The organism is Acinetobacter sp. F16 (assembly GCF_052712855.1).
Genome location: NZ_JBRATK010000009.1, coordinates 1 through 57,671, shown reverse-complemented (window position 1 = coordinate 57,671; position 57,671 = coordinate 1). Strand labels below are relative to the sequence as shown.

49 protein-coding genes, 1 pseudogene and 1 riboswitch (1 of these 51 running past the window's edge) are annotated in these 57,671 nt (G+C 40.6%); of the genes and pseudogenes, 28 read left to right on the top strand and 22 right to left on the bottom strand.

All coding sequences use genetic code 11. From position 1 onward, the window contains the following. The 9 genes from glnE to ACU0NF_RS07175 form a co-directional block, all read left to right on the top strand. On the top strand, nt 1-2,322 hold the 3' portion of the coding sequence (gene glnE, locus ACU0NF_RS07215; RefSeq protein ID WP_445660635.1) for a bifunctional [glutamate--ammonia ligase]-adenylyl-L-tyrosine phosphorylase/[glutamate--ammonia-ligase] adenylyltransferase. 423 nt of this gene lie to the left of the window's left edge; 2,322 of the gene's 2,745 nt are visible here — the last part of the coding sequence; the start codon falls outside the window, past its left edge; its stop codon occupies nt 2,320-2,322. A gap of 34 nt (nt 2,323-2,356) precedes the next feature. Next, entirely contained in the window at nt 2,357-3,283 is a 927-nt protein-coding gene (locus ACU0NF_RS07210; protein WP_445660634.1) for a branched-chain amino acid transaminase, read from the top strand. Nucleotides 3,284-3,373: 90 nt separating this feature from the next. Then, on the top strand, nt 3,374-4,264 hold the full coding sequence (locus ACU0NF_RS07205) for an ELM1/GtrOC1 family putative glycosyltransferase (RefSeq protein WP_445660633.1): 891 nt from the start codon (nt 3,374-3,376) through the stop codon (nt 4,262-4,264). A 46-nt stretch (nt 4,265-4,310) separates the two neighbouring features. Next, nucleotides 4,311-5,084 carry a polysaccharide deacetylase family protein gene (locus ACU0NF_RS07200; protein ID WP_445660632.1) on the top strand — a complete coding sequence of 258 codons (774 nt, stop codon included), beginning with the start codon at nt 4,311-4,313 and terminating at the stop codon, nt 5,082-5,084. A 12-nt stretch (nt 5,085-5,096) separates the two neighbouring features. Next, complete coding sequence (locus ACU0NF_RS07195) at nt 5,097-6,089, top strand: glycosyltransferase (RefSeq protein ID WP_445660631.1); 993 nt, start codon at nt 5,097-5,099, stop codon at nt 6,087-6,089. Then, a complete protein-coding gene (locus ACU0NF_RS07190; RefSeq protein WP_445660630.1) occupies nt 6,082-7,107 on the top strand; it encodes an ELM1/GtrOC1 family putative glycosyltransferase in 1,026 nt (341 codons plus the stop codon). The genes ACU0NF_RS07195 and ACU0NF_RS07190 overlap by 8 nt, the downstream gene beginning before the upstream one ends. Continuing rightward, complete coding sequence (locus ACU0NF_RS07185; RefSeq protein ID WP_445660629.1) at nt 7,104-8,171, top strand: glycosyltransferase family 4 protein; 1,068 nt, start codon at nt 7,104-7,106, stop codon at nt 8,169-8,171. The genes ACU0NF_RS07190 and ACU0NF_RS07185 overlap by 4 nt, the downstream gene beginning before the upstream one ends. Nucleotides 8,172-8,252: 81 nt before the next feature. Beyond that, nucleotides 8,253-9,032 carry a glycosyltransferase gene (locus tag ACU0NF_RS07180; protein ID WP_445660628.1) on the top strand — a complete coding sequence of 260 codons (780 nt, stop codon included), beginning with the start codon at nt 8,253-8,255 and terminating at the stop codon, nt 9,030-9,032. Between the two features lie 31 nt (nt 9,033-9,063). Then, on the top strand, nt 9,064-10,221 hold the full coding sequence (locus ACU0NF_RS07175) for a glycosyltransferase family 4 protein (protein WP_445660627.1): 1,158 nt from the start codon (nt 9,064-9,066) through the stop codon (nt 10,219-10,221). A gap of 27 nt (nt 10,222-10,248) precedes the next feature. On the opposite strand, the gene ACU0NF_RS07170 is transcribed toward ACU0NF_RS07175, so the two are convergent. The 6 genes from ACU0NF_RS07170 to ACU0NF_RS07145 form a co-directional block, all read right to left on the bottom strand. Then, the gene (locus ACU0NF_RS07170) at nt 10,249-11,088 is read right to left on the bottom strand and encodes a glycosyltransferase family 25 protein (RefSeq protein ID WP_445660626.1); all 840 of its coding nucleotides are present in this window, start codon (nt 11,086-11,088) and stop codon (nt 10,249-10,251) included. Next, the gene (locus ACU0NF_RS07165; RefSeq protein WP_445660625.1) at nt 11,088-12,131 is read right to left on the bottom strand and encodes a glycosyltransferase family protein; all 1,044 of its coding nucleotides are present in this window, start codon (nt 12,129-12,131) and stop codon (nt 11,088-11,090) included. Before ACU0NF_RS07165 ends, ACU0NF_RS07170 begins: the two co-directional genes overlap by 1 nt. 187 nt (nt 12,132-12,318) lie before the next feature. Continuing rightward, on the bottom strand, nt 12,319-13,194 hold the full coding sequence (locus ACU0NF_RS07160; RefSeq protein WP_445660624.1) for a lysophospholipid acyltransferase family protein: 876 nt from the start codon (nt 13,192-13,194) through the stop codon (nt 12,319-12,321). Nucleotides 13,195-13,392: 198 nt separating this feature from the next. After that, nucleotides 13,393-13,611: a hypothetical protein gene (locus ACU0NF_RS07155; protein ID WP_067722914.1), complete on the bottom strand. Its 219-nt coding sequence runs from the start codon at nt 13,609-13,611 to the stop codon at nt 13,393-13,395. A gap of 114 nt (nt 13,612-13,725) precedes the next feature. After that, nucleotides 13,726-15,516, bottom strand: a complete 1,791-nt coding sequence (gene aspS, locus ACU0NF_RS07150) for an aspartate--tRNA ligase (RefSeq protein ID WP_445660623.1) — start codon at nt 15,514-15,516, stop codon at nt 13,726-13,728. 177 nt (nt 15,517-15,693) lie between these two features. After that, nucleotides 15,694-16,461, bottom strand: a complete 768-nt coding sequence (locus tag ACU0NF_RS07145; RefSeq protein WP_445660622.1) for a DUF4184 family protein — start codon at nt 16,459-16,461, stop codon at nt 15,694-15,696. A gap of 242 nt (nt 16,462-16,703) precedes the next feature. Here ACU0NF_RS07145 and znuD point away from each other — a divergent pair, with 242 nt between their 5' ends. Together znuD and ACU0NF_RS07135 are read left to right on the top strand one after the other, a co-directional pair. After that, entirely contained in the window at nt 16,704-18,800 is a 2,097-nt protein-coding gene (gene znuD / locus ACU0NF_RS07140) for a zinc piracy TonB-dependent receptor ZnuD (protein ID WP_445660621.1), read from the top strand. Nucleotides 18,801-18,906: 106 nt separating this feature from the next. Beyond that, the gene (locus ACU0NF_RS07135; protein ID WP_445660620.1) at nt 18,907-20,370 is read left to right on the top strand and encodes a phospholipase D family protein; all 1,464 of its coding nucleotides are present in this window, start codon (nt 18,907-18,909) and stop codon (nt 20,368-20,370) included. A 209-nt stretch (nt 20,371-20,579) separates the two neighbouring features. On the opposite strand, the gene ACU0NF_RS07130 is transcribed toward ACU0NF_RS07135, so the two are convergent. Continuing rightward, a complete protein-coding gene (locus ACU0NF_RS07130) occupies nt 20,580-21,029 on the bottom strand; it encodes a hypothetical protein (RefSeq protein ID WP_284067241.1) in 450 nt (149 codons plus the stop codon). Between the two features lie 200 nt (nt 21,030-21,229). Here ACU0NF_RS07130 and ACU0NF_RS07125 point away from each other — a divergent pair, with 200 nt between their 5' ends. Beyond that, the gene (locus ACU0NF_RS07125; protein WP_445660619.1) at nt 21,230-21,697 is read left to right on the top strand and encodes an RcnB family protein; all 468 of its coding nucleotides are present in this window, start codon (nt 21,230-21,232) and stop codon (nt 21,695-21,697) included. A 63-nt stretch (nt 21,698-21,760) separates the two neighbouring features. Here ACU0NF_RS07125 and ACU0NF_RS07120 read toward each other — a convergent pair whose 3' ends face one another. Beyond that, nucleotides 21,761-22,258: a phosphate-starvation-inducible protein PsiE gene (locus tag ACU0NF_RS07120; RefSeq protein ID WP_445660618.1), complete on the bottom strand. Its 498-nt coding sequence runs from the start codon at nt 22,256-22,258 to the stop codon at nt 21,761-21,763. A 180-nt stretch (nt 22,259-22,438) separates the two neighbouring features. Here ACU0NF_RS07120 and ACU0NF_RS07115 point away from each other — a divergent pair, with 180 nt between their 5' ends. Continuing rightward, a complete protein-coding gene (locus ACU0NF_RS07115) occupies nt 22,439-22,648 on the top strand; it encodes a hypothetical protein (RefSeq protein ID WP_131383208.1) in 210 nt (69 codons plus the stop codon). A gap of 56 nt (nt 22,649-22,704) precedes the next feature. On the opposite strand, the gene ACU0NF_RS07110 is transcribed toward ACU0NF_RS07115, so the two are convergent. From ACU0NF_RS07110 to ACU0NF_RS07100, 3 genes are all read right to left on the bottom strand, one after another. Next, nucleotides 22,705-24,486 (bottom strand): acyl-CoA dehydrogenase C-terminal domain-containing protein, encoded by a 1,782-nt coding sequence (locus ACU0NF_RS07110; RefSeq protein ID WP_370983193.1) that lies wholly within the window; start codon nt 24,484-24,486, stop codon nt 22,705-22,707. 171 nt (nt 24,487-24,657) lie between these two features. Continuing rightward, complete coding sequence (locus ACU0NF_RS07105) at nt 24,658-26,460, bottom strand: acyl-CoA dehydrogenase C-terminal domain-containing protein (RefSeq protein WP_445660617.1); 1,803 nt, start codon at nt 26,458-26,460, stop codon at nt 24,658-24,660. A 297-nt stretch (nt 26,461-26,757) separates the two neighbouring features. Continuing rightward, complete coding sequence (locus ACU0NF_RS07100; RefSeq protein ID WP_445660616.1) at nt 26,758-27,390, bottom strand: hypothetical protein; 633 nt, start codon at nt 27,388-27,390, stop codon at nt 26,758-26,760. Nucleotides 27,391-27,528: 138 nt separating this feature from the next. On the opposite strand from ACU0NF_RS07100, the gene baeS reads away from it, so the two are divergent. The 4 genes from baeS (at nt 27,529) to ACU0NF_RS07080 (ending at nt 32,535) form a co-directional block, all read left to right on the top strand. Continuing rightward, nucleotides 27,529-29,190, top strand: coding sequence for a sensor histidine kinase efflux regulator BaeS (baeS, locus tag ACU0NF_RS07095; protein ID WP_284067237.1), 1,662 nt, complete (start codon nt 27,529-27,531; stop codon nt 29,188-29,190). A gap of 13 nt (nt 29,191-29,203) precedes the next feature. Then, nucleotides 29,204-29,890: a response regulator gene (locus ACU0NF_RS07090; RefSeq protein WP_081406183.1), complete on the top strand. Its 687-nt coding sequence runs from the start codon at nt 29,204-29,206 to the stop codon at nt 29,888-29,890. A gap of 95 nt (nt 29,891-29,985) precedes the next feature. Then, a complete protein-coding gene (locus ACU0NF_RS07085) occupies nt 29,986-31,404 on the top strand; it encodes a hypothetical protein (RefSeq protein ID WP_445660615.1) in 1,419 nt (472 codons plus the stop codon). A gap of 54 nt (nt 31,405-31,458) precedes the next feature. Next, complete coding sequence (locus ACU0NF_RS07080; protein WP_445660614.1) at nt 31,459-32,535, top strand: hypothetical protein; 1,077 nt, start codon at nt 31,459-31,461, stop codon at nt 32,533-32,535. Nucleotides 32,536-32,592: 57 nt separating this feature from the next. On the opposite strand, the gene ACU0NF_RS07075 is transcribed toward ACU0NF_RS07080, so the two are convergent. The 5 genes from ACU0NF_RS07075 to ACU0NF_RS07055 form a co-directional block, all read right to left on the bottom strand. Continuing rightward, a complete protein-coding gene (locus tag ACU0NF_RS07075; protein ID WP_445660613.1) occupies nt 32,593-34,038 on the bottom strand; it encodes a protein adenylyltransferase SelO in 1,446 nt (481 codons plus the stop codon). Between the two features lie 103 nt (nt 34,039-34,141). Then, nucleotides 34,142-35,305, bottom strand: coding sequence for an acyl-CoA desaturase (locus ACU0NF_RS07070; protein WP_284067233.1), 1,164 nt, complete (start codon nt 35,303-35,305; stop codon nt 34,142-34,144). A gap of 318 nt (nt 35,306-35,623) precedes the next feature. Then, nucleotides 35,624-36,340, bottom strand: a complete 717-nt coding sequence (locus ACU0NF_RS07065; RefSeq protein WP_445660612.1) for a glycerophosphodiester phosphodiesterase — start codon at nt 36,338-36,340, stop codon at nt 35,624-35,626. A gap of 260 nt (nt 36,341-36,600) precedes the next feature. Next, nucleotides 36,601-37,179 (bottom strand): cob(I)yrinic acid a,c-diamide adenosyltransferase, encoded by a 579-nt coding sequence (locus ACU0NF_RS07060; protein ID WP_445660611.1) that lies wholly within the window; start codon nt 37,177-37,179, stop codon nt 36,601-36,603. A gap of 96 nt (nt 37,180-37,275) precedes the next feature. Beyond that, nucleotides 37,276-39,120 carry a TonB-dependent receptor plug domain-containing protein gene (locus tag ACU0NF_RS07055; RefSeq protein ID WP_445660610.1) on the bottom strand — a complete coding sequence of 615 codons (1,845 nt, stop codon included), beginning with the start codon at nt 39,118-39,120 and terminating at the stop codon, nt 37,276-37,278. Between the two features lie 39 nt (nt 39,121-39,159). Beyond that, nucleotides 39,160-39,364, bottom strand: a riboswitch (cobalamin riboswitch). 156 nt (nt 39,365-39,520) lie between these two features. Here ACU0NF_RS07055 and ACU0NF_RS07050 point away from each other — a divergent pair. From ACU0NF_RS07050 to ACU0NF_RS07030, 5 genes are all read left to right on the top strand, one after another. Next, on the top strand, nt 39,521-40,165 hold the full coding sequence (locus tag ACU0NF_RS07050; RefSeq protein ID WP_445660609.1) for a phosphoribosylanthranilate isomerase: 645 nt from the start codon (nt 39,521-39,523) through the stop codon (nt 40,163-40,165). Then, nucleotides 40,146-41,390 (top strand): tryptophan synthase subunit beta, encoded by a 1,245-nt coding sequence (gene trpB / locus ACU0NF_RS07045; RefSeq protein ID WP_131383198.1) that lies wholly within the window; start codon nt 40,146-40,148, stop codon nt 41,388-41,390. Before ACU0NF_RS07050 ends, trpB begins: the two co-directional genes overlap by 20 nt. Before the next feature lie 82 nt (nt 41,391-41,472). Then, a complete protein-coding gene (locus tag ACU0NF_RS07040; protein WP_445660608.1) occupies nt 41,473-42,405 on the top strand; it encodes an FRG domain-containing protein in 933 nt (310 codons plus the stop codon). Then, nucleotides 42,405-42,923 (top strand): DUF1543 domain-containing protein, encoded by a 519-nt coding sequence (locus tag ACU0NF_RS07035; protein WP_445660607.1) that lies wholly within the window; start codon nt 42,405-42,407, stop codon nt 42,921-42,923. Before ACU0NF_RS07040 ends, ACU0NF_RS07035 begins: the two co-directional genes overlap by 1 nt. Before the next feature lie 173 nt (nt 42,924-43,096). After that, nucleotides 43,097-44,089, top strand: coding sequence for a DUF2804 domain-containing protein (locus ACU0NF_RS07030; protein WP_171538885.1), 993 nt, complete (start codon nt 43,097-43,099; stop codon nt 44,087-44,089). Nucleotides 44,090-44,188: 99 nt separating this feature from the next. Here the strand turns inward: ACU0NF_RS07030 and ACU0NF_RS07025 are convergent, their stop codons facing one another. Continuing rightward, the gene (locus ACU0NF_RS07025) at nt 44,189-45,067 is read right to left on the bottom strand and encodes a metal-dependent hydrolase (protein ID WP_445660606.1); all 879 of its coding nucleotides are present in this window, start codon (nt 45,065-45,067) and stop codon (nt 44,189-44,191) included. A gap of 135 nt (nt 45,068-45,202) precedes the next feature. On the opposite strand from ACU0NF_RS07025, the gene ACU0NF_RS07020 reads away from it, so the two are divergent. Next, nucleotides 45,203-46,240: an AraC family transcriptional regulator ligand-binding domain-containing protein gene (locus ACU0NF_RS07020; RefSeq protein WP_445660605.1), complete on the top strand. Its 1,038-nt coding sequence runs from the start codon at nt 45,203-45,205 to the stop codon at nt 46,238-46,240. A gap of 41 nt (nt 46,241-46,281) precedes the next feature. On the opposite strand, the gene ACU0NF_RS07015 is transcribed toward ACU0NF_RS07020, so the two are convergent. Then, nucleotides 46,282-47,613 (bottom strand): Na+/H+ antiporter NhaC family protein, encoded by a 1,332-nt coding sequence (locus tag ACU0NF_RS07015; protein WP_445660604.1) that lies wholly within the window; start codon nt 47,611-47,613, stop codon nt 46,282-46,284. A 364-nt stretch (nt 47,614-47,977) separates the two neighbouring features. Between ACU0NF_RS07015 and trpA the strand changes: the two genes are divergently transcribed. The 4 genes from trpA to ACU0NF_RS06995 are packed head-to-tail and all read left to right on the top strand — an operon-like array spanning nt 47,978 to nt 51,985. Beyond that, on the top strand, nt 47,978-48,781 hold the full coding sequence (gene trpA / locus ACU0NF_RS07010; RefSeq protein ID WP_131316976.1) for a tryptophan synthase subunit alpha: 804 nt from the start codon (nt 47,978-47,980) through the stop codon (nt 48,779-48,781). After that, nucleotides 48,778-49,674 carry an acetyl-CoA carboxylase, carboxyltransferase subunit beta gene (gene accD, locus ACU0NF_RS07005; protein WP_131268126.1) on the top strand — a complete coding sequence of 299 codons (897 nt, stop codon included), beginning with the start codon at nt 48,778-48,780 and terminating at the stop codon, nt 49,672-49,674. The genes trpA and accD overlap by 4 nt, the downstream gene beginning before the upstream one ends. Next, entirely contained in the window at nt 49,671-50,954 is a 1,284-nt protein-coding gene (gene folC / locus ACU0NF_RS07000; RefSeq protein WP_445660603.1) for a bifunctional tetrahydrofolate synthase/dihydrofolate synthase, read from the top strand. Before accD ends, folC begins: the two co-directional genes overlap by 4 nt. Further along, on the top strand, nt 50,945-51,985 hold the full coding sequence (locus ACU0NF_RS06995; protein WP_445660602.1) for an SPOR domain-containing protein: 1,041 nt from the start codon (nt 50,945-50,947) through the stop codon (nt 51,983-51,985). The genes folC and ACU0NF_RS06995 overlap by 10 nt, the downstream gene beginning before the upstream one ends. An 18-nt stretch (nt 51,986-52,003) precedes the next feature. On the opposite strand, the gene ACU0NF_RS06990 is transcribed toward ACU0NF_RS06995, so the two are convergent. From ACU0NF_RS06990 to ACU0NF_RS06980, 3 genes are all read right to left on the bottom strand, one after another. Next, nucleotides 52,004-52,585 carry a dual specificity protein phosphatase family protein gene (locus ACU0NF_RS06990; RefSeq protein WP_445660679.1) on the bottom strand — a complete coding sequence of 194 codons (582 nt, stop codon included), beginning with the start codon at nt 52,583-52,585 and terminating at the stop codon, nt 52,004-52,006. Nucleotides 52,586-52,596: 11 nt separating this feature from the next. Continuing rightward, entirely contained in the window at nt 52,597-53,412 is an 816-nt protein-coding gene (locus tag ACU0NF_RS06985; protein ID WP_445660601.1) for an MBL fold metallo-hydrolase, read from the bottom strand. Between the two features lie 366 nt (nt 53,413-53,778). Beyond that, on the bottom strand, nt 53,779-54,420 hold the full coding sequence (locus ACU0NF_RS06980) for a peroxiredoxin (RefSeq protein WP_445660600.1): 642 nt from the start codon (nt 54,418-54,420) through the stop codon (nt 53,779-53,781). Between the two features lie 340 nt (nt 54,421-54,760). Between ACU0NF_RS06980 and secA the strand changes: the two genes are divergently transcribed. Beyond that, nucleotides 54,761-57,481, top strand: coding sequence for a preprotein translocase subunit SecA (gene secA, locus ACU0NF_RS06975; RefSeq protein ID WP_445660599.1), 2,721 nt, complete (start codon nt 54,761-54,763; stop codon nt 57,479-57,481). A 104-nt stretch (nt 57,482-57,585) separates the two neighbouring features. On the opposite strand, the pseudogene ACU0NF_RS06970 reads toward secA, so the two are convergent. Continuing rightward, nucleotides 57,586-57,671 (bottom strand): annotated as a pseudogene (locus ACU0NF_RS06970) (IS5/IS1182 family transposase); the annotation flags it as partial.

Here is a 57,671-nt window from a genome sequence, read left to right as displayed (position 1 = left end):
CAAGAACTTAATCTTTCAAGTGACATTGATCTTATTTTTGCCTTTGGTGAGCAAGGTGAAACCAATGGTCGTAAATGCATTGATGTACAGCAGTTCTGTATTCTATGGGGGCAGAAACTGATTTATCTGCTGGATCATATCACTGCTGATGGTTTTGTATTTCGTGTCGATATGCGTTTACGTCCATGGGGGGATGGTTCGGCACTTGCCATCAGCCATGTGGCTTTGGAAAAATACTTAAGTCAGCACGGGCGTGAATGGGAACGTTATGCCTGGATCAAAGCGCGTATCGTCACTGGTGGAAAAGAAGGCAGTGAACTGTTGGATATGACCCGACCATTCGTGTTCCGCAAATATGTCGACTACACCGCCTTTGAAGCCATGCGTGAAATGAAGGCAATGATTGAACGCGAAGTACTGCGCCGTAATATTGAAGATGATATTAAGCTCGGTGCGGGTGGTATTCGTGAAGTCGAATTTATTGTGCAGGTTTTTCAGCTGATTTACGGCGGCTCAAAGCTTGAATTGCAGGACCGGCAATGTCTGGTCAGCCTGCATCATTTGGGTGAGGTGGGGTTACTTGAAATGCAAGCCGTGGCTGAACTGGAAGATGCTTATTTATTCCTGCGCCGTGTTGAACACGCTATTCAAGCTTTGCATGACCAGCAAACCCAGTCCTTGCCGAGTGAACCTGACCTACGTCAGCGTATGATTGAAACTTTAGGCTTTGTGGATTGGGAGTGCTTCATTGCATTCCTGAATCAGAAACGCGCCAAAGTTATTTTTCAGTTTGAACACCTGATTAAAGAAAAAGAACCCGATCCGTTAATCGAAAGTTTCAGCTTGCTTGAAAAACAGCTGAATGAGGTCTTGGATGACAATGCAAAAAATCTCATCCATGAATTTTGGTATGGGCATGCACTAAAGAAATTGCCTGCTAAAGCAGTACAACGCTTAAAAACTTTTTGGCCGCATTTGATTGAAGCAATTTTGCAATCGAATAAACCGCAAGTCGCACTCTTGCGTCTAATGCCCTTGGTTGAATCGGTGATGCGCCGGACAGTGTATCTGGTGATGCTGATTGAAAGTAAAGGGGCACTACAAAGACTGGTGAAAATGGCCACCGTGAGTCCGTGGATTTGCGAGGAACTCACCCATTATCCAGTGCTGTTGGATGAATTCTTGTCGATGGATTTTGAATTGCCCAAGCGTCAAGATCTGGAAGATTCTTTACGTCAGCAACTGCTCCGCATTGAAATTGATCAGGTCGAAGATCAAATGCGGGTTCTGCGCTTATTTAAAAAATCCAATGTCTTGGCGGTTGCGGCCAGTGATGTTCTGGCCGAAAGCCCACTCATGAAAGTATCCGATGCACTGACGGATATTGCAGAAGTCTCGGTGAATGCGGCTTTACATTTGGCTTATCAAATGACTGCGAAAAAACATGGTTATCCGCTCGATGCAGAAGGTCAGCGTTGTTCGCTCGATCACACGGCATTTGTCGTGGCAGGTTATGGCAAAGTCGGTGGAATTGAACTGGGTTATGGTTCGGATCTGGATCTGGTGTTTATTCATTATATGAGTGAACAGGGTGATACCGACGGAACCAAGCAAATTAGCGGTTTTGAATTTGCCATGCGTGTAGCACAAAAATTTATGTCATTGATGACCACGCAAACTTTGGATGGTCGTGTCTATGAAATTGATACCCGTTTGCGTCCATCCGGTGAAGCAGGATTATTGGTGACCAGCTTAAAAGCTTTTGAGCAGTATCAGCTGAAAAGTGCCTGGGTGTGGGAACATCAGGCTTTGGTGCGCGCACGTTCCATTGCAGGTGAAAAAAGTTTACGTGAAAAATTTGAAGCATTGCGCTGCCGTATTTTGACCCAACCACGCGACGAAGCCAAAGTGCGGGAAGAAGTTTTGAAGATGCGCCAAAAAATGAAAGACCATTTGGGCTCATCTAAAGAACAGCAAAAAGATGGAATTTTTCATTTAAAACAGGACGCAGGTGGTATCGTTGATATCGAATTTATGGCACAGTATGCGGTGTTAGCCTGGAGTGGGTCGAATCCCGATCTCGCCCATTACTCCGACAATGTACGAATCCTTGAAGATGCCGCAAAAGCAAGTCGCTTATCCAGCGACGATGCGACCGCATTGATTCAAGCTTATCTCAGTGAACGAGCCGAGAGCCACCGTTTAGCCCTTGCAAATCAATCCATGCAAGTGAATGCTGCGGACTGGCACGATACCCGCGTGATCGTTTGCAAGTTATGGCAAAGATTAATTGATCCAACTGCAAATATTTGCATTGGATAAAGATGACTGTGTATAAAAATTTGGAGAGTGCGCCATGAACTTGGCTGATCGTGATGGTTTTATTTGGCAAGATGGACAAATGGTTGATTGGCGTGAGGCTAAAATTCACGTCTTAACACATACCTTACATTACAGTATGGGTGTGTTTGAAGGTGTCCGTGCTTATGAGACTCCTAACGGAACTGCGATTTTCCGTCTTCAGGATCATACAAAACGTTTGCTCAACTCTGCAAAAATTTATCAAATGAAAGTTCCATTTGATCAAAAAACTCTAGAGCAAGCTCAAATTGATGTCGTGCGTGAAAATAAATTAGCGTCTTGCTATTTACGTCCAATTATCTTTATCGGTTCTGAAAAACTGGGTATCGCTGCAACGGATAATACTATTCATGCGACTGTGGCTGCATGGAGCTGGGGTGCTTACCTTGGTGATGAAGCGATGGCGAAAGGTATTCGCGTTAAAACTTCATCCTTTACCCATCACCATCCTAACGTGACCATGTGTAAAGCAAAAGCTTCGGGTAACTATACTCTGTCTATTCTCGCACATCAAGAAGTTGCACATTCTGGTTATGATGAAGCGATGCTGATGGACCCACAAGGCTATGTATGTCAGGGTTCAGGTGAAAACGTATTCTTGGTAAAAGATGGCGCCTTGCATACACCTGATATCGCAGGCGGTGCATTGGACGGTATTACGCGTCAAACAATCATTACCATTGCCAAAGATTTGGGTATTCAAGTGTTTGAACGCCGTATCACTCGTGATGAATTCTACATTGGTGATGAAGCATTCTTTACCGGTACTGCCGCTGAAGTAACACCAATCCGTGAATACGATGACCGTGTGATTGGTGAAGGCTGTCGTGGTCCAATCACCACTCAAATTCAAAAAGCATTCTTTGATGCAGTTCAAGGCAAAGACCCTAAATATGCACATTGGTTGACTTACGTAAAATAAGTTGATCGGGTAAGATCAAAAGGCGAAACTCAGTTTTCGCCTTTTTTTATTGATGAAGATTTAAGTTTATTTTCTTTTAAGGACATTTTTATGCATATTGTCTATGTCAGTGATGGCAAAGCAGGGCATCGCTCGCAAGCAGTCGGCTTATATACAGCGATGCAAAGACAAAGTGCAAATGAAGTCACCTTTGAAGAAGTATCCATAGATCAATTGCCAGTTTTTAGCCTGTTTTCAGCAATTTTTAGAAAAAATATTTCCGCATTAAAGCAACGACCAGATTATATTTTTGGGGTAGGCAGTCATACCCAGTTGCGTGTTTTATTGCTTGGTCAGGTCTATCCTGAAGCGAAAACAATTATTCTGATGAAGCCAAATTTTCCGGTGACTTGGTTTGGTTACGCCATTATTCCTGAACATGATGGGGTTGAGGCATCGGAGCATGTGATTGCCACCCAAGGTGCACTCAATCCAATTGTGAATGAACAGAGACATCAGCAAAGCAGATTTTTAATTGCACTCGGTGGATCATCCAAAAGACATGAATGGAATGAAGCAAAAGTTTTAGCTTCCATTCAGCAAATTGTCGATCTCCATCCTCAAGCTGAGATTATTCTGACCACTTCACGACGGACTCCGAAACAATTCCTGGATCATTTGAATGAAAAAGCATGTGCATCAAGGCTAAAAGTATTTCCGGTTGAGCAGACACCGCAAGGCTGGATTTTTGAAGAAATGCAAAAGGCAGAAGCGGTTTGGGTAACTGAAGATAGTGTTTCGATGATTTTTGAGGCATTAACAGCGGGATGTCGGGTGGGTGTGATCAAGGTTGATCGTTTAAAACAAGACCGCATTACTCAATCCATAGATCAAATGATTCAATCTAACCTGGTTTCTGATAGTGCTTCAATTCAAGCGTTAGCTGAAGCTCATGCTTTTAAAGAAGCAGAGCGTGTGGCAACATATCTCTTAGCCCAATAATTAGGTTTAAACTGTGATTTATTTTTTTCTTCTATTGCTGATTCTCATGATTGCATTTAGTTATAAATATGCGTGGTGGAAACCAGCAGTAGATTGGAAACGTCCCCGGATTTTAATGTATCACATGGTCAGAGACCATATTGACGGTGCAAAGTTTAATAAATTACGGGTTAAACCGACTGAATTTGAAAAACAGGTTGCATGGATGAAAGCCGAAGGTTTTCATTTTGTTACCATGCAGGAATTGCAGGCTCATTGGGGTAAGCATCCTGAAAAAACTGTCGCGATTACCTTTGATGACGGCTATCTGGATAACCTGGAAAATGCCTATCCAATTTTAGAGAGATATCAAGCTAAAGCGACCATTTATGTTGTGGTGGATCGTCATGATCGAGATTGGTCAACCTATAAAAAAGCCCATCATAATAGTGGTGAACTGGCACGTGAATCCAAGTTGAATGATGAGCAAGTGAAATTCCTCGCCGACTCTGGCTTGGTGGAAATTGGCTCGCATACTTTAACCCATGCCAATCTTGATAAATTAGATGATGCTGAATGCTTAAAGGAATTATCTGAATCTAAAGTTCAATTAGAGCAATTAACCAATCGGCCTGTCACAAGTTTTGCTTATCCTTTTGGTATTTATTCTGGGCGTGATGTGGAGATGGCAAAACAGGTGGGTTATCGCAATGCGGTAACCACAAAAGAAGGAATCGATTCAGAACATCCGGATTTTATGCAGTTACAACGTATTAAAATTAGTGGTAAAGATTCAATGTTTGCAGTGAAATTGCGTCTTAAATTGGGTCAGCGTAGCTAAGAGAGAAGAATAATGCATATCTGTATGGTTATGGCGGGTGATGAAGAAGGCGGTTTAGAAAAGCATGTCATAGAAATGGTGAATGGTCTGGTACAGCACGGTCAACAAGTGACGCTAATTGCTCATGCCAAATATGCATCACGTGTACAAGGGGCCAATTTTAAATCTGTAGATCTCACAAAAAGCCGGAAAAATCCTTTTTTATTATGGCAGTTATATCGATTAATCAAGCAGATAAAACCTGATGTATTGCATGTGCATGCCAATAAAGCTGTAGCGATGATTGCACCCTTATTAAAATGGCTGGATGTCCCTAGTATTGCGACCTTGCATAACTTAAAACGTAATATTCATTCATTTGAAAAATTTGATCGAGTGATTGCCGTAAGTCAACGTGTTGCCAATCAGTTTAAAAAACAAGATGCACTACGTGTAGTGCTAAATGGTGTACATGCGCCAAGTAGTTACCTGAATCGAACGTCAAGTACACCCTTGCAAGCAATAGCGATCGGTCGTCTGGTTCCTGCAAAGGGTCTGGATCTTTTGGTTGAAGCATGGCAAGGAATCGATGCAAATCTCTGGATCGTAGGAGATGGGCCGGAAAAATTGTTATTAGAATCCCGAATTCAGCAGTTAAATTTAAGTGAAAAAATTCAACTGTTGGGCCATCGTGACGATATCAATGATTTGTTGCAGCAAGCAGATTTTCTTGTTATTTCTTCTCGTAATGAAGGAGGACCATATACACTTTCAGAGGCTTTATTACAGCATCGCCCCGTCATTTCAACAGATGTGGGAATGGTGCCGGAGGTTTTACCTGGAAGCTTGATATGTGCCTCAAATGATGTCACTGCATTGCATCAGTTAATTGAAACACATGTGAATGAATTTGCAGCGTTAAAACAACAATCTGAAGAGATATATGTTCTTGCACAACAGCAGCTTACTATGGATGCCATGATTCAAAACACACTCCAAGTTTACCGGGAGCTGATTAATGACTAAAAATGACAAAGCTAAAAAGACAGTATGGGTGGTGAGTGATGGGATCCCCGGTCATTTTGCTCAGTCTAAAGGTGTGCTGTTTGCCTTGGAACATGAATTTGAATTGGATATCCACTGGATTGAGCTGAAACTAAAAAAAAGTTTTTTACGCCGTCCAATGGCATGGCTACTTAAGTCCACCATTCCTGCTGTAGAAAAAATAAATTACTTTTATCAGGGCGTAGTCTTGCCTCAACGAGCACCCGATATTGTGATTGGGGCGGGAGGTAACACCTCTTATGCTGTTGCATGGTTAGCTCGAGCCTATGGCGCAAAAAATATTTTTTGTGGTTCTTTAAGACATTTAAACGAATCATTGTTTGATGCAATTTTAGTCCTTGAGCCTGATCTGCCAAAACCCTTTATCAGTTTACCTATTTCAGCAATGCCTATCAGTCAGAAGAGTTTAGCTGTACATGGGGAGGTCTGGCATGCGGAACATCCTGAAATTCAGCAAAAATTATGGACGATGCTGATTGGCGGGGAGGGTGCAGGAGCAGATTACAAGGCTGAAGACTGGAAACAGTTAGCTCGGGAAATGAATAGTCTCGCAAAAAATAATAATATTCGATGGCTAATCAGTACTTCACGACGTACTGGTGCGGAAGCTGAAGCGATTTTAAAAGCTGAATTAAATGATCGTTATATCGTCGATTCTATTTGGTGGAGTGAACATCCACGGAAGATTTTACATCAATTTTTGGCTGTATCTTGTGCTGTATTTTGTGGTGCAGATTCGATGTCTATGATGATGGAAAGTATTAGTGCTCAGCGTCCATTAATCGTTTATTATCCTGAAAAATTCCAACCGGATACGAAGTTTTCTAGTGTTTTAAAGCGGTTGGAATCCAATGCGTTAGCGAAAGTGGTTCCAATTCATGAATTGGCAATCAATGATGGCTTCCAGGCATTAAGGCCATTAGAATATGAGCCAAGTGAAAAACTCGTGCAACTGCTGAAAGAAAGGCTATTCTCTTGAAAAAATTAAAAATCATTAATACTGTTTATGGTGATGCAACGGGCGGTCGCTGGCAAGCGGTACTTGATATTGCAAATACTTTAACAAGCTATGGTCATGAAGTGATACTTTTACGCGGTGAAGAAAATGCCCATTTAAGTAGTGGCGAATGGCCTATTCAGGTTATTGCGAATACTGGTTTTTATAGTCTAACTGCAGCATTAAAAGTTAGAGATTTTATTCACCAACAACAGCCCGATATTATTATTGCACACAGCGGTAAAGCGGTATGGTTGTTTAAAAATGCCATGATTGGCATGAAGAAAAAGATTCCGGTTATTGCAGTGAATCATAGTCATAATGTGAAACGGACTATACGTGCAGATGCCTTTTTACATATCACCCCTTATGTACAAGAGTTGGTGCAAAAATTACAGTCAGATCAAGATCGTGAAAATAAACCTCAGATGGTGATCTCAAATTTAACGTATTTGCCAAAAGTAGAAGCAAAGCCTCAACCCTTAAAAGACCCTGTGACCTTGGTTATGCTCACACGTATGGTGCCGAACAAAGGTGTCCATGTGATGATAGATGCATTATCCATTTTGCATAAAAAAGGTGTGAATTTCAAAGCAATTTTGGCCGGTCAAGGGGAGATGTTAGAGCAGTGTAAAGCTCAGGCAACCGCTTTGGGTTTGAGTGAAAAAGTTCAATTCCCAGGATGGATGGGAGGCAATGCTAAATTAGCGTTAATGCAACAAGCAGATATTATTGCATTGCCTTCAATTACCGAAATACAAGGTATTGGTATTCTAGATGCTTTTGCTTGGGGCAAAACCCTAATTACCACGGATGATATTGGGATTCGTCAAACAGCTAAACATGGCATAAATGCATGGTGTGCTAAAGCGGGAGATGCTGAGAGCCTAGCAGAAGGAATTGAATACTTGATCAGTCATCCTGATGAAGCAATGAAATTTGCGCAGCAGGGCAAAAAAGAAGCTTTAGAGAAATACTGTTTTGAACAGATAGCGAAAAAGCATCAACAATTAATACAAGAGGTTTATCACCATTATCATTGTTGAATTATTATAATAGTAAAATAGTTATATAATATTCCATATTACTGGTTTTTCTACTTTTATTAATTGTTTAAGGGTTTTTTAGTGAATTTAATAGATATACATGCACTTTGGGTTGGCAATAAATTAGGAGAGATTTCAAAATGTTGTCTAAGCTCATTTGTTATGAGAGGACATTCTGTATTTTTACATACTTATAATGAAATTGAGGATCTACCACAAGGTGTAGTTATACTTGATGCAAACTTAATTATTCCTAAAAATAAAATAATTAAGCATAAAAAAACTGGAAGTTATGCATTATTTTCAGATATTTTTCGCTATGAGTTATTAAAAAAAATAGATGGACTTTATGTAGATTGTGATGTGTATTGCCTGAAACCGATTGAAAAACCTGAGTCTGGATATTTGTTAAGTTTTGAAGATGATAAACTTATTAATGGTGCTGTATTAGCTTTACCTAAAGATAGTAAAGTTTTAAGCAGTTTAACAAATGCAGCATATGATCCATATTTTATTCCACCTTGGTACTCTAAAACTAAGCAATTTCGATTGAAATTAAAAAAGTTATTGGGTTTTGGTAAAGGCTTAGAAGATATGCCGTGGGGGGTCATTGGTCCTAAAGCAATCACATATTATATAAAGACATTGCTATTAGAAAAAAATGTAGGCTCAATAGATGTATTCTATCCTATTCATTATAGTTGTATAAGCCAATTATTTGATCCTGAGTTAAGTGTTATAGATGTAACTACTTCGAGAACTTTATGTATACATTTATATAATGAGATGCTTAAGAATAAAGATCTTCATGATTTACATCCAAATTGTTTAATGTATAAACTTTTGAATAACCAAATTTAAGATATGCTTTTTAGCTTACAGGATATTTCTAGTGAATAATCAGATCAAGAAAAAAATTAAAGTTGGATTAATTATAGATGAGTTTTTTGGTGGCGCAAATACTGCATTTGGTGGATATGGGTTTTTAGCTAGAAGATTAATTGCTAAATATTTGCCTAATGATGAATTCCAAGTGGATGTTCTTCTAGGGAAAGGAAAAAAATATTTTCTAGCTGAAGAATATAATGTAGATAATATTAAGGCTTATCGTTTACCTAAAAAAAGATGGTTTGCGAAAAAATGGCTTAAAAAGCAAAACTATGATTTATATTTGAGTATAGAATTAACTTTTAATTATGTTCTTGAAAATGAATTAGATCGAAATAAAAAATTAATTTTATGGATTCAAGATCCTCGTCCTCAATATGAATGGGATGAAATTAGCACAGTTAAAATTTTTCCAGAAACTAATTACTATGATCAAAAGATATATGATTTAGTACATCAGTTGTATGTGGAAAAACGAGTAAGATTTATATCTCAAGCAAATTTTCTGAATAAAAAGGCAATAGATTTATACAAACTTGATTCAAATACCCCAATTAAATTATTTCATAACCCAATTGAAATTGATTACAATTTTGAATTATTAAATCATCCTAAAAAAAACATGATTATATTTCTTGGGCGAATTGAGTCAGTTAAGAGAGGGTGGCTTTTTTGCGAGATTGCAAGAAAAATGCCTGAATATGAATTTTATATGCTAGGTCAGACATTTAGAGAAAGCGATAAAAACTCCGTAATTATGTCTCAATATGAAAACATAAAGAATTTACATTTTGCTGGGCATGTAGATGGTATTGAAAAGGAAAATTTTTTAAAAGACGCTAAAATTTTAGTTAATACATCCATACATGAAGCTTTGCCAATTTCATTTTTAGAAGCATTATCATATGGTACTTTATTAGTTAGTAACCGTAACCCAGAAAATTTAACCAAAAAATTTGGTTATTATGTGGGTGATGTCCTTGGTGATGGCTTTGAAAAAGTAGATGACTATATATTTGGAATTCAACAGCTTTTACAAGATGAGATGAAACGTGAATCTTTAGCACAAGAAGCTATAAATTATGTAAAGAGTAATCACAATATTAATGATTTTACAATTAATATGAGGAAGTTAATTAAAAATGAATTAAATATAAATTAATTCATTTTAATTAAAGTATTTTATTTTCTAGCTCTTATAAAAGTCCTCATTGTTCTTCTTTAAAAATTCTGCTAAAGAAGAACAGTGTTTGAATACTATTAGTAACTTTAATCTTGCAATAATGTCGTTTTTTATCTTGGTTAAATTTTTTTGAATTCTATTAGGCTTTTTAATATTTTTATTTTGAAGACGATCTAAATTAATAGCACTATCATTTTTTCCCCCTTGTTCAAAACAAAAATAATAAGGTGTCGTTAATCGATTTTTTAATAAATATTTCCAGTCATCGACATATGTTGGTCGTTTAATTAATTTATATAGAAAATCTTGGGCTTTAGCCTTAGTAACACTATAGGCGCAAGTTGTTGTATATAAATCTGATGGGCCTAACATGTAAAAGAAAAGGTTATTTGCTGATGGATATCCATGGATTCTTGTACGTGATTGGAGTGTATGACCACCTAAAAAAATAAATTCTTCTTTTGAGTCCACAATATCTAAAATTTTCTTATCAATCTGATTTGTATTTAAATACACATCATCTTCGATAATAATTATTCGATCATATTGATCATATTGTCCATCTATTTGATTTTGCCAAATAAACATATGACTAAGTAGGCATCCAATTTCACCTGCTCCTAATGGACGTTTACATTGTGCAGCTTGCTCTCGTGCAATATTAATAAAAGAGAGATATTGTGGTGCTAAATCACGACCGTAAATACCATTAAAAAACTGAAAATCAATATCAGTATTAGTACATAAAGATTTTAACTTATCTATTTCTTTTTCGATGTTTTCTCTTCGATCTTTACTCTGTTCTAAAGAAATACATAAAATTAAAATTGAAGGATTTTTATTCATTAAATTTGTGCCCCAGCCAAATAAACTTCATCTTGCCAAGCTGAATTTAATGTTCCCTTATAAATTAAATTCAACCATTGCTGTAATACATTTTTAGATTCAAAGACAGTATGAGCAAGATCATAACCCTTTTTTGCAATTTCAATCGCTTGATCAGGGTGCTGATGAAAATGCTTCATTTTATGAATCAGATCTTGCTGATTTTCAAAATAAACGATACTGTCATTTGGAAACAAGAGTTCTAGGCCCGGTGTTTTTGCGGTAAAAACCAAGTTGCCCATACCGGTGAGTTGTGCAATTCGATCACTACTATACATATAAATATCATTATATTTTGAATAGTTAATACCCATTAAACTATTTCTGACTGCAGTTTGATATTGGTGACCAAATAGACTGGGTTGACCTAAACAGGCACCTAGCTTAAATTTTAATTCGGGTAAGTTTTCTTTCAGATTTTGAATAAAAGCTTCACGTTCAGGATATTTACTATTTGAACCACAAAAAATGACATCATTTTCATAATTTAACCAATTATCACGCGCTTGCTCAATACAAGCTAAACTTAAGTTAGGTGTAAAGGCAAATATAGGATGCTCACAAACTTTAGATAATTGCTTGAGATAGTCTCCTGCGGTTGTCACGAAAATGTAATCTATTTCTTTTTGCATTTCATGGAAATGTTTTAGCCGGTGAGCTTCATTAATTGGATCTACAAACCACATGGCTACTTTTGAGGAACAAGCGTGTTTAAGCTGCTTTAAAATGTCTAGTGGTAAATGAATATGACCAAGTAGAATTAGATCAAAATGGATATTTTCACAAAGTTCTAAAAGCTGTTGATACGTCTTTTTATGGGATAAAGAGGTGGTATTAAAAATATTACTTTTTCTCACCATGTATTTATAGTCAAAAGCATGTACATAATGGCCTAATTCAATGAGTCCATGTTGAATTTTGGCATCCGTATTATAAAACATCGATCCATTGTTCTCAGTTTTAAAATTGGCAATATGTAAAATTTTCAAAGGCTTTTGACTCAAGGATTTCCCCAAAGGTGTATGGATAATGTTTTGAATATATGCTGAGCTATAGAGTACTCTTTACTTATGCGGTCTTTCAATATTGTATAAAAAAACCCAACAATAATAAGTTAAGTAATAGCTAAATTAATAAAATTAAAAGTGGATTAAAATCATCCTCATCTCAATTTTTCTATATTGAGCAACTTTAGCTCATTGGACAGTTTAAATAAATATTTTCAATACCTTCAATTTTTTTAAACCGCTTATAAGACCAGACATATTGCTCAGGTGCGACATTAATCATGGTTTCAACATCTTGATTTAACTGGTTAACAGAAACCTGTAAATCTTTAGATAAAATATTCTCAGATAATTGAGTGCAGTGAATATCAAAATGAGTATCTGAATTGCGCAGACAACTCACCCCAATCACATTACATTGAGTTTTACTGGCAAGTTTGGAAACTAATGTTGTGGATAAGGTTTTTTGTCCAAAAAAATCGGCATAAATACCGCCAGATTCTTTGGGTAAATGGTCAGGTAATATCACTGTTAAGCCACTTTGTTTAAGATGTTTAAAGATCGCACGCACGCCATTTTCATCGGTAGGCACAAGCGTTGCTCTAGAGCTTTGTCTCGCCTCTAACATAAAACGGTTAATGCCTTTACTTTTACTGGGCTTATACATGATCACAGGCGCAGTATATTGATTCAGCCACACATTGACCAGCTCCCAATTACCTAAATGTGCCAGTACCACAATCGTACCTTTTTCACTATTCAGTGCTTCAGTTAGATGCTGTTCGCCAAAAATATTTTTGATTAATCCAGCATTATATTGTTGTGGCATGCCCCAAATCTTAATCGACTCTACATAGGTTAGGCACTGACTTTTCAGCGTTTTTTTTATTAAGGCTTGATGTTGTTCAATATTTAATTCTGGATATGCAAGTTTTAAATTAATGCTGCTTACCCGTTTCATGGATGAATTAAAGCTATTAAGTAATAGGGCAATCCAAGAAGCAATCCATTGCAACACACAGAGCGGAAGTAAAGAAACAACTTTGAATAAAAAATACATAACAACGCAAACTCTTTATGGCCAAGATAATTATAAAAAGAAAATTTTGGAAAGAGTTTTAATGCATCAAAGATGCTGCGCCATTTCTAAACCACAGGAAATGAGGTCAAAATTCTTGAGAACAAAATAAATAAAAATAGGAGATGAAATCACTGGAACAAGAATCTGATCAATCCAGTGGAGATAGAACAAGAATGATTAAGGCTTGTCTGCATTGCCTTTCAAAACCATATAAATCAAGCTCACAAAAATAAGCAAGGCCCCGCCTAAGCTACTCACACAAAAATATAGAATACGTTGATTGGTGTCCATATTGAACAAACCATTGGCCAAGATATAACGCATAAACAACCATTGAGCTATAGCAAATATAATTAATACAAGTGCACGACGACGGACAGCAGGACGCATAGCCATAGAGTTGCTCACCAAAAAGCAGAAATAGGCAGCTATTATGCCATTCTCAAGTCTTGATCTCAATGCAATAAAAAACCCTGCATATGCAGGGTTTTTTATCACTGAATTAAAGTATTAAGCTTCTACTTTAACTTCCGCCTTAGGTTTTTCACGTAGACGGATCCCTAGGTCACGTAATTGATTTGGTTCAACTGGTGCAGGTGCTTGAGTCAATGGACATTCAGCAGTTTTGGTTTTAGGGAATGCAATCACGTCACGAATAGAAGTCGCGCCAGTCATTAACATCACTAAACGGTCAAGACCGAATGCCAAGCCACCATGTGGAGGTGCACCGAATTTCAACGCGTTAAGTAAGAAGCTGAATTTCTCTTCTGCTTCTTCTTCAGAAATACCTAAAGCTTCAAAGATGGCTTTTTGCATTTCTAGGTTGAAGATACGAAGTGAACCACCGCCGACTTCAGTACCGTTCAATACCATGTCGTAAGCAACAGACAACGCAGCGCCTGGGTTGTTTTTCACTTCTTCAACGCTTGATTTAGGCAGCGTGAATGGGTGATGCACAGAGGTCCATTTACCATCATCAGTTTCTTCGAACATTGGGAAGTCAACTACCCAAAGCGGTGCCCACTCGCAAGTCGCCATCTTCATGTCATGACCGATCTTGATACGTAAAGCACCCATCGCATCGTTTACAACTTTCGCTTTATCCGCACCGAAGAATACGATGTCGCCATTTTCAGCGCCAACACGTTTCAACAAATCAAGCACGATTGGCTCGATGAATTTCACGATTGGAGATTGTAAGCCTTCGATGCCTTTTTCAAGTTCGTTGACTTTGATGTAAGCCAAACCTTTCGCGCCGTAGATGCCCACAAATTTAGTATATTCGTCGATTTGGCTACGTGGAAGTGCGCCAGCACCTGGTACGCGAAGCGCAACAATACGGCCTTTAGGATCTTTAGCAGGACCGGCGAACACTTTGAACTCAACGTCTTGCATCATGTCTGCAACGTCAACCAGTTTCAAAGGAATACGCATGTCCGGTTTGTCAGATGCATAGTCACGCATTGCATCTGCATAGGTCATACGTGGGAATTTGTCGAATTCAACGTTTAGAAGTTCTTTGAACATCTTAACGGTTAAACGTTCCATCAAATCCATAATATCATCGTCACTCATGAACGATGTTTCAACGTCGATCTGGGTGAATTCTGGCTGACGGTCAGCACGCAAGTCTTCATCACGGAAACATTTTGCGATTTGGTAATAACGGTCGATACCGCCCACCATCAACAATTGTTTGAATAATTGTGGTGATTGTGGAAGTGCATAGAAGCTGCCGTTAGATACACGACTTGGCACTAAATAGTCACGCGCACCTTCTGGGGTCGCTCGTGTCAAGATTGGAGTTTCAACGTCTAGGAAACCATTTTCTTCGAAGTAGTTACGAATCAGGTTGGTCAATTTAGAACGGAAACGTAAACGGTCGATCATTTCTGGACGGCGAATATCAAGGAAGCGATATTTCAAACGTACTTCTTCAGAAATATTGGTGTTTTCGTCATTCAACGGGAATGGAGGCGTTTCAGAAGCAGCAAGAACTTCGATGTCTTTTGCGAGCACTTCGATTTGACCACTCACCATGTTGGCATTTTCTGTGCCTTCATAACGGCGACGTACACGACCTGTAATTTTTAATACGAATTCAGAACGTGCCTTGTCAGCAGTTGAGAAAGCTTCGGGAGTATCTGGGTCAATAACGACTTGAACAAGACCGTCACGGTCACGCATGTCAAGGAAGATCACACCACCGTGGTCACGGCGACGGTGTACCCAACCGCATAATGTTACGGTTTGGTCAATTTGGGCTTCGGTTAAAGTACCGCAGTAATGAGTTCGCATCATAGCGTAAAAAATCCAACTATATGGGTTAAGGTCAGCGAATACGTAAACAGCGTACCGCCTTTGAATAGTGAATTATGCCTCTTTGAGGATTTTGTCACAAGAACTAGATCAATAAACACCATCATTTCCATGTGGAGATGAGGCAAAAGATTCTAAATTGCTTCAATTTTTAGCAATTTAATCCCCTAAACGTCGATTTCGATCCAGAAACAAGAACACGAGACAGCCCAAGCTAAAAGTGATTAAAAATGCACTGGAAAATTGGTTTACCGATCTGCCAATAAATGAATATAGGTCGACTGACCATGGATTTTGACCAAGGGTTTGTAAAAATTGAAGATAATAATAAGCAGCAGTAAGCAATGAGATCAGCACAATGAATAAGCCAGAGATCTTAATTTTAGCTTGAACAAAACCTGCCTGTTTATGCTTTAGATAATAATGTACGCCCATCCATGCCATAAATGGCAAGGCAAGGATGGATGTGCCAATCTGTAATACACGGTGCATCGGATAGACGTGATCAAATAATGAAACAGGCCGATTCAAAAAATGATCAAAAGCAAAGGTTCTGAAATCTGAATGGGTCAGTCCATCCCAAATTAAATGAGTAGATATTCCAACGATCAAAGCCATAATGACACTGAGGATAAACCCGAGCATTTTATCGAAACAACCCCAATCAATCGGCTTCACCATTCCAATCCATCGAAATATCGCAGGTCGATACAGGCCATACCACAGCAAGCAAAAAGCTAAACCAATCAATAGATTTGGAACAATCAAACCTTGCCACTGATGTGAAGTATCATAGCTTTCGGAAGTGAATAAACGATATAAATCAGGGGTCATGCTGCCAATAGCCAATGCCGAGATCGGCAAACGATAGCCGGTGAGTTTGGCAATAGGGGGTGCTAAAACAGCATGTGAGATCGTAAAGGGCATATTTAAAGAAGTGAACTGGAATACATTAAAATAATGTGAATCACCATAGCAAATTATTGAACAGAATATGTTTGAGAAAACAATTGTTTTGTAAATAAATGATAAATATAGATGATTTAAAGTTGGAAGTTGTTTTTGATTAGTTGGGAGTTATTTTTGATTAATTGAAAGATCGATATTGCAAAAATAACGAAATGTTATATTATAACATTATTCAGAAATTGCAGCTTTGAGCCAGTTCCATGTCGTTCCATAAGAATCTAATTACACTCTCTATTTTTGCAGTCATCGCACCTGCTGTCTTGGCAGAGAACCCGAGCCAAAACCAACAATTAGACACCATCAAATTACAAGCGCATCCCTTGGTGCAGTCGGCTGCAGATTTTGCAGTGGCTGATCAGGTGATTGATCATAAAAAGCTTGCACAAGGTGGGGTGACCATTGGCGATGCTTTGGCGGGTGAACTGGGCGTATCTTCGAATCAGTATGGTTCTGGTTCAAGTCGTCCAGTAATTCGTGGGCAAGATGGCGCACGCGTTAAAGTTTTACAACACGCTTCTGAAACTGCAGATGTATCCACACTTTCACCAGACCATGCGGTAACGGTGGATCCTATTTTAGCCAAGCAAGTGGAAATTATTCGCGGACCATCAACTTTACTGTATAGCGCAGGCACTGTTGGGGGATTGGTCAATGTCACTGACAATAAAATTCCGACCCAAATGCCTGAGGATAGTTTAGAAGGTACAGCTGGTCTACGTTATAACTCTGGAAGTGATGAGAAATTGGCCAGTGCAGGCATCACGGCAGGGATTGGAAAAAACTTTGCGCTGCGTGTGGAAGGTTCAAAGCGTAAAGCCAATAACTATATTGCACCTGGTTATTTTATAGAGCATGAACATCATCATGAGGGTGAAGAGCCTGAGATTCATCGAGAAAAAGCGCGTCGTGTGGACAATACCTTTGCCGAAGGGGAAACGATTAATATCGGTGGATCATGGATTCATGACCGTGGCTTTGTCGGTGTAGCCTATAGCAACCGTCAAGATCAGTATGGTTTACCTGGTCATAGCCATGAATATGAAGATTGTCACCCGCATGGCAATGAGTTGTATTGCGGCGATCATTCAGGTCATGCGTTGAACCATGATGGACATGATCATGATGAAGAACATGATCATGCTGCCGGGCCTTGGGTTGATTTGAAATCAGAACGTTATGATTTCCGTACCGAACTCAATGATCCTTTTGCAGGTTTTCAAAAGCTTCGTGCACATGCCAGTTATACCGACTATAAGCATGATGAAATTGAAGAAAATTCAGTCATGACCAATTTTAAAAGTCAGGGTTATGATGCGCGTTTAGAGCTGGTGCATAATCCTGTTGCGAATTGGGAAGGGGTGATCGGTGCGCAATATAATCAGCAAAAGCTGGATATTAGCGGGGAAGAATCTTTACTTGATCCGACCAAAACCCAAAAGTGGAGCTTGTTTGCCTTAGAGCATAAACAGTTTAATGATGTGCATGTTGAACTGGGTGCACGTTTAGATCAGCAAAAAATTGAGATTGATTCCAATAAAAAAGATTTTGATGATTATGGCTTCTCTTATTCAGGGGCGGTGAACTGGGAATTTGCACCGAGTTATAAATTATCACTGGTGGGTTCTCATCAAGAGCGTCTCCCATTGGCGCAAGAACTATATGCCAAAGGCAAACATTTCGCGACCAACACTTATGAACGTGGCAATGAAAATTTAAGCGCAGAAAAATCCAATAATCTCGAGCTTGGTTTGCATTATGAACAGGACAAGTTTAATTACCATGTGCATGTCTATCACAACTGGTTTGACAACTACATTTATGCGGCAACCACAGATAAATTTGAAAATTTCCGTCTGGTAGATTACACCCAAGATAAAGCCAAGTTTTATGGTACTGAAGCACAAGCCTCTTATGCTGTAAGTGATACTTATAAAATGAGTGTATTTGGTGATTATGTCCGTGGCAAAATTGATGGTGAAAATGCACCACGTGTTCCAGCAGGTCGTCTCGGTACCAAAGTCGATGCGAATTTTGATGATCACTGGTCTGGTTTAGCCGAGTATTACCATGTGTTCAATCAGGATAAAATCGCCAGTTATGAGCAGGAAACCGATTGCTATAACATGGTCAATGTTGGTGTGTCTTATGCAGGTCAATATGCTAAAAATAACGATTATCGCGTGTATTTTAAAGCCAATAACCTGCTTGATCAGCAAGTGTATTCACATGCTTCATTCCTGTCGAATATTCCGCAAGTCGGACGTAACTTTAGCGTCGGTTTAGAATTTGGCTTCTAGGCAAAAGTTAGCATAGATCAAACCATTCAGGCAGGATTCACAGAAATCCTCTTGAAAAATAAAGCAATAAAACCTAGTCTGATGCCATTGGACTAGGTTTTTTGTTATGCGCATTTTTCAACGAATTCATCAGAAATTGAATTGGTCACGCCGTCGTTATGTGGGCGTGATCGTCGGTTTATTGGCTTTGGGGTATCTCTCATCGGCAATTTATCACACCTATAAACCCTTGCCAGAGGGCTTGAGTTTTAGTGGTAAATTGCGTCATGCCGAGGTGAAGTTTCTAGCAGATCAAACCTATATTGATGCAAGTGGTAAACAGCAACAAAACCAGGCTATTTTTAATGAAATCTTAAAAATGATTGATGATGCGCAGACGACCATTGTACTGGATATGTTCTTATTCAATAAAGAGGTCGGTGAATCAACGCTTTCGCATCGTCCACTGGCACAACAGCTCACCGATGCCTTAATTTTAAAACGTGGCGTTCAGCCGAATATTGACATCAAAGTGATTACCGATCCGATTAACTCGGTCTATGGCGGTGTTGCACCCGAGCATTATCGTCAGTTACGTTCAGCGGGCATTGATGTCATTGAAACAGATTTAAGACCATTACGTGCATCCAATCCATTGTGGTCAGGCTTTTGGTATATCTGCTGTCAGGATGCCGGCAATAATCCTGAAAAAGGCTGGCTAAATAATCCATTTGGTTCTGAAAAAATTACCTTACGCAGTTATTTCAATTTATTTAATTTTAGAGCCAATCACCGCAAAACCATGGTGGTAGATACAGCACAGGGCTGGAGAGCCTTGGTGACTTCTGCAAATCCGCATGATGGCAGTTCACGTCATTCCAACGTGGCATTGGTGGTTTCAGGCAATACTGCAATTGATGTGTTAAAGACCGAACAGGCTGTAGGCCGAATGTCCAAAGGCGATATTCCGATGGTGATTGTGGGCGAGTTTGAAGGCGAAAAATCCTTGCCGCAAGTTCAGGTACTGACTGAAAAAGCCATTTTTGATGAAACGATAAATCTGATTGAAACAGCGAAACCACAACAACAGATCGATCTGGCAATGTTCTATCTTTCTGAACGTCATATTGTGAAAGCATTAATCGCAGCTCATGAACGTGGGGTAAAAGTTCGAGTGTTACTTGATCCGAATAAAGATGCTTTTGGTCGCCAAAAGAATGGTATTCCCAACCGCCAAGTCGCATCAGAGTTGAATGATGCGGGCGTGCCTGTACGCTGGTGTAATACCCAAGGGGAGCAGTGTCATAGCAAGATGATTGTGAAACGAGGGGGACAGAACGCGGAATTGATTTTAGGTTCTGCAAATTTCACAGCACGTAATATTAAAAACTATAATCTGGAAACCAATTTGCGTGTGGTCGGTGCATCAGAAGCATCAGTCTTTAGCGATGCCAAGCAATATTTTGATACAGCATGGTCAAACCTGGACGGCAAAAATATGAGTGTCGATTACCGTCAATATGCAGATGAATCGAAACTCAAATATGGCATTTACCGCTTTATGGAGTGGAGCGGGTTGTCGACTTTTTAAATAGGCCTCATCCCAGAGAGAGAAGGAGTTCCCTCTCCTTTTAGGAGAGGGCTAGGGAGAGGTAATAAATAAAATAATCGATTGCAATGATTCTGTAGCAATCTCTCATCTTTAATAAAATAGGATGAAAGCCGCTCTTTAAAAAGAGGAATTTAGGGAAATTAAAGAATAAAAAAGAGCGCTTATGCGCTATTTTTTATATCAATATTTTATAAAGGATTCGGTGGAACCAATTTATCAAGATCGGCATCTTTCATTTTATCGAGTTCTTTTAAATCAGTTTTAATTTTCCACTGGCTTTCGTCTTCAACCGGTTGCGGTAAACGCGCTTCTAACCAGTCGCACACCACATCTGGCGAAAAGTCAGGATGATTACATTGAATGACCCAAGCCAAAAATTCTTTGGCTTCACCATTCATGTAGGGTGGTGGTGAAACAGGCAAGAACTGGGTTGGAAGACGTTCATTCTTGGAAATGTAATTTAGTACATGACCCAATTCCTGAACGGTTTGCCATGCAAGCGGGTGATCGACATTGATCTGAAATTTAAACCACCATGCATGTTGACCATCTGAACCATAAGCATCAATCAATGCTTCTTGTACGCTCGGCACTTTGCAAAAAAATTGATGTAGGCGGTCAAAACTTAAATCAGCCACTCTGTTTGATCCAGTAACAAAAAAGAATATCCTAGCATAAACATATTCAGCGCCTAGATGCAGGAAAGCATAAAATTACAGCAAAATTTAATTTACAAAACGTTGCATTAGATGCTTTTTTATCCATTTTTTATCCTAAACTAGAGATTAAAATGAAGTTATAAACTATATGCTGTGATCAGCAACGTTCGGAGGCTCTGATGAAAGTAGCAGTTATTTGTGCTCTTGGTGGCATCATGCTCTTGGGAGCTTCTGTGACGACGCAAGCGGAAAATCAATGGTCCAATTATCGTGGGGTGGATACAACTAAATATCAGCATCGACCTCACTATCCGCAAACTAACTATCCACATCATAATTTTCCAAAAAACAACTATCCACAAAACAGCTACCCACAAAATCGGCCCTATTATCCGCAGCGTCCATCACATCATCAGAATTATCCGACTATTCAAAATGGCATTAGCATTCAATATCAGGCGCCAACGACCATCACTCATAACTCGCAAAGCTATAGCTGGGTAAATGGTGATCCAAATACGGCACGGATTGAAAGTTCAAGCTATACCTTGATTACGGATTGGAAACGTTTAGGTTTGCCTGCACCGCCGAATGGAACCTACTGGATTTTTGAAAATGGACGCTATGTGTTGGTGCCGAATCGCTAAGATTCATTTTTAACTATTAAATCTCCCCAAACCCCTCTTTACAAAAGAGGGGCTTTTAATATGTTAAGCCAATTCATCATCTTGCGGACGTGGGGTTTTACCTTCTGGCAAGGAGTTTTCACTATGTTTGTCACGAATGACAGATGGATAAGTCCAGGAGGCATAACGTACCACCAGAATTGAAAAAGCCAGAATCAGAATCGAACCGGTAATGATCACCAAGTCCATATCTGCTTTATGGTCGTGCTGGATATCTGAAATGAGTAAGCGAGTAAGTGCGGTAATCGCAATATAAATCAGGAAACGCACCGGCATATGGTTGGTCTTGAAATAAATACCGACCATGGCACCCAGTTCAAGATAGATAAATAACAGCAGAATATCGTCAATGGTGGCAAATTGTTTTACGGTAAGAATGTGAAATACAGTATGACCTGCAGACCAGATCACCATACAGCCAATAATAAACAGCGCAATATAGTGAAAACTTTCTACAGCAATATTTCCAAAACGGTCGAGGAGGGTTTCAATTTTTTCAACTTTGATATCAGGTTTTGGCATGTTTTTCCTCCTTTCTATTAGATGAGCATTTACATGAAACTGCTATTAAATAGCATGCAAGTTTCATGCACATTAACAGCTTAAAAGATGAATGTTATAAATAATTCAATGGACTGTATTTTTTTCATATGGAATTGATATAGTGTGTGAGTGGTTATTTCATTAATCAGGAAAACGAAAATGTTAGAAACAATTCAAACAAAAATTAATAATTTACAAAATGGCAAAAAACTCATTTTAGGTTCAGGTATTAAGGGAGATGAAATGCAGAAGCTGATTGCATTATGTGAAAATTTACAATCCGAGGGTGTGATTAAAATTGTGAAAATCCAACCAGACGCACAAAGTAGCAAAAAAACCTCAGATTCCATTATTGTTGAAAAGATCTAATTTAAATCAGATATAAAAAAACGCCTGACAATGCAGGCGTTTTTTATTGCATTAAATTAAGACTGGTTGGTGAAGTAATCTTCACTAAAGTTCATGATCACTTCTGGACCTGCTTTTACCTTAGTAATGCGCAGAGCAAGTTCTGGCAAAATACGTTGCGCGAAGTATTTAGCAAGTGCCACTTTGTTTTGATAGAATTCGCCATCTTTCGATTTCGCCGCATTTGCGATTTTTGCGAACATATAAGAGAAGCTTAAAAGACCGACAGCATGCAGGTAATCTACAGCAGCAGAGTTCGGGAATTCAATGTTTTCATGTGCAGCTTCAATCACGTATTGAGTCACCGATTCTACTTCAGTTGCGGCATCCAAGGTTGCATCTTTAATGAAGTTAAGATCAGCATCTAGACTGTTGGCGAAGTCACGAATCTCCTGGATGTATTCAGCAATGAATTCACCATTACATTTAATGGTTTTACGACCAATTAAATCTTGCGACTGAACGCCATTGGTACCTTCATAAATTTGAGCAATACGCAAGTCACGTACACACTGTTCCATACCCCATTCACGAATATAACCATGTCCACCAAATACCATTTGCGCATCAATCACTGCATCAAAAGCAGTATCGGTTAAATAGGCTTTTGCAATTGGGGTAAGCAGGGCAACACGGTTATTAGCAGCTTTTACTGCTTCAGCATCGGTAGAGAACTTGGTGATATCCAGTTGTTGACCAACATATACGGCAAATGCGCGCGATGCTTCGTTATTGGCACGGGCATTGAGCAGCATACGGCGTACATCACCATGTACCAGGATGCTGTCCGCAGCTTTGGCTGGAGACTGAATGCCAGAAGCGCTACGACCCTGAATACGGTCAGTCGCATATTGCGCTGCATTTTGATAAGCAAATTCAGATGCACCTAAACCTTGAATACCCATCGACAGGCGTTCGTAGTTCATCATCACGAACATGGCTGCCAAACCTTCATTTTCCTTGCCTACAAGGTAACCTTTGGCACCATCGAAGTTCATTACACATGTTGCAGAGGCTTTAATCCCCATTTTATGTTCAATTGAACCAGGACCTGCATGGTTGCGCTCACCTAGGGAACCATCTTCATTCACCAGGAACTTAGGTACGATGAACAATGAAATGCCGCGTGAACCTGCAGGTGCATCCGGTGTTTTAGCCAAAACCAAGTGGATGATGTTTTCTGCTAAGTCATGGTCACCACCGGTAATAAAGATTTTAGTACCGCTAATGTTGTAAGTACCATCTTCATTACGTTCAGCTTTGGTTTTAATAATGCCTAAATCTGTACCTGCATGCGGTTCAGTCAAGCACATGGTGCCTGACCATTCGCCCGAGTAAATTTTAGGTAAATAGGTTTCTTTCTGTTCTTGAGATGCGTAGCTATTTAACGCCATACCTGCACCCACAGATAGAAGCGGGTAGAGCAGGAATGATGGATTGGTTGCGAACAGCATTTCGTCAGCCAGTACAGTCAGCATTTTTGGCATGCCTTGACCGCCCCATTCTTCATCTGCACCTAAGCCAATCCAGCCGCCATCTGCATATTGTTTGAATGCCTCTTTAAAGCCAGCAGGCGTGGTGACCTTGCCATTTTCAATTTTAGCGCCTTCTTCATCACCAGTACGGTTAATCGGTAAAGTGACGTTTTGGGCAAATTTTGCCATTTCTTCAAGAATAGCTTCAGCCGTTGCCGCATCTACATGGGCAAGGTTTTCATTGGCTTGCCAGAATTGCTCTGCATTAAAAACATCATTCAGGATGAATTTCATATCGGCAAGCGGTGCATTATAAATTGGCATAAAGTGTTACCTGTTTATTGTTTGATTCAGTTCGGTTTAGTTGAGTCTAAGCGATGGAAAATATTGTTGTTAGACGACTAAAGATTAATTTTTGCATCTTTTATAAAGAAAAAGGACTGCCAAATCAATGACCGTCCTTCTCCTGTTGATCAAGTTAAAACTTGATAAAAATTAGAATGCGAAATGTTCAGCATCCAAAGCAAGTAATGGCTCTACACCACCTGCAATCACGTCTACGTGTGAACGTACGCGTGGAAGGATTTTCTTGAAGTAGAAACGGGCAGTGGTTACTTTGGCGTTGTAGAAGTCAACGTCAGTCGTACCAGCAGCAAGTGTTTCTTGAGCAAGAAGCGCCATACGAGCCCATAGGTAAGCAAGGGTTACATAACCAGAGAAGTACAGGTAGTCAACCGCAGCTGCACCGACTTCATCCGGATTCTGCATTGCACGCATACCAATCTGCATGGTTAAATCGCCCCACTCTTTATTTAGAGCAGCAAGCGGTTCAACAAATTCTTTCATTGCAGCATTGTCTTTGTTTGCTTCAGCAAATTTGTGGATGATCTTGGTGAAGTCTTTCAACATTGCACCTTGAGTACCCAAAACTTTACGGCCTAACAAGTCAAGTGCCTGGATTTCAGTAGTCCCTTCGTATAGGCAAGCGATACGTGTATCACGAACAATTTGTTCCATGCCGTGTTCAGAAATGAAGCCATGACCACCGAACACTTGAACACCGTGTTTCGCAGATTCAGAACCGGTTTCAGTCAAGAATGCTTTTGCGATTGGGGTAAGAAGAGACAACATGTTGTCCGCAGATTTGCGTTCTTCTTCAGTTGTACCGTGTTCAACTACGTCAGCATATTGAGCCAACAGGTAAACCAGCGCACGACCACTTTCTGCATATGCTTTTTGAGTTAAAAGCATGTTACGCACAGCAGGGTGAACAATAATTGGATCAGCTTCTTTTTCTGGCGCTTTAACACCTGAAAGTGAACGCATCGCTAAACGATCTTTCGCATAGGCAAGTGCACCTTGGAAAGACGCTTCAGAAGCTGCAAGACCTTGTACAGCAGTACCAATACGTGCGGTGTTCATGAATGTGAACATGCAGTTTAGACCACGGTTTTCAGGACCAATCAAGAAGCCTTGAGCTTTATCGAAGTTGATCACGCAAGTTGCGTTACCATGGATCCCCATTTTGTGTTCGATTGAACCACAACGTACTGCATTACGTTCACCCACTGAACCGTCTGCATTTACATTGAATTTAGGTACGATGAATAACGAAATGCCTTTCGTGCCTTTCGGTGCACCAGGAAGGCGAGCAAGCACGATATGGATGATGTTGTCAGCCATGTCGTGTTCACCAGCAGAGATAAAGATTTTCTCGCCAGAGATTGCAAAGCTGCCATCAGCATTCGGTTCAGCTTTAGTACGGATGATTCCTAAGTCAGAACCTGCATGAGATTCTGTTAGGCACATGGTACCGGTCCATTCACCTGAAACAAGTTTAGGCAGGTAAGTGTCTTTTTGTTCTTGAGAACCGTGGTGTTCCAAAGTACGTACCGCACCATGAGAAAGACCAGGGTACATGCCCCAAGACCAGTTTGCAGTACCGACCATTTCAGAAATGGTAATACCCAAAGAGTTCGGTAAAGCCTGACCGCCATATTGCTCTTCAGCAGACAACGATGGGAAGCCAAGTTCGATATATTTTTTATAGGCTTCTTTAAAGCCGGTCGGTGTGGTTACAACACCGTCGTTCCAAGTACAACCTTCACGGTCGCCGACTTGGTTAAGAGGAGAAAGTTCATTTTCACAGAAGTCAGCAGCAGCTTCTAAATATTGATCGACCAACTCACGGCTTACGGTTTCTTGAAATGCAGGGAGTTTTGCATAATGTTCTTCAGCATTTAATAATTCATGTAGAACGAATTGCATCTCACGTAAGGGCGCTTTGTATTGTGGCATATCGGTTTCCTCAATACTGGTTTAACCAGCTTATAATCCTAATCAACATTTGAACGTGCCTTCTAGGACACGTATTTGTATGGCTTAATCGTGCTACATCTTCTGGGTGGGCACAAGCGTTTGCATGCTTTTTCTTGGTGACTGTAAAGTCAAAGATTTCTGACTTGAAATTGCTAAGTATCTTGAGTGTAAATGCTTTTATGATTTATTGAGTGGCATAAATAGTCAAATCGACATTTTTTTGATCAGCAATAAAAAAGGCGCTCAAAAGCGCCTTTTAGAATTTTGAAGCGATATTTATGCGGCAGATTTCACTGCAACAGGGGCTTTAGGCTGAAAACGAATTGCACACTTACCATCGATGGTTTGGGTACCGGCTTTGACTTGAACTGCTTTACCATCGGTTTGACCTTGGCAGGCTTTTAAAATGGCTTGTTGCTTTGCTTGACGTTCAGCTAGGCGTTGATCAAATTGCTTGGTCAACTCGGCACGTTGAGCATTGGTCAGTGGTTCACCACGTTTCATCTGCATACCATTGATTTCACCACGCATTGGGCGGTGTTCACCCTTCATTGAACGGTGTTCGCCACGCATGTGTTTCGCTGCTTTATGATCAGCTTTAAATGTCATCACGCAAGTGCCATCAATCGTTTTGTCGCCCGCTTTAACTTGCACTGCTGTACCTACAGCTTTGCTATCACAGGCTTTTTGAATTTGTTCAACCACTTGTTTACGTTCAGCACGTGCTTGCTGCAACTTTTCACGCTGTTCTGGTGTCATTTTGCGATCATGCTTTTGATGATGGTCGTGCATCATGCGAGCGTGGTCGTTATCTGTGTCTTTCACCGTATTGGTGGATTGGCACGCTGTCAAAGCACCCATGCTCAGAACACTTGCACCCACTAAAGCAATTTTTGTCATCGAATTCATTGTTTTTATCTCCAATGAAAAATAGTATCAATTTAATAAGTTAAGATTAAACAATAATGATGAAGAAACAATGAAGGGTTTTTTTAGACAGTGTTGGTTACAATAATAAATTGAGAAGAAAATATTGAGATTTTGCTTTTGAATATTCGCCGTGTTCCGATTGCCTTACGCCTGTTTTTGACCGTATTACTCACGACTCTGGTGATTACGACGGTTAGCTTGGGGGTGTTGCATTGGACCATGCAAAAGAACTTCGCCAGATATGTAGCCGATGTTGAAATGCAGAAGCTGGATCATGTGATTGGTAATTTGGCCGGGGTGTATACAGTTTACCAGGACTGGGGCAATGCGATTCAAGCGCAGATTTTGCAAATTGAAGGTGATGCAGCTCCCGATGATTATGACAAGTTGTCACGCTGGTGGCTGCGTCGTCAGTATGATATTGCCTTGCAGCAGCGTTATTTTCAGGAAAATACATTGCTGAGTGTTTCTCCCAGTTTGAACCCGGGAGAACAAAGCAAACCGGTGGTTGATGCGGAAGAACTTCGCATGATGGAGTTGAATTTACCTTCTGAATATCAGCCTTTTGAAGGTCTTAAATTTCCCTTAAGTTCTAATCAAAATATATTTCGCACAGATAAAAAAGCGGATGGCGCACAAGCGGATGCAACCCAAAATCAAGGCAAGAAAAAGCAGTTTATTTCGATGCCTGACCGCTTGGGCTTAAGTTCCCGATTATCCTTATATGATGCCAATAAACAATTTGTGGTCGGTGAGCCATCCGACATTCCGGTTTCATATCGCCCGATTATGGTAAACGATAAGATTGTCGGCTACCTCGGTTTGAAACCGGTACTGGATAAAGATGATGCCTTAAGTATTAATTTCTTTAGTAATCAAAAACGCTATTTACTACTGATCTACGGCTTAACTTTTTTAACCAGTTTAATTGCCGCTTTATTGTTGGCGACCTATTTCAAAAAGCCGATTCAACGCTTGTTAAATGCGACCCGTGAATTGACCAAAGGGCATTATCAGCATCAGGTGAAAATTAACCGTAATGATGAGCTGGGCGATTTATCCAATGAAATTAACCAACTGGCAGTGATTTTGGATCAACATGAACAATCACGTCGTCAATGGGTGGCAGATACTTCACACGAGTTAAAAACCCCACTGGCAGTACTGCAAGCGCAAATTGAAGCGATGCAGGACGGAATTCGTAAACCGACGCCGGAACATTTTGAATCGATGCTGCGTCAGGTCACCAGCCTGAAAAAACTGACTCAGGATCTGGCCGATTTAGCCCAAGCTGAAGCGCAACAGCTCACCTGCTATTTGGCCGATGTCAATCCCTGGACGGTGGTGCTACAGGAAGTTGAAAACTTCAAACCCAAGTTTGCGCAAGCGGATTTATCGATTTCAGTGCAAGGCGAAGGTGCGAATTTACAATTAGATATAGATCGTTTTAAACAAATTATGGTCAACTTACTCGGCAACAGTATTCGCTATACTGAAGCGGGTGGTGAAGTCCATGTCCATACCGAGCAATCGGCGACCCATTGGAGCGTGATTGTCGATGACAGTCCGCTTGGGTTGAGCGATGAACAACTGGCACGTTTAGGCGAGCGTTTCTATCGTGTTGATGATTCACGAACCCGTAGTACCGGTGGTACAGGTTTAGGTTTGGCATTATCTGGTAAAATTGCGCAGGCATTGGGTGGGAAATTGAGTTTTGAACATTCTCCATTAGGTGGCTTGCGTTGTAAACTGACATTTCCAAAACAGTTAAACAAATAAAGGGATGAGATTCATGAAACATGTCATGCTGGTTGAAGATGAAGTTGAACTTGCACAATTGGTGCGGGACTATCTGGAAGCTGCGGGGTTTGAAGTCAGCATGTTTCATGATGGTCAGGAAGCCTATGACAGCTTTATTCAGCGTAAACCAAGTTTGATGATTTTGGACTTGATGGTTCCGCGTATGGATGGCTTGACCATTTGCCGTAAAGTGCGTGAACAGTCTGATTTACCCATCATTATGGTGACTGCACGGACTGAAGAAATTGACCGTGTCTTGGGCTTGAACATGGGCGCAGATGATTACATTTGTAAACCTTTTAGCCCGAAAGAACTGGTTGCGCGTGTACAAGCAGTTTTACGTCGCTTAGACCGTCATGCAGAACCTGAACAAAACAGCTTGTTCCGTATGGATAAAGCACAACAACGCATCTGGTATCAGCAAAAAACCTTGAACTTGACGCCGACAGAATTCCGTTTGCTGGAGTTGTTCCTGGAGCATGTTGGACAAGTTTATTCACGTGCGCAATTACTCGATCACATTAACCCAGATAGTTTTGATGTGGCAGATCGCGTGATTGACAGCCATATTAAAAACCTACGCCGTAAAATTTCAGATGCTGCTGAAACCGGTAACCGTCATGAGTGGATTCAGGCTGTGTATGGTGTAGGTTATCGTTTTGAATATCCGGAAGATTGATTAAAATATAATTTTAAAATCATTGTAAAGCTCCTGAAAAGTCTTTATTTTTTAGGAGCTTTTTTTATTTATAATTTTTAGAGGGTAGGGGCAAAATGATTTTTAAAAAAACAATATTAGCACTTAGTTGTTCTGTATTTTTAGTGGCTTGTGGAGGAGGTGGAGGCGGGTCATCTTCATCTAGTGGAACAGAGGGTGGACAGGTAACGGCACCTGCTTCAGATTTAGAAAAAGCAAAACAACTTGTAAAAACAACCAATTCTATTATTTCTTATTATGATGGTTTTCAAAATATTGCTGATCAATATAAAGTTCCTGCACAAGTAATAAATGACACATCTTCAGATTTGAGTCGTGCAACAAATTTATTATTAGTGATTGCAGAAGTTATTACTCAGGATGCACAGGGTCAGACCAAGACTTATACAGCGCAACAAATACAGACGCTAATGAATCAAAATACGGATGATTATGGGGATTTATCTGATTTTAACTTTAAGAGCAATAATTTAACAGCTAAGGTGGTTGGTGATTCTATTACCATTTCAGGTAATGTAAATGTCCAGTATTGGCAAGCGTTTAATTGGGATAAAATTAATGCTAATAATGCTTGGAATAACTCAAATTCTTGGTATAGCGATCCGGCATACTCAATTTATGGTGATGATGCTGAAATTACGGTCTCTAATTTGGTTTTAGAAGCACCTTTTATTGATACAGCCCGTACAACTTATAATTATAAGATTCAGAATAATGGAAAAATTTCTACAACGAATCTTAAAAATCAAACTGCTAGTTTTAGTTTCACTGCCGATAGTACTGCCTCTATGGTTTATGCCATGGCAGATACTATGGAAAACCGTGAAGATATTCCGAATCAGGCAACCATGAGTTTAAAAGGGCTTTCATTTGAAAGCGCAGGTGTAAAAGCCAATTTAGCTGAAGTTTCTTTAATTGCGAAAAAAGCTATATTTAATAATGGTACAGGAATGCTTGAACAGTTGATTCCATCGGAGTTAGTGCTGAAAGGTCTTGTAAGTTATCAGCAGGAATCGTTGAATTTAGAAGCCAAATTTAATTTGAATAATGATTTATCTAAAGTCATTGATGTGAGTGCTGGACAGGAAACATCGACTAATTTCATCAATGCGAATTTAAATGTCAAATTAAGCGGCAATTTAAAAGGCGCCAATGCAGTACCTACACCATTTAGCATTGATATTGCTGCAAGACGTGCTGAATTTACTAAAGGTACAGCGGCTGTCGCCGTTATCGTTGATAAAAATGCATTGGATATTGAGTTAACCGCAAAAGACTTAGATCAAGAACATCAAATTATTGCGGGTGTGATTAAGCATAAAAATGGAGCATCGATCAGTATTGCAGATGTAGAGAACTTTACTTCAGCGAATATTGCGGTTTCAGGAAAAAGTTACGGCACACTCACTAAAAACTCATCTGGGCAATATGTCGTGAAATTTACTGATGACACAATAACTTATATTGCTCCTTAATCTAAAACTTAACTTTGAGAAGAAGGCAGCGTTTGCTGTCTTCTTTTATATCTAATGAAAAAATATTTATTCATATTGGCTGTAAGCTTGCCAGGCTCTGCATATGCGGAAAGAACGATTCAATACAGTATAAATACAGATATTTATAGTGAACCTGTGGGTGTACATGCCTTTTTAGATGGTTGGGAAACGCCTAATTTAAAAAAAGGTAATAATGCCTTTGCACATGGGAAAATGAAATTAGAAACCAAACAGGACAATTGGACTATTGGTTGGATTTGGACTTATGACTATCAGATTCATTTTAGTGATGATATGGCAAAGCTATATTATCAAATTGAAAATGATAAGTTAATTGATGCAAATAAATACAATCAATTAGAATTAGAAGCTCAACATGTCGATACAGTGGGAACTCGTTTTGCCTATGATTGGAAGGTTCATCCTGATTGGACAATTGTGACAGGGGCAACAGCGCTCATTGGACGTCATTATGTGGATGGTAAATTCCAAGCAACAGGTCAAACAACCAATATGACTGAATTGATGGATCGGGTTGCTTGGTTAAATGGTTCATTGGATTATAGTTATGACCGTCCTGCATTAAAAGAAGATGAGCTAGGCTGGGATGGAAGAACGAGTCAAGGTTATGGCTATGCCCTGGATTTTGGTTTACATGGAAAAATTAAAAAGGATTGGAAAATTAATCTTCAGGTCGATGATTTATTCAGTTATTTATATTGGGATAATGCCCCATTTACCCGCTACAACCTTCACTATGATCAAAATCAACGTCCTCGAATGGATTTGAGTGGACAGTTAAGCAAGAGCAAACAGTACCGTCAAAAATTGCCCTTTAAAATAAGTTCGGAAATTAGCTATGATGTTCAAACTAAGCCGTGGAGTGCAAGTATCAGTAGTTTTTCAAATGAATATATAACCTTAGCTCAACTGAATGCCTTTTGGAAAATGAAACAATTAAAATATGGCCTGCATATAGAGCCGCAAACACATGCTTTGGGAGTGTCGGTACAGCATAAAAATTTTGGTGCTAAATATATAACCGATGATTTAGATAGCAATCAGGCACATCGTTTTAGTGCCTCTTTATATGCCCAATATCACTGGTAAAATTTTTCAACATTAAAATGTCATAATAAAAAACGGAGCCTATCGCTCCGTTTTTTGTTAAGAAGAACAACTCACCATCACTTCAGGGACATCACTCGGCAACGGACCTAAATCTTCAGGCTGTTCTATGTCTGGCTGCTTGCTATAAGGTTGGCTGAGTAACTTAAAAAGTCGTTCTACTTCAGAAAAATCATTTCGTTCCGCCAGTTCAATCGCTTTCTGTGCCATGTGGTTACGTAAAATATATTGCGGATTGGCCTTAAGCATTTCAGCATCCAGCTCCTCTGTTGCTTGGTTTTCCCGAATCACTTGATATTGACTCAGGAAAGCATCGAACTGACGGGTGTCCAGACAATCATCACGAAGGGCAGTGTAGGCTTTGTTTTGTAGGCGAATGAAACTGTCGGTGTAATCGAGTTGTTCGGCTTGCAAAATTCGCAGAAATGCCATTCCACAATCAAAACTGTCTTTATGGAAACTTGGCAGTCCCATTTTTTGACACAGTCCAAGGGTGTAATGTTCTAGAAAAGTTGCTTCAAAATGCTCTAAGCACTTCGACAGATCTTCTTTGAACTGTTCTTTTTCAGCAGGATCTTTAACCAATGGAATTAGATTGTTCAGCCAGGTCCATAAATTCCAATGACCAATGCTCGGTTGTTGTTGATAGGTATAACGTCCTTGATAATCCGAGTGATTATTAATCCAGTTTGGACGGAAACGCTCCATGAAACCATAAGGGCCGAAGTCGAGTGTTGATCCTGTAATATTGAGATTATCGGTATTCATCACGCCATGGGCAAACCCAACCAGTTGCCATTTTGCAATCATCACTGCTGTACGCTGGATGACTTTGGTGGCAAAAGCCAAAACCGGCTGTTCAGCCTCGAGGCATTCTGGATAATGCCATTCAATACATTTTTCTACAAACTCAGGCAAAAGGTCAGGTTGATATTGATTGATCCATTCAAAATGACCAAAGCGAATATGGCAGTCTGAAGTCCGCAGCATCATTGCCCCGGGTTCCATTTTTTCGCGCTGTATGCCTTGCGTTGAAGAGGTGAACCCAACGGCATTACTGGATGCAATACCCAAAGCATTAAGCGCATGACCGGCTAGATATTCACGGATCACCGAGCGTAAAACTGCACGGCCATCGCCCATACGGGAGTAAGGCGTTGAACCTGCGCCTTTTAAATGCAGGTCGATGGTTTGATTGTTTTTATCCAGAATTTGTCCGATCAATAAACCGCGCCCATCACCCAATTGTCCCGCCCATTGACCAAACTGATGTCCTGCATAAACCATGGCCAGTGGTTCAAATTCGGCAAAGGTTTTTTGCCCGCTACAGATCTCGACCCATTGGGCTTTATCTTCATCTGACCACTGTAATTCATCAGCCAGTGCTGCATTAAAATGACCGGCTTTTGCTCCTTTTAAGGGAACCGGCATTTGATGGTGAAAAAGCTTGGGATTAAGTAATGGATAACGCGGATTAAATTGCATAGGACAATCTAAAAAATGGGGGAGATGTGATCACTATAGCAAATTTAAACTGCCAAAATAAATAAAGCCCCAACAATGGGGCTTTATATTGAATCAAACTTTATTAAGAGACTGGATTCTTTTTAATAGTACGCATCAAGATATTTAAGGTATTGCGATGATGTGAAAGACGTTGTTCAACCAATTGGAAATCCACTTTAAGTTTGCTGTCGATCTGGTGAATCTTTTCAGCAACAGAAGCTTTTTTCGCTTGAATCTCTTGTTCTTTCAGCTTTGCCCAGTCATTTAAGGTTTGGGTAAACGCTTCATATTCTTGTGCAATACGGAGTTTTGCAGTCGCCATATCTTCATTGACATTATGACCATAAACCGCCAAATCCTGTTCAGCATATTTAAAGCGCATCGCCAATTCTGCTTTTTTAATATTAAAGCTTGGAATACGACGCAAGTTCTTTGCTAAACCGAGTTTTGAACATGACCAGATCAGCCATTTGGTTGGATCATATTGCCACCATTTCACACCGTTTCGGTAGTCATACTGGAAAATGTGATGATAGTTATGATAACCCTCACCCCAAGTTGCAATTGCCAAAACGAAATTGTCACGTGCAGTATTTTCGTCAGTATAGGGACGTTTGCCCCACATGTGGCAGAGTGAGTTAATGAAGAAAGTGACATGATGACTCAAGATCAGGCGAAGTAAACCCCCCAATAACACTACGCCCCACATATCGCCAACAGCCCAACCCACAGTAGTGAGAATCACGGCATGTACAGCAATAACAAGCGGGATGTAATATTTGTCCTGGAACATCACCACTTTGTCATTTAACAAATCGGGTGCATTTTTATAGTTTGATTCTGCTGCTGGATAGTTGCGAAGCATCCATCCAATATGCGCATACCAAAAGCCGTTATTAATTGAATAGGGATCTTTTTCAACATCATCGACATGACGGTGATGGGTACGGTGACCTGAAGCCCAGAACAAAATACTATTTTGAACGGCAAAAGTACCCATAAGCATTAAAATAATTTTTAATGGCAAGGTTGCTTCATAAGCACGATGTGCCCATAAGCGGTGATAACCCGCAGTAATCCCTAGACTACTCACACCGAGTAGTACAAATAAACTAATCCATGCGCCTAAGCTAAAATCATGATGATAAGCATATAGAGGGATAGCGATTACAGCCACAATGGGTAAAAGTACGAGTGCGAACACTGCAATCCAGTTAATTGGGGCTTTGGGTAGGGGAGCATTCATCTCCAACAGCACTCCTAGAACCTTTTTTAAAGGTAAAGGTAAGGTATAAATGATTTCTTAATTCAATACAATTTATAAGGATTAAGACTGTTTCAATATTAGCATGCGTGAACAAATCTTCACTAGTATTATTCTACAGTCGTATTGTACTAAACAGTAACAGAATAGAGGTTTGTGTTGATTGATTTTATCGAAGGTTTAGACCTCTTATTTATAGATCGACGATAGGGCTTAAAACAAAATTTTTAAACAATAGAATAAGCGATTGTTCTATTTAGAATTATTAAATCGACGCATGCTCTCTGCATCTCTTTTATATCATTTAAAGTGTTGCAACATCATTTTAGGGAAATCAGTAATTAACCCGTCAATACCTAAGCCTTGCAGATGTCTGGCGCGTTCAAGACCATTTACTGTCCACACACTGATATTTAAATGGGCGTGTTGGGTGGCTTGAATAATTTCATCTGTTGCCAGTGGATTCATCCAGCCAATTTGACAGCAACCCAGTTCTAAAGCCTGTTCGATGGCACGTTCTTTAATATCCTGTTCAATCAGTAAGCCATGTTTAAAGGTGGAGTATTGCTGTCTTAAAGCCTGATGAATCTTTACATCGAAACTGGTGATCACGGCCGTTTGTTCAAAACCATGTAATTGTTTGTGTAATTCTAAAATCAATTTTTCAGCTTCAGCCATAGTTGCAACTGCTTTAACTTCAACTTCAATATGCTCAAAGTCCTGCATGATGTTAAGGGATTGTTGTAGGGTAGGGGTTACTTCAAAGTTTTTCCAGTCTAGCCAAATGGAGGCCTGATTATAGGACTGTAGTTCAGAACTGGAACATTGGTAAATATTTTTATCGATACCTGTAGTACGCAGGAAATTGTCATCGTGCATGATCACGAGCTCGTCATCTTTGAGTTGGCGAACGTCAAATTCAACGGCTCGAATGCCTAAATCATGAATATATTGAAAGCCACCCAAGGTGTTTTCAGGGGCTTCACCACGTGCACCACGATGTCCGATGATTCTCATCTTTTATCCTTTTATGGGAGTTTTATATTTTCACAACGGTGTCTTACCAGTTATTCATCCAATATAAGAAGCTCATTGTGTCACTTTTTTAAAAAGTGAGTAAAACTGCACCATTCAAAAAACCTGTTTAACAATAGCAATCTATTTATTGCCTCGCAGAAACTTTATGTATCAAATTTCAATCAGGTCGTGAATGGTACTTGCCGTGGAACAAAGACCGTGATTTTAATCAAAAAACGAATAAATCACTGGCACTGAGCTTAGATCGTCTCATTAATATTTTTCTGCCATAGCACTTCAGAGCCACCTTCAGCACGCTGCAAGGTACGTGAGGCTACAAATAGCCAGTCAGAAAGACGGTTTAAAAGTTGCAATGAGGTCGCTTGAATATTTTGATCGCGAGTTTGTACAGTCATCAGGCTACGTTCAGCACGGCGACATACGGAACGTGCTTGATGGGCATAGCTACATGAAAGTGTGCCTGCAGGTAAAATAAAGTCTTTCAGCATAGGTAATGCTTCATTCATGCGGTCAATTTCATTTTCCAAAAATTCAACTGAAACAGGTAAGACCATGTTGTAGTTTGGAATGCAGACTTCACCGCCCAGGTCGAATAGCCAATGTTGAATCAGGCTCAGCGATTTATCCCAAGGGGCTTTGTCTTCAATTGAGCTGATGGCAATCTGTGAACGTAAAACACCAATACAAGAGTTCAGTTCATCAACATCGCCCAAAGCAGCAATGCGCAAATCATCTTTGGCTACACGAGAACCATCGCCTAGTCCAGTTGTGCCTGAATCGCCTGTACGGGTATAAATTTTACTTAAACGGTGGCCCATAGATATGTCCTTCATTTTTAGATATTTCAATTTAAAAAGGATAATGCCATAGGCATGACATTATCCTCAAAAGTATTTACTTAAACTTGGCTGGAATCAGTATTTGAACGTTACACCGGCAGAGGCAAGGCGGCCACCATTGACATAGTAGTAGCCTTGATCTTGATAAGATGCTTTATATTCTACATCGCCAATATTTTGAATATTGGTAAACAATTTAACATTCGGATTTACATTCCAATATGCATTCATATCTATTGTTGCATAACCGGGATTCTGGTAATTTTTGTCCCAATCTTTTGAGTGAGACTTAGCAATTAAAGAGGCACTAAGACCATATATTTCATTTTGGATACCCGTCGTTAAAGTTAAACCTTGACGAGGGCGACGGCCTAAATCTTGGTGAGTTTCACCGTTTTCGGGTTTCACATAACTATAAGTGGCTTTAGCAAATAAATCATTTTGTTGCCAAGCTAGATATAACTCACCCCCTTGGTAGGTGGCTTTAGCAATATTCTCCAGTGGGCCGTAGTTTTCTGAGTTAATCAGGTCTTCAACTTCCGTATGATAGGCTGATAAACCTGTTTTAAAGCCGAAAGGTAAAATTTGATCAATCCCTGCTTCATAAGAAATACTTTCTTCTGGAGCAAGATCAGGGTTGCCGTTCCAGGCATTGTAGAGTTCATTTAAGGTTGGAGATTTAAAAGCTGTTCCAACGTTGGTATATACACTCGTTGATGGAAACAATTGATAGCGCGCCGCAACTTGGCCTACGGTATGCGTGCCATATTTTTCATTGTCCTCTACGCGTATACCGGCTTGGGTATTCAGCTTTTCACCATTAAATTGATGTTGCACATAATATCCAGTGGAATCGATATCTTCAGTATAAGGTGCTCCATAGGATAAAATATCTCCATCAAGATTACGGTGCGTTACACCTGTAAGGAGGCTGTGCTGAGGTTTAAAGTTCCATTTGCCGTAGAGTTCAGCTTCTTGTGTTGTGCTATGCACAAAATCAGTCGAATCTTTTTGATCGACCTGATCTTTGAATTGAGATACTCGTCCATTCAGTTCAATATTTTCTGAAACGTTAACGCGACCGCGTAAATTGACAATTTCATTTTCAAAATCTTGTTTAAGCAAGCTGCCATCAAACGCATAGGCATCATATAAATTTGTACCTTTATTTGTACTGTAATCTATAGATGCAGCAAATTGCTGTTTTTCTACGCCCAGTTTGGCGCTATAACCCTTTTGGTCAAATGAGGCTGTTTCAGTGCTATCTGTTTTTTGGTTGGTGACTTGGGTTGCATCAGATTCTAGGCGTTGTCCACGAATCTGGGCATAAAAGCCATCTTCAAATAAATCTGCGCCAATGACTGATTTATAGGTTTGGTGTTCGCCCATTTCACCCGTCATAAATGCACTGGTTTTCTCAGGTTTTTTAGAAACCAGTTGCACGACACCACCAATTGCATCTGTGCCATAAAGTACAGATGCCGGACCTTTCAATATTTCAATCTGTTTAATATCAGTTGTATCAATAAAGGCTAAATTGGCTGTACCAGATGAGGGGTTATTTAGCCGAATACCATCACGTAATATCAGGGTGTGGTCAGATTCCGTACCGCGTAAATACATATCTGCAAGTTGTCCCATCCCTCCATTTTGCACCATATTAATCGCGGCATCATGTTTTAACAGGTCAGGAAAAGAGGCAATGGGAGATTGCTCGACAATATGAGGCTCAATAAGGGAAATTCTTGAAGGAATATTTTCAATTTTTTCTTCAGAACGTGTGGCTGTAACAACCAAAGTTTCTAAAGCTGAATTTACTGCAGTTTTAGCAGGCGTTTCATTTGCAGAAACACCAGTTGAAAAACCCATCGCAATGGTGATCGCACCTACGAGTGCAGTAGGTTGAAAAAGAGTAGGCATGTTTTTACGCTCCATACATTCACCCCCCGTGAATGATTGAGTTTGAGGGCGCAACAAGCAGGTATCCGGACTTAAATATAAATATTGATTTTCAATATTGGCATATCCACCTTCCCACATTTCTGCAGTGGTGTAAGTGAGAGCTTATAAAGATATGTTGTTCATTTTACCGTTGCGGGGGCAGTGTCGGATTCTCACCAACTTCCCTAAAGCCTGAGCTTGGACTCGTTGCAATTGGGCGCAGTATAAGGTTTGTGTCTACATTAGACAATCTATGTCAATATTATTCCGGATGAACTTTACTCAAGCTTTTAAAATTGCATTACAATGATTCGCCCCCATATTTATAGACTGACTATAAGTCGGGCAAAGTTTTAGCCAAAGAATTAGAGCGAAGTGTATGCGAACCCGTGCCAAAATTTGCGGAATAACACGAATAGAAGATATACATTCTGCTGTAAATGCAGGGGTGGATGCGATTGGATTTGTTTTCTACGCACCCAGCCCAAGAAGTGTGACTATTCAACACGCCCAAGAGCTGGCAAAGCATATTCCTGCTTATGTACAAATCGTAGGTTTATTTGTGAATGCGACAACTGACGAAATCACTCAGGTTCTAGAACACGTACCTTTGGATATTTTGCAGTTTCATGGTGATGAAACCGCAGAGCAATGTCAGCAGATTGCATCACAAACCAAGCGCCGTTGGTATAAAGCTATTCAGGTTAAACCTGAGCTAGATATCATAAAAGCCATAAAAAGCTACCAAAACGCAGGTGCAAGCGCAGTATTATTGGATTCTTGGCATCCTGAGCTTAAAGGTGGAACAGGGCACCAGTTTGATTGGTCGCAGTTCCCAAAACTGAATGTTCCTTTAATTTTGGCAGGTGGTTTAAAACCTGAAAATATTGAAGACGCTATAAAGACGACTAGGGCTTATGCAGTAGATGTCAGCGGAGGCGTAGAGTCCGCAAAAGGTATAAAAGACCAACAACTCATTGAACACTTTATGCAAGGAGTCCAGCGTGGATCAGCAAACTGTTAATCAGAAAGATCAGGTGACTGACTATACCCAATTCCCCGATGAGCGTGGGCATTTCGGTATCCATGGCGGACGTTTTGTGTCAGAAACACTGATGGCAGCATTAGAGGATCTAGAAAAGCTCTATTTCCGCATGAAAAATGATGCACAGTTTTTGGCAGAATTCGACCGTGATTTAGCCTACTATGTAGGTCGTCCTAGTCCACTTTATCATGCTGAACGATGGTCTAAAGAGTTAGGTGGTGCGCAAATTTACTTAAAACGTGAGGACCTAAATCATACCGGTTCGCACAAAATTAATAACACCATTGGTCAGGCATTACTGGCTAAACTTTCAGGTAAAAAACGGATTATTGCCGAAACGGGCGCAGGTCAGCATGGTGTAGCAACAGCTACGATCGCTGCACGTTTAGGACTTGAATGTGTGGTATTCATGGGTGCAGACGATGTTAAACGTCAAGCCATGAATGTATACCGCATGCGTTTGTTGGGTGCGACCGTCGTGCCTGTGCAAAGCGGTTCAAAAACATTGAAAGATGCCATGAACGAAGCGATGCGCGATTGGGTGACCAATGTTGATTCAACGTATTACGTAATTGGTACTGTGGCTGGTCCACACCCTTATCCGCAACTGGTTCGTGACTTCCAGTCAATCATTGGCCGTGAAGCACGTAAACAGATTCAGGAGCAAGCAGGGCGTTTGCCTGATGCACTGGTTGCATGTGTCGGTGGTGGTTCTAATGCGATGGGCTTGTTCTATCCATTCCTGAACGATACCGATGTGAAAATGTACGGTGTTGAAGCAGCAGGTCATGGTATTGAAACCGGTAAACACTCTGCGCCGCTAAACGCAGGTCATGTCGGTGTACTGCATGGTAACCGTACTTATTTGATGTCGGATGAGCAAGGTCAGATCATTGAAACACATTCAATTTCAGCCGGTCTGGATTATCCGGGTGTGGGTCCTGAACACAGTTTCTTAAAAGATATGGATCGCGTGAAATATGTGCCAATTAATGACCAGGAAGCGCTGCAAGGTTTCCGTGATTTAACCCAGATTGAAGGGATTATTCCTGCGCTAGAAAGTGCACATGCCATGGCTTATGTGACCAAACTTGCGCCAACCATGTCTAAAGATCAAATTATTATTGCGACGGTTTCAGGTCGTGGTGATAAAGACTTGATGACTGTTGCGCGTATTGATGGCGTAGAAATGGTTGAGATGTAATTTTATATTATGAAAGAAAGCTCCTAAAATAGGGGCTTTCTTTTTATATGGTTGGAGAAAAGTAGAGAATGGAAAAGTACTGATGGAAATTCAAGAGGGGTTGGGATTTAAAGAATTAATTGTTGATACAGTAGAAGAGTTTATTGAATTAATTCGACCTGATAAAAAGAATGTTAAAGAATATTTGGGAAGTGTAAATGATCAATATATTTATAGAGGACAAGCAGATTCAAGTTGGGAGTTGACTCCAAGTTTATATCGAAATATATCAAGAGAGGAAATCCTCTCAGATACATATGATGGTATCTGTTTTATGCATTGGGTTCACTTGAAAAATTTTGTGCGTGGATGTGATCTAAATTCATCAATTGTACCTTTTGATTCATTCGAATTTCGTTCTGAATGGTTAGAAGATTTTGATGATAGGGTTGTTAGAGATAGTACTAAATGGCCTGATACTAAATTATATGAATTAATTGCTTATGCACAGCATTATGGTGTGCATACAGAGTTTTTAGATTGGACTAAAAATTCTTTAATTGCCTGCTATTTTGCGGCATCTCAAGTTGTAAAAATGAGGAAGTTAGATGGGCTCATGTCGATATGGATTTTTGATACGGAGAAGAAGAACTTACTAAATGAATATAATGAAAAAATATTTGAAATCATTGAAGTGCCGAAAAGTATAAATCAGAATATTTCTTCCCAACAAGGTTGCTTTACTTTAGTCCGTCAAAAAATTATGAGAGGGGCTAGATTAACTTTTGATGAGAATTTAAGTAAATATGAACAAATTCAAAACTTAAATGAATTGGCAGCAGAGAAAAAGGTTAACTTACTGATTAAAGTTTCAGTTCCATGTAAATGGGCTATTGATATCTTAAAATATTGCGATGCCTATACTGTTAATGCGGCTACTGTTTTTAGAGGAATTAGTGGAGGGGCAATGTATGTACAGGAAGGTTTAGAAATTATGGAATATAAAAAGTTAGTAGGTACTGAGCAGGTAAATTAATGTCAAATTTATATATGGTTATGCTCGGTGGTCGCCATGCCCGTGCCAATACAGAAGTTCATGATATTGTACTGGCAGTCGGTGATTCTCTTGAAGAAATCTATCCTCAACTTAAAAATGCATGGTTTGGTGAGCAAAAAGGCTTGCACATCGATGCTTGGGCACAAATCAATGGCGTGGAATTTGAGGGTCAAAAATATCAAATTCAATTCAGCAACGCACAACCGAATTCATCCGAACAAAAGCTGTTTTTAATTAATTTGGGTGGTTATGATGCTCGAGAGTTTGGTGAATTGCATCGCTATATTTTGGTGGTGGCGCAAAATGCCATGGTGGCAAAACAACGTGGTAAAGCATACTTTGCACAGCATTGGCAAAAACAGCATACCGACCGTGTGTTGGATGTAGACGATTGTATCGCGATCGATCAAGTGCATGGCCGTTATGTGCAATTGGTGCAAGGTGAATTTAGTGGAAATAGATGGGAAAATACGTATTTAATGTTATCTGATCAATGATTTATATCTACTTGATTAATAAATTGTATTTATAAAATATTGAACATCTAGGAATAATATATCTTTTTATATATTTTCGACGAAAAGAAGGGTGTTGATACTTTTAAGTTGAATTTATATGGGCATAATAAGGTTAAGGATTTGTGATCTCTTCGCTAGATGGAATTTGATAAATGGATTTGATTCAATCAAATGGACAACCGCATTATGGACGTTTTAGTACTCTCCCAAAGACCATCGATTTAAATAAGTACCAGTATAAGACGCCTTATGGGGAAGTCTTAAAAGGCTGGCGTAAACGGTTAAAATATAAAAAATTTAAATTTTGCTGTATTCAACATGAACATTACACCATTGGTCTGGCCATAGCCGATATCGCATGGGCAGGACATGGTTTTTTCTATATTTATGATCATCAGCGTTCTGAAGTTTTAGAGTGGAATGCAATTAACTTTTTTTCGCGGCATACCGTGGTTGATGAGCAACCGCTTTATAACCAGAGTTTTTTCTCCAAGTCACCTTTTCAAATCGATATTCAACATGCCAATGGTGTGCGTTATATCCATGTGACTAAACATGGTGAAATCAAGCTAAGTGCGCGGATCTTTTGTGCAGGTACAGATCCTTTAAGCATGTGTAGCCCGACAGGGATTAATGGTTGGACTTATACCCAAAAACTCACAACTTTGGGCTGTGAGGGTTTTTTCATAAATAAGCAGGGTCAAACCATACAGTTTCATGAAAAAACCTTTGCTTCACTCGATGACACCTGTGGTTTTTTACGTCCTGAAACAGCCTGGTTCTGGTTGTCCTGTAATTTTTGGGATTCGCAAAATAATCGTATCGGATTGAATCTGGCATCCGGAGTAAATGAAAGTTTTGGTAACGAAAACTGCTTGTGGATGAATGGTGTTTTATATCCCCTAAGCGACATTTTATTTCAGCATCAGGAGGATGATCGCTGGACCATTCGTTCACTGGATGAAAAGCTAAATTTGGATGTAAAAACAGGTTGGCGACGCTATGAAAACCTCAATCTAAGACTGGTCGGCAGTCAGTTCAGTCAATGGCAAGCCAAAATTAGCGGAACCATTCAGCAAGGTGATCAGGAAATTATTTTGTTAAATGAATATGGCTTGTTAGAACAGCATTATGCCAAGTGGTAATACATTGTAAAATGATAAAAACCTAGTCCATATTTATACGGACTAGGTGATTGATAAATACAATAAGTATGAGGTGAGTGCTAAATACAATAAATATGATTAGTCTTTAGCTGCCTGCCAAAACGCTTCTCCAGCTTGGATTGGATCACCTGTTTCTTCCAAGGTTTTTACCCAGACATCATATTGGGCAATCACAGGATGCTGGCTAGGGTGAAAGTCTTTTTTAAACCAGTCTCGATATTGCTTGCTCATTTTGCTGAGCGTGCCATTTTTCCCAAAGAACCACGGTAGGCCGCGAATATTCATTTGCAGGCGTTGCAAGGGTGTGAAGCCATCATACTTTAACATCACATTGGCGCGGTAAAGCGTAAAGCCGAACATTAAGGCTGTTGTCCATGCCAGTGTGAATTTGCGCATAGACTCCGGCACATTTCCCACCTGTTTCATCACATCAAACGCCACATCACGATGTTCCATTTCTTCAATCGCATGCCAGGCAAACAGTGCCCGAACATAAGGATGGCCCTCTCTTATTGTCGCTTTAGAACTAAAAAAGGTTTCTGCCATTAAGGCAGTCAGATGCTCGGCCGCAGCCGTCATGGCAATGTTGTATTGCGGTGAACGCTTTTCCAGCTCAAACTTAAATATTTTAGTTAAACGCTGAATAAATTGATCAACAGGCATCCCCTGATCTTTTAGAACCTGATTCATTTTCTCATGTGCGATCCCGTGCTGCGCTTCCTGACGGATAAAATCAGCGACACGCCGTTTTAAGTCTGGATCGGTAATCTGGTCGCGGAACAAACGTACCGACTGAATAAAGTAGCGTTCACCGTCGGGAAAAGTCAGGCTGAGCGCATCGAACATGCGGGTAATAAACGGATCACCTCCGAACCAAAAACGCGGCACTTCATTCAGTTTAAAGTCAAGATTGCTGCGAACCACCGGTTCAACTTGATATTGGGCAAGAGCATTCATTTTATTTTACTTCAATCGCCTTGGATGAATGCAGTATGTCGGGCTTTTTCAATTTTGTTTTGACAGTACTTGCCATTTTTTATACATTTTACGCCAAGTTGAAAATTTAAAATGTCAAAAAAATAAGGATGTGTTGTGCAAGAACTACAGATTCCCAATGGTTATTTTCAGCTGCTGAATATGTATTTGCTGCAGCAAGAAATAGATATTTTTGCCTTGCCATTTTTGCAGCAGCATCAAGCGCAATTGCGTCATGTATTGTCCCTGCCTATCGATTCGCAATCGACTTATTCATTTTTTCTTGATGTGGTGAAACTCACCCGTCAACATGTCCATTGCCCGGAACTGGTTCTGGAAATGGCCCGCCTGATTCGTCCGGAACATTTTGGTGTGTTGGGTTATATGGCCTCACGTAGTAATAGCGTGGCCGAAGCTTTGCACAATATTATTCGTTTTAGCCGCTTGGTGATTGATGGGGCAGCAGTCATTCCGATGCAAATGCTGTATCAGGATAAAGAGATTTATCTTTCCTGGCCGCTCCATGATGAACGATATGCGATGATTAATGAGCTGACTTCGGCATGTATGGCACATTTGGGCAAGCAAATTTTTCCAGCATCGCTGCAATTGCTGAGTATGCAGTTTGCGCATGCACCGCAAATGGCACGTTATCATTATGAAAAGTTTTTTGGCTGTGAAGTCAGCTTTGGTCATGCCCAATATTCTTTTGTGATTAGTTCTGACAGTCTGGATTTAAAATCGGAACTAGCTGACCCTTCTTTAATGCAACTTTTACTGCGCCAGGCAGAAGAAGCGATTGCTTCCAGGCCCAGTTATGAAAGTTTAGACCAGCACATTCATCTGCGGGTGGCTGAATATTTACGTGTGCAAAATAGTGCACCCAAAATTGAGCAGATTGCCAATGAATTGCATGTATCTGCACGGACACTGCAGCGACAATTGAATGACCTCGGTTCATCGTTTAAAAAGATTGTTGAGGTGGAACGTATGAAACGTTGTGATCAATTGCTGCAGCAGGATATGCAACTGACCGATATTGCCATGCAATTGGGCTATTCGGATCAGTCCGCTTTGGCACGTGCTTATAAAGCATATAGCGACCACACCTTATTACAAAGAAAACAACAGCTGAAAGCATCACCTGAGTCATAAAAAAGCGACCACTTTGAGTCGCTTTTGAAATGTAGATGGATTTAAGCAGGTTTGAATCGAGGGAAACGCAATGCAATGGCCAAGATCGCTATGATGGCCAATACCCAGCAATAGTAAATATTACCAATTAGCTCGATAGGCGACATTTTCGCAATAGAGCAGGCAAGCAGTAATTGCGCCCCGTAGGGAATCAAGCCCTGTACCACGCAGGAGAAAATATCGAGCAATGCTGCAGCACGTTTCGGGTCTATGCCGTATTCCTTGGCCACTTCACGGGCCATATCGCCAGATAAAATAATTGCAACGGTATTGTTGGCAACGAATAAATTGGCGAATATCACCAGAAAACTTAATCCCAGTTCACCGGCACGTTGGCGTCCAACTTTAAATAAACGGGTGATACTGTAAATGCGTTGGATGAGCCATTGCAGTCCACCTTCTTTTTGCATAATCGCAGATAAACCGCCCAAGAACATCGAAAGCAGCGCAACCTCGAACATGCCTACAAAGCCATCATAAATCGCAGTATTGAGTTTTAAGACGCCAAAATCGGGGCTGACCATAATGCCCATCAGACCTGAAAGTACAATGCCTAAGGTTAAAACCGCCAGTACATGCAAGCGTGAGAAAGCCAGAAAGAACACCGCCACATAAGGCAAAATCAGCCACAGGTCATAATCTTTGTATGCAATGGTTTGTGAATCATGGCTAATCAATGCATAAATCAAAATACTCAGGATCGCGGCAGGAACCGCAATCCAGACATTGACTCTGAATTTATCGCGTAGCTGAACTTTTTGACTGCTGGTTGCGGCAATGGTGGTGTCTGAAATCATCGACAGGTTATCACCAAACATGGCACCGCCAACCACCGCACCAATGGCATAGACGGCTTCAATATTGGTGACTTGGGAAAAACCAAAAGCAATCGGCGCACAGGCAGCAATGGTGCCCATGGAAGTCCCCATCGCGGTTGCGATAAATGCCGAAACAATAAACAGCATTGGCAGGACAAAGGACGGCGGGATAATTGACAGGCCCAATTGCACGGTCGCATCGACACTGCCAATGGCACTTGTGGTACTGGCGAATGCCCCGGCCAGCATAAACACCATAAACATTAGAATTAAGTTGGGATGACTGGCACCTTTTAGAAATTCATCAATGGCTGCATTTAATTTTCCACGGTAAAGTAATACGGCAAGAATAATGGCCGGCAGAGCCGCCACAGGTGCTTTAACCTGGTAAAAAGCAAACTCGGTGCCAATGAGGGAATGATAGAGACCACTGCCTAAAAAAATGGCTAAAAATACAATAAGAGGTAGCAGTGCCAGCGCGCGCGCCTGCACTTTACCTTGGGATTCGGGAGTCATATAAAATAAGAAAAATAAAAATCGTGCGTAGTATAGTGCAGGTTTTGCTATTAGATAAAACTTTAAATGTAAAAGCTAACTCAATTATTTTTATCAATTTTTTACCAATAAAAATAAGTTTATCTTAATATTGGATATTTTTTTAAATAGCAAAATTAGGCATCTTTGATCATTGAGAAAAAATCGTAAATATCAGTAAATGGTGTACTCGGATTGTTCTGAAAAAATGAGATTGTCAGTCTAATGTAGCGCGAAATGTTTGCACTCTATTCAATGGGTAAAAAATAGCGTTACAATGCGTTGTCTTGTATTTCTACAAAGCCAACTCCTCAGTTTTTAAATAATTCAAGGAAAGCATAGCCTTATGTCACGTTTAGCCACTCGTTTTGGACAGCTTAAATCTCAGCAGCGTAAAGCGCTAGTTTCTTATGTAATGGCTGGTGACCCTCATCCAGAAGTAACTGTTCCATTGTTACATCAAATGGTTGAGGCAGGGGTAGATGTGATTGAACTTGGACTTCCATTTTCAGACCCTATGGCAGATGGTCCGGTAATTGCCCTTGCAGCAGAACGCGCATTGGCAGGCGGAACCAATACCCTAGACGCTTTGAACATGGTGAAAGAGTTCCGCCAGAAAGATACAGAAACACCCGTGGTTTTGATGGGTTATTTAAACCCGGTCGAAGTGATTGGTTATGAAAAGTTTGTGTCCTATGCGAATGAATGCGGTGTAGATGGTGTACTTCTAGTGGATTTACCGCCTGAAGAAGCAAAAGTTTTGGGTGATGTGTTGAAAAAATTCGACATGGATCAAATTTTCCTGCTTGCACCGACCTCTACTGATCAACGTATTGAGTATGTGGCGAAACAAGCCAGCGGCTTTATCTATTATGTGTCCTTGAAAGGGGTAACCGGTGCAGCAACTTTAGATGTAGCTGAAGCGGCAGCCCGTATCCAGAAAATTAAAGCTGTGACTGATATTCCTGTTGGTGTGGGTTTTGGTATTAGCGATGCGGCCTCTGCGAAAGCAATGGGTGTAGCGGCTGATGCGGTTATTGTGGGCAGTACTTTTGTCAAACAATTTGCCAACCTGGCGCCAGAACAAGCTGTTGTTGAAACGGTTAATAAAGTCAAGGAGCTTCGAGCTGCGCTCGATGAGTTAGTATGAATCAAGAAGTGAAAGCAGGCCAAATTCTTAGCCCAGCGACGCCGTGGACGGAACGTCATGTTCCGGGTATTCACACCCCCGATGAGCAAACCGCACTCAAAGCAACCTTTACAGAGCCAACTATTGAGTGCCCTGAGTGTCACGCACTGGTTACACGTACCGCGATGTCATTTAACGCTTATGTTTGTCCGCAATGCGACGAACATTTGCGTATGAAAGCACGCGACCGTTTAAACTGGTTCTTCGATCAGGTGCAAAATGAACTGGGTCAGGAATTTGTTGCCAAAGATCCACTGAAATTTGTCGACAGCAAGGCCTACCCGGACCGTATGTCTGAAGCGCAAAAGAAAACCGGTGAAACTGAAGCATTAGTGGTCATGCAAGGTTTGCTAAAAGGCATTCCTTTAATCGCATGTGCATTTGAATTCGACTTTATGGGCGGTTCAATGGGTACTGTGGTCGGTGACCGTTTTGTGCAAGCCGCTGAGCGTGCCATTAAAGAGAAACAGCCTTTAGTTTGTTTCGCGGCATCTGGTGGTGCGCGTATGCAGGAAGGCATGTTGTCACTTATGCAAATGGCCCGTACTGCAGCCGCGATTCAGCGTATGAAAGATGCAGGATTGCCGTATTTAGTGGTACTAACCCATCCAGTTTATGGCGGCGTAACCGCTTCACTTGCAATGTTAGGTGATGTACATATCGCTGAACCTAAAGCCATGATTGGTTTTGCGGGTAAACGTGTAATTGAGCAAACCGTACGTGAAAAACTGGAAGAACCGTTCCAGCGTGCAGAATATTTGCTTGATCATGGTGTAATCGATCAAATTGTTCATCGTCACGCATTACGTGATACTGTATATCGTATTGTCGCGAAACTGATGAATTTGCCTTGAACACAGCACCACTTGCAACAGACTCTTTAAACACATGGCTCGATTATTGGAGCCATGTTCACGTTACGGGGATTGATTTAGGTCTGGAACGCGTCATTCCAGTGGCTGAAAAGCTGGGTGTGACACATCCACAGGCAAAAGTCCTGACCGTAGCGGGAACCAATGGTAAAGGCTCAACCACAACCACTTTGGCGGCCATTCTAAATGCGCAGGGCTATAAGGTCGGCTTGTATCAATCACCGCATATTTACCGTTTTAACGAGCGGGTGAAATTGTCGGGCATTGAGGTGGATGACCAGACCTTGGTGGATGCGTTTGTGCAAGTGGATCAAGCCCGTCGTGATTGCGATCTCACCCTTTCTTTCTTTGAAGCCACCACACTGGCAGCCTTTGTTATTTTTAAAACCAAGCAATGTGATGTCTGGGTGCTGGAAGTCGGACTCGGCGGTCGTCTCGATGTGGTCAATGTGATTGATCCTGATGTCGCCGTAATTACCAATATTGGTCTCGATCATACCGACTGGCTGGGCGACACGATTGAAAAAATTGCCTTTGAAAAAGCCGGAATTATTCGTCCGAATATTCCTGTGATCTTTGCCGGTATGCAAACTTTGCCGCAAGCCATTCAAAATAAAGTCGATGAATGCAATGCAACCTTATACGTAGCTGATCGTGATTATTTCTATCAATATACTGACGATGGTCAGTCGTGGATGTTTGCCTCTTCCGGCACGACCTTAAAATTACCGACAGGCACTTTGGCGCTGGAAAATATTTCCACGGCGGTGGCTGCGATTTTGGTCAGTGGCTTGACCGTGACTCAAGAGGCAATTGCGCAAGGGATTCGGCAGGCACGCTTGCAAGGTCGCTTTGAAATCCGCCAGATTCAGGGTAAAACGGTGATCTTTGATGCCGGACATAATCCGCATGGCGTAGAATTTTTGTTAAATCAGTTGCGAAAATTCCTGGAATACAATAAACAGTACACAGAAGTGATCAGTGTTTTTTCCATGTTGGCCGATAAAGATATCAATTCTGTCGCAGAGTTATTGAAAGATACTGTTTTAACATGGAAAATTGCGCCATTAACGGTTCCGCGGGCAGCTGCAATCGAACAGCTCGATGAAGCGTTACAGGGTGAAACAGTACAGCACTTCGAAAGTGTTCAATTGGCTTTTAAATCAGCGCTGAATGAAACTAAAAATAATCAGCTGATCTTGGTATGTGGTTCATTTCATACCTTAGAAGCGGTGTGGGAGTATTTGGAAGAATGTCAATGAATAGCAAACAACGCTGGATGGGTGGCGTTGTTTTATTAGGTGGTGGTGTTTTATTGACAGCATTGCTCCTGAAAGGCAAAGAAGAAATATATCAAAACGAACTTAAAACCCCGGAGCTTGCAGCCCAAGTCACGCAGCAAAAGCCTGGTACAGAAGGCGAAATGGTTCAGCTGCAGGCTTTAACAGTCGATGTGGAAACAGAAAAGCGCTTACTTGAAGAGCAACGCCGTGCGCGCGAAAAAGCGGTTGCAGAACAAGAAGCACGTGCCGCTGAATTTTTAGTGATGCAGCAACAGGCTGAAGCTGAGGCTGCACGTAAAGCGGCAGAAGAATATGCGGCTTTAAATGCCCATCGTGCTGGCGCACAGCAAAGCTCGGATAATATTCCGCCTGAACTGGTGGAAGATGAAAAGGTGAAACAAAAGCGTTTAGCTGATGAAAAGCTGCTTGCGCAAAAAAAGTTAGATCAGCAGAAAGCTCAACAACAGCGAACTGATGCTGATAAGAAAGCAGTTGAAGATAAACGTAAAGCCGAAGCTGATAAAAAAACAGCGGATCTAAAAGCGGCCGAGAAGAAAGCAGCAGAGAAAAAAGCTGCTGACGAAAAAGCCAGACATGATGCCGAGGTAAAACGTAAAGCGGCTGAAAAGCACGAAGCTGAAAAGAAAGCGCTAGAAGCAAAGAAAAAAGAACAAGCTCAGCATGAAGCAGAAGCGAAGAAAAAAGCTGAAGCTGCTAAAAAAGCTGAGGCTGAAAAAGCACGTGATCTGCTGGAAAATGGCGACAAACAATGGATGGTACAAGTGGCTTTGGCAGCCAATGAAGCCAATGCAGACGCCGTTGCATCCAAGTTGCGTGCCAAAGGTTACAAGGTTACCAAGAGTCCAACATCGAAAGGTGTTCGAATTATGGTTGGCCCATCGAAAAACCGAGATGCAGCAGATGCTGCACGTAAGAAAATCAACAATGATGCGAGCCTGAATATGAAATCGGCTTGGGTGATTGAATGGGTGCCACTCGATAAGCGTTAAATTGAGCTTAAGCCAAAATTAAAATGGATTCGACAGTTGCTGTTGAATCCATTTTACATTTTCAGGGCTGAATATTTTTTCAATATGAATCCAAACCGGATGAAAACCGTAACCACCGTGTTTCATTTCATTCAGTGCATCCTCAATTTTCCAGTTTTCAAAAATAATCCGGTACATGGCTACACTTGCACCGGTGCGGTCTGAACCGTGATAACAATGAATCAGAATCTTTTGATTTAAGGTTTTGGCTTGCTGAATCTGTTGCATGACCTGCAATAAATCCTCACGCGACATGGTCCAGGTATGAATGGGTACATGAACCAATTTAAAATCCGTGGAGGGCAGCACAGCCAGATTCTTATTTCGTGACCTTAAATTAATGACCACATCAATATCATGTGCTTTTAATTGTGGAACCAGTTCAGCCGTGGGCTGCTCACTACGAAATACATGCTCGCTAATTTGATAAGAATTATCTTTTTGGTTCAGCATGGTTCCCCAGTGTGGAGGACGCTGCTCCAAGGAAAGTGCGGGTGAGGTGATACATCCCACCAAACTTGAGCTACTCAGTAAAACGGCAACCACTATTTTTTTATTCATGCGTCTTTTATTCATGTGAGATAACGTTCCAATTCGACTGGATCATGCGCACAAATGATTTCAATGCTTTTTTCAGTTTGTGCCAGCTGTTGAATTTTATGTAAGTTGTCTACACGCATCTGATTATTTTCAGCAAAGACACGTTCCAGTTTATCTAAAGTTCGGAGTTTGTTTTTAGGGTTGAGCTGTCGGTGTGAATAGTAAGCATCACCACAGAAGAACAGCCAGCCATCCTTTTGTTTGATGGCAATCCCGCAATGTCCTTTGCTATGACCCAAGAGCGGAATCAATAAAATTTCATCCTGAAATAAGTTAAAGCCTTGCACTTGATGCAAATTAAACCAGGCTTCACCTTGTTCGGGTTCAATGAAATTCCAGTAACGATGTTGTTTAAATTGTTGGGTCTTATAACGTGCTCTATTTTTTAGGGAAAAGAAATTTTGCGTTGCATTATATTCACTGGACAGCACATGTACGGTGGCATGCGGAAAATCTGAAATACCACCAGCATGATCAAAATCCAAGTGTGAAACCAGAATATGCCTGACATCTTGCGAGCTAAAGCCCAAGCGCTGGATTTGGGCAATGGCAGTCAGTTCTAAGTTGTTTTCTATCCGGCCTAACCGCGAAACCAGATTGCCTAAGCGGGCTTTGCTATGCAGATAATCCTGTATGCCCAGGCCAGTATCAACCAGAACCAGTCCTTGATCGGTTTCGAGCAGCAGGCAATGACAAACCACTTTGGCATGTAAACCTTTTTGTCCAAACAGTGGACCGCAAACCGGACACATCGTGCCACAGTGCAAATGATGAATCTTATAAATCACAATATTTATTCTTAAGATGATTAGGCGTATTTATAAACCGTCGCTGATATAAACACCAACTTGATTTTGTAATTCAATTGATTAGCCCAATAAAAAAGCCCGTCCTAAGACAGGCCTTAGCAAGATCAGAATCTGGCTCGTCATTTTAGTCCTGACTTTTAGCATTGTTGTTCATATTGCGTTTGGAGCGAAAGTCACTGATTTATTTCCTGACAATTGAGATTCGACTTCTCGTCTTCTTGCGCAAAACTAAAAAGCGGTGCTTCATAAGTGAAACTACGCGCTTCGCTTGTCTTGCGAATACTTAAAGCAGTGCTTTGTACTGCGCACTTTGTTTGCCTTGCGCAAAACTAAAAAGCAGTGCTTTTAGTTTTGCTCAGGCTGTGGCGTCAAGCGTAAATAAGATTTAACTGCCGTATAGCCTTTAGGGAAACGTTGTTTGATTTCTTCTTCATCTTTAAGAGAAGGTACGATCACCACATCTTCACCTTGTTGCCAGTTGGCAGGGGTCGCTACTTTATGCTTATCCGTCAGTTGGAGTGAATCGACGACACGTAAAATTTCATTGAAGTTACGGCCCGTAGATGCAGGATAGGTAATAATTAGACGCACCTTTTTGTTTGGATCAATAATCACCAGAGAGCGCACAGTCAGGGTTTCACTGGCATTCGGGTGAATAAAGTCATACAGCGTAGACACTTTACGGTCTTGATCGGCAATGATTGGAAAATTTACTGCGGTGTTTTGCGTTTCGTTAATGTCGTTAATCCAGCCTTTATGTGATTCAACATCATCAACCGACAGGGCAATGGCTTTTACGCCACGCTTATCAAATTCATCTTTCAGCTTTGCGGTATAGCCAAGTTCAGTGGTACAGACTGGCGTGTAGTCGGCAGGGTGGGAAAATAAAATTCCCCAGCTGTCACCCAAAAAGTCATAGAAATTAATGGTGCCTTCACTTGAGTCCTGCTCAAAATCTGGTGCGGTATCGCCTAGACGTAATGCCATTTTTTATTGCCTCAAATTATTTGTTATAAACTTTGATGAGATCTAATATGGCGGATTTTTTTTTCCAAGGAAAATAGCGTTTTTGTATTTCTTTATGAGTAAATAGAATATACAAGCAGGGTCTGATTTGTAAAATCTGTATAAATGACGGATTTAATGACTATATTGGCTGTTTAAAATTTGTTACATTGTTTTTCCTTAGCTGTCATGTGCTAGAACAAATGATCAGAATTTTTTTATGGGTTTTGTGCAAAACCCTTGTACTTCAAATTTCTAGCACCATAATAACGACTGAGAAAAAATTTATTCATTCGACAAGCAAGATTTAGAGAGTCTATTCATGTTGGCAAGTCTGATCGGAGGCATCTTCGGTACCAAAAATGAGCGCGAACTCAAACGCATGCGTAAAATCGTAGATAAGATTAATGCGCTCGAGCCGACGATATCTGTACTAAGCGATGCAGACTTATCTGCAAAAACTGAAGAATTCAAACAACGATATAACAAGGGCGATGGCCTGGATAAATTATTGCCTGAAGCATTTGCGGTTTGTCGTGAAGCGGCAAAACGAATCATGGGGATGCGTCATTACGATGTACAGCTGATTGGTGGTATTACTCTTCACGAAGGTAAAATTGCAGAAATGCGTACTGGTGAAGGTAAAACCCTGATGGGTACCTTGGCATGTTATTTAAATGCGATTAGTGGTCAAGGTGTGCATGTCATCACCGTGAATGATTACTTGGCACAACGTGACGCCGAGCTGAACCGTCCATTGTTCGAATTCTTGGGTTTAAGCATTGGTATTATTTATTCAATGCAAAATCCGAGCGAAAAAGCCGAAGCCTATCGTGCAGATATTACTTACGGTACCAACAATGAATTTGGTTTTGACTATCTTCGTGACAACATGGTGTTCTCGCTGGCTGAGAAAAAACAGCGTGGCTTAAGTTATGCCATTATCGATGAAGTCGATTCGATCCTGATTGATGAAGCACGTACACCCTTGATCATTTCTGGTCAAAGTGATGACTCTTCACAACTCTATGCTGCAATCAATAGCATTCCACCAAAATTGACCCCGCAAAAAGAAGAAAAAGTACCAGATGGTGGTCACTTCTGGATTGATGAAAAACAACGTTCTGTTGAAATGACAGAAGTCGGTTATGAAACCGTTGAACAAGAATTGATTGAAATGGGCTTGCTGGCTGAAGGCGAGAGCTTGTATTCGTCGGCTAACTTGAACTTGGTTCATCATGTTTCTGCTGCTATTCGTGCGCATTATCTTTATCAACGTAATGTTCAGTACATCATCAATGATGGTGAAGTGATCATTGTTGATGAAAATACCGGTCGTACCATGCCGGGCCGTCGCTGGTCAGAAGGCTTGCACCAAGCCGTTGAAGCAAAAGAAGGTCTGGAAATCCAACCTGAAAACCAAACCTTGGCAACCACGACTTTCCAGAACTATTTCCGTTTATACAAAAAGCTTTCAGGTATGACCGGTACTGCTGATACTGAAGCTGCGGAAATGAAAGAAATTTACGGTCTGGATGTGGTGCTGATTCCAACCCACCGCCCAATGATTCGTAATGACCAAAACGATTTAATTTATTTAAATCGTAATGGTAAATACAACGCGATTATTCAGGAAATCCAAAATATTCACGAAGCAGGTGTTGCACCGATCCTGATTGGTACCGCCACCATCGAAGCTTCGGAAATTCTTTCTGATAAACTGAAAGAAGCCGGTATTGCCCACGAAGTGTTGAATGCAAAACAACATGAGCGCGAAGCTGACATTATTGCGCAAGCGGGTTCGCCAAATGCGGTGACCATTGCCACCAATATGGCAGGTCGTGGTACCGATATTTTGCTCGGTGGTAACTGGAAAGCCAAACTTGCCAAAATTGAAAACCATACTGCTGAAGATGAAGCACGCTTAAAAGCTGAATGGGAACAAAACCATGAAATGGTATTAAGTTCTGGTGGTTTGCACATCATTGGTTCAGAACGTCACGAATCTCGTCGTATCGACAACCAGTTACGTGGTCGTGCCGGACGTCAAGGTGACCCGGGTGTTTCACGTTTCTACTTGTCGCTTGAAGATGACTTGATGCGCATCTTCGCGGGTGATCGTGTTGTCGGCATGATGCGTGCGATGGGCTTGCAAGAAGATGAAGCCATTGAACACAAAATGGTGTCACGCTCGATCGAAAATGCACAACGTAAAGTAGAAGCACGTAACTTCGACATTCGTAAGAACTTGTTGAAATACGATGACGTGAATAACGAACAACGTAAGATTATTTATTCACAGCGTGATGAAGTGCTTGCTGAAAGTACCTTGCAAGAATATATCGAAGAAATGCATCACGAAGTGATCAAAGGTGTAATTGCTAATTATATTCCACCTGAATCAATTCATGATCAATGGGATATTGACGGTTTAGAACGTGCATTGCGTGATGATCTGGGCATTGATTTGCCGGTGAATCAATGGTTGGAACAAGACCGTCGTTTAGATGAAGAAGCCTTGGTTGAACGTATTTCTGATGAAATCGTGAACCGCTATCGTGATCGTCGTCAACAAATGGGTGATGAATCTGCAGCCATGCTGGAACGTCATTTCATGTTAAGCGCTTTGGATCGTCACTGGAAAGAACATTTGGCGGCGATGGATTACTTGCGTCAAGGCATCCATTTACGTGGCTATGCACAAAAAAATCCAGAGCAAGAGTATAAGAAAGAAGCATTTAACTTATTTGTAAATATGCTTGCGGTGATCAAGTCGGATGTGATCACCGACCTTTCACGTGTACATGTGCCTACAGCTGAAGAATTGGCTGAAATGGAAGCACAAAAACAGGCTCAAGCTGAAGCGATGCAGTTAAATCTTTCTCATGCGGAAGTGGATGGCTTAATCGGTGATACGGCAGAAGATCTGGATGCACAATATACGCCAGTCGATGAGCAGAACATTATTCCACCTGCAAGTCGCAATGCACCATGCCCGTGTGGTTCAGGTCTAAAATACAAACAATGTCACGGTAAAATTTAATTTTACCCAGACTGCGAAGCCACTTTAAATATTCCTCTTGTTTGTTGAGAGGGACTATCTAAAGTGGCTTTTTTAATTCTTTCTAAATAGGGTCTGTTGACATTTCAAGTATAGAATTTACCCGATAAAGGTAGCCAAATAAATACACAAGCTAATGCAACTGCACCCTCATAGCTACACTTTAGCTTAT

What these genes read in the sequence shown, in the direction of transcription:
- znuD (WP_445660621.1), top strand. Translation starts at nt 16,704, where the DNA reads ATGTCGTTCCATAAGAATCTAATTACACTCTCTATTTTTGCAGTCATC.
- ACU0NF_RS07105 (WP_445660617.1), bottom strand. Translation starts at nt 26,460, where the DNA reads ATGCCACAATACAAAGCGCCCTTACGTGAGATGCAATTCGTTCTACAT.
- ACU0NF_RS07190 (WP_445660630.1), top strand. Translation starts at nt 6,082, where the DNA reads ATGACTAAAAATGACAAAGCTAAAAAGACAGTATGGGTGGTGAGTGAT.
- aspS (WP_445660623.1), bottom strand. Translation starts at nt 15,516, where the DNA reads ATGATGCGAACTCATTACTGCGGTACTTTAACCGAAGCCCAAATTGAC.
- accD (WP_131268126.1), top strand. Translation starts at nt 48,778, where the DNA reads ATGAATCAAGAAGTGAAAGCAGGCCAAATTCTTAGCCCAGCGACGCCG.
- ACU0NF_RS07155 (WP_067722914.1), bottom strand. Translation starts at nt 13,611, where the DNA reads ATGGCTATGCGTCCTGCTGTCCGTCGTCGTGCACTTGTATTAATTATA.
- ACU0NF_RS06980 (WP_445660600.1), bottom strand. Translation starts at nt 54,420, where the DNA reads ATGGCATTACGTCTAGGCGATACCGCACCAGATTTTGAGCAGGACTCA.
- secA (WP_445660599.1), top strand. Translation starts at nt 54,761, where the DNA reads ATGTTGGCAAGTCTGATCGGAGGCATCTTCGGTACCAAAAATGAGCGC.
- ACU0NF_RS07210 (WP_445660634.1), top strand. Translation starts at nt 2,357, where the DNA reads ATGAACTTGGCTGATCGTGATGGTTTTATTTGGCAAGATGGACAAATG.
- ACU0NF_RS07195 (WP_445660631.1), top strand. Translation starts at nt 5,097, where the DNA reads ATGCATATCTGTATGGTTATGGCGGGTGATGAAGAAGGCGGTTTAGAA.
- ACU0NF_RS07015 (WP_445660604.1), bottom strand. Translation starts at nt 47,613, where the DNA reads ATGACTCCCGAATCCCAAGGTAAAGTGCAGGCGCGCGCGCTGGCACTG.
- ACU0NF_RS07050 (WP_445660609.1), top strand. Translation starts at nt 39,521, where the DNA reads ATGCGAACCCGTGCCAAAATTTGCGGAATAACACGAATAGAAGATATA.
- ACU0NF_RS07160 (WP_445660624.1), bottom strand. Translation starts at nt 13,194, where the DNA reads ATGTATTTTTTATTCAAAGTTGTTTCTTTACTTCCGCTCTGTGTGTTG.
- ACU0NF_RS07205 (WP_445660633.1), top strand. Translation starts at nt 3,374, where the DNA reads ATGCATATTGTCTATGTCAGTGATGGCAAAGCAGGGCATCGCTCGCAA.
- ACU0NF_RS07135 (WP_445660620.1), top strand. Translation starts at nt 18,907, where the DNA reads ATGCGCATTTTTCAACGAATTCATCAGAAATTGAATTGGTCACGCCGT.
- ACU0NF_RS07200 (WP_445660632.1), top strand. Translation starts at nt 4,311, where the DNA reads ATGATTGCATTTAGTTATAAATATGCGTGGTGGAAACCAGCAGTAGAT.
- ACU0NF_RS07065 (WP_445660612.1), bottom strand. Translation starts at nt 36,340, where the DNA reads ATGAGAATCATCGGACATCGTGGTGCACGTGGTGAAGCCCCTGAAAAC.
- ACU0NF_RS06995 (WP_445660602.1), top strand. Translation starts at nt 50,945, where the DNA reads ATGTCAATGAATAGCAAACAACGCTGGATGGGTGGCGTTGTTTTATTA.
- ACU0NF_RS07040 (WP_445660608.1), top strand. Translation starts at nt 41,473, where the DNA reads ATGGAAATTCAAGAGGGGTTGGGATTTAAAGAATTAATTGTTGATACA.
- ACU0NF_RS07115 (WP_131383208.1), top strand. Translation starts at nt 22,439, where the DNA reads ATGTTAGAAACAATTCAAACAAAAATTAATAATTTACAAAATGGCAAA.
- ACU0NF_RS07120 (WP_445660618.1), bottom strand. Translation starts at nt 22,258, where the DNA reads ATGCCAAAACCTGATATCAAAGTTGAAAAAATTGAAACCCTCCTCGAC.
- ACU0NF_RS07030 (WP_171538885.1), top strand. Translation starts at nt 43,097, where the DNA reads ATGGATTTGATTCAATCAAATGGACAACCGCATTATGGACGTTTTAGT.
- ACU0NF_RS07090 (WP_081406183.1), top strand. Translation starts at nt 29,204, where the DNA reads ATGAAACATGTCATGCTGGTTGAAGATGAAGTTGAACTTGCACAATTG.
- ACU0NF_RS07170 (WP_445660626.1), bottom strand. Translation starts at nt 11,088, where the DNA reads ATGAATAAAAATCCTTCAATTTTAATTTTATGTATTTCTTTAGAACAG.
- ACU0NF_RS07100 (WP_445660616.1), bottom strand. Translation starts at nt 27,390, where the DNA reads ATGAATTCGATGACAAAAATTGCTTTAGTGGGTGCAAGTGTTCTGAGC.
- ACU0NF_RS07125 (WP_445660619.1), top strand. Translation starts at nt 21,230, where the DNA reads ATGAAAGTAGCAGTTATTTGTGCTCTTGGTGGCATCATGCTCTTGGGA.
- ACU0NF_RS07055 (WP_445660610.1), bottom strand. Translation starts at nt 39,120, where the DNA reads ATGCCTACTCTTTTTCAACCTACTGCACTCGTAGGTGCGATCACCATT.
- trpA (WP_131316976.1), top strand. Translation starts at nt 47,978, where the DNA reads ATGTCACGTTTAGCCACTCGTTTTGGACAGCTTAAATCTCAGCAGCGT.
- ACU0NF_RS07060 (WP_445660611.1), bottom strand. Translation starts at nt 37,179, where the DNA reads ATGGGCCACCGTTTAAGTAAAATTTATACCCGTACAGGCGATTCAGGC.
- ACU0NF_RS07085 (WP_445660615.1), top strand. Translation starts at nt 29,986, where the DNA reads ATGATTTTTAAAAAAACAATATTAGCACTTAGTTGTTCTGTATTTTTA.
- ACU0NF_RS07025 (WP_445660606.1), bottom strand. Translation starts at nt 45,067, where the DNA reads ATGAATGCTCTTGCCCAATATCAAGTTGAACCGGTGGTTCGCAGCAAT.
- ACU0NF_RS07035 (WP_445660607.1), top strand. Translation starts at nt 42,405, where the DNA reads ATGTCAAATTTATATATGGTTATGCTCGGTGGTCGCCATGCCCGTGCC.
- ACU0NF_RS07080 (WP_445660614.1), top strand. Translation starts at nt 31,459, where the DNA reads ATGAAAAAATATTTATTCATATTGGCTGTAAGCTTGCCAGGCTCTGCA.
- ACU0NF_RS07070 (WP_284067233.1), bottom strand. Translation starts at nt 35,305, where the DNA reads ATGAATGCTCCCCTACCCAAAGCCCCAATTAACTGGATTGCAGTGTTC.
- ACU0NF_RS07075 (WP_445660613.1), bottom strand. Translation starts at nt 34,038, where the DNA reads ATGCAATTTAATCCGCGTTATCCATTACTTAATCCCAAGCTTTTTCAC.
- ACU0NF_RS06990 (WP_445660679.1), bottom strand. Translation starts at nt 52,585, where the DNA reads ATGAATAAAAAAATAGTGGTTGCCGTTTTACTGAGTAGCTCAAGTTTG.
- ACU0NF_RS07110 (WP_370983193.1), bottom strand. Translation starts at nt 24,486, where the DNA reads ATGCCAATTTATAATGCACCGCTTGCCGATATGAAATTCATCCTGAAT.
- ACU0NF_RS07145 (WP_445660622.1), bottom strand. Translation starts at nt 16,461, where the DNA reads ATGCCCTTTACGATCTCACATGCTGTTTTAGCACCCCCTATTGCCAAA.